60 protein-coding genes (2 of these 60 running past the window's edge) are annotated in these 56347 nt (G+C 68.5%); 28 read left to right on the forward strand and 32 right to left on the reverse strand.

Translation table 11 applies throughout. The features are described from left to right. The 3 genes from F5X71_RS25145 to mqo form a co-directional block, all read right to left on the reverse strand. On the reverse strand, positions 1-1076 hold the 5' portion of the coding sequence (locus tag F5X71_RS25145) for a VWA domain-containing protein (protein WP_167466719.1). It extends 916 nt beyond the left edge of the window; the window shows 1076 of its 1992 coding nt (coding positions 1-1076); it begins with the start codon at positions 1074-1076; its stop codon lies off the left edge, out of view. A gap of 126 nt (positions 1077-1202) precedes the next feature. Next, positions 1203-1652 carry a GNAT family N-acetyltransferase gene (locus F5X71_RS25150; RefSeq protein WP_167464245.1) on the reverse strand — a complete coding sequence of 150 codons (450 nt, stop codon included), beginning with the start codon at positions 1650-1652 and terminating at the stop codon, positions 1203-1205. Between the two features lie 12 nt (positions 1653-1664). Further along, on the reverse strand, positions 1665-3185 hold the full coding sequence (mqo, locus tag F5X71_RS25155; RefSeq protein ID WP_167464246.1) for a malate dehydrogenase (quinone): 1521 nt from the start codon (positions 3183-3185) through the stop codon (positions 1665-1667). A 213-nt stretch (positions 3186-3398) separates the two neighbouring features. On the opposite strand from mqo, the gene F5X71_RS25160 reads away from it, so the two are divergent. Then, entirely contained in the window at positions 3399-4472 is a 1074-nt protein-coding gene (locus F5X71_RS25160; protein WP_167464247.1) for an alpha/beta hydrolase, read from the forward strand. Here F5X71_RS25160 and F5X71_RS25165 read toward each other — a convergent pair. The 6 genes from F5X71_RS25165 to F5X71_RS25190 all read right to left on the reverse strand — a co-directional run bounded on the left by F5X71_RS25165 (position 4452) and on the right by F5X71_RS25190 (position 8899). Further along, a complete protein-coding gene (locus F5X71_RS25165) occupies positions 4452-5015 on the reverse strand; it encodes an alpha/beta hydrolase (protein WP_167464248.1) in 564 nt (187 codons plus the stop codon). The two genes, F5X71_RS25160 and F5X71_RS25165, sit on opposite strands and share 21 nt — an antisense overlap. Positions 5016-5059: 44 nt before the next feature. Continuing rightward, positions 5060-5452, reverse strand: coding sequence for a PIN domain-containing protein (locus F5X71_RS25170; RefSeq protein WP_042255351.1), 393 nt, complete (start codon positions 5450-5452; stop codon positions 5060-5062). Further along, positions 5449-5682, reverse strand: a complete 234-nt coding sequence (locus tag F5X71_RS25175) for an AbrB/MazE/SpoVT family DNA-binding domain-containing protein (RefSeq protein ID WP_203218209.1) — start codon at positions 5680-5682, stop codon at positions 5449-5451. Before F5X71_RS25175 ends, F5X71_RS25170 begins: the two co-directional genes overlap by 4 nt. Positions 5683-5836: 154 nt before the next feature. Beyond that, positions 5837-7426 carry a cobyric acid synthase gene (locus tag F5X71_RS25180; RefSeq protein WP_167466720.1) on the reverse strand — a complete coding sequence of 530 codons (1590 nt, stop codon included), beginning with the start codon at positions 7424-7426 and terminating at the stop codon, positions 5837-5839. Positions 7427-7607: 181 nt separating this feature from the next. Continuing rightward, positions 7608-8471, reverse strand: a complete 864-nt coding sequence (map, locus tag F5X71_RS25185) for a type I methionyl aminopeptidase (RefSeq protein ID WP_167464249.1) — start codon at positions 8469-8471, stop codon at positions 7608-7610. A 209-nt stretch (positions 8472-8680) separates the two neighbouring features. Continuing rightward, positions 8681-8899 (reverse strand): hypothetical protein, encoded by a 219-nt coding sequence (locus tag F5X71_RS25190; protein ID WP_167464250.1) that lies wholly within the window; start codon positions 8897-8899, stop codon positions 8681-8683. 475 nt (positions 8900-9374) lie between these two features. Between F5X71_RS25190 and F5X71_RS25195 the strand changes: the two genes are divergently transcribed. Both F5X71_RS25195 and F5X71_RS25200 read left to right on the forward strand, forming a co-directional pair. Beyond that, positions 9375-10385 carry an LLM class flavin-dependent oxidoreductase gene (locus F5X71_RS25195; RefSeq protein ID WP_167464251.1) on the forward strand — a complete coding sequence of 337 codons (1011 nt, stop codon included), beginning with the start codon at positions 9375-9377 and terminating at the stop codon, positions 10383-10385. Positions 10386-10624: 239 nt separating this feature from the next. Continuing rightward, positions 10625-11722 carry a monodechloroaminopyrrolnitrin synthase PrnB family protein gene (locus F5X71_RS25200; RefSeq protein WP_167464252.1) on the forward strand — a complete coding sequence of 366 codons (1098 nt, stop codon included), beginning with the start codon at positions 10625-10627 and terminating at the stop codon, positions 11720-11722. A 26-nt stretch (positions 11723-11748) separates the two neighbouring features. Here the strand turns inward: F5X71_RS25200 and F5X71_RS25205 are convergent, their stop codons facing one another. Next, on the reverse strand, positions 11749-12525 hold the full coding sequence (locus F5X71_RS25205; protein ID WP_238815460.1) for a GntR family transcriptional regulator: 777 nt from the start codon (positions 12523-12525) through the stop codon (positions 11749-11751). A 98-nt stretch (positions 12526-12623) separates the two neighbouring features. Here F5X71_RS25205 and F5X71_RS25210 point away from each other — a divergent pair, with 98 nt between their 5' ends. The 8 genes from F5X71_RS25210 to F5X71_RS25245 all read left to right on the forward strand — a co-directional run bounded on the left by F5X71_RS25210 (position 12624) and on the right by F5X71_RS25245 (position 22628). Further along, positions 12624-13751, forward strand: coding sequence for a TIGR03364 family FAD-dependent oxidoreductase (locus F5X71_RS25210; protein WP_167464253.1), 1128 nt, complete (start codon positions 12624-12626; stop codon positions 13749-13751). A gap of 8 nt (positions 13752-13759) precedes the next feature. Then, positions 13760-14449 carry a phosphonatase-like hydrolase gene (locus F5X71_RS25215; protein WP_167466722.1) on the forward strand — a complete coding sequence of 230 codons (690 nt, stop codon included), beginning with the start codon at positions 13760-13762 and terminating at the stop codon, positions 14447-14449. A 64-nt stretch (positions 14450-14513) separates the two neighbouring features. Next, complete coding sequence (locus tag F5X71_RS25220) at positions 14514-15587, forward strand: 2-aminoethylphosphonate ABC transporter substrate-binding protein (RefSeq protein WP_167464254.1); 1074 nt, start codon at positions 14514-14516, stop codon at positions 15585-15587. 28 nt (positions 15588-15615) lie between these two features. After that, complete coding sequence (locus tag F5X71_RS25225) at positions 15616-16791, forward strand: ABC transporter ATP-binding protein (RefSeq protein ID WP_167464255.1); 1176 nt, start codon at positions 15616-15618, stop codon at positions 16789-16791. A 106-nt stretch (positions 16792-16897) separates the two neighbouring features. After that, positions 16898-17797 carry a 2-aminoethylphosphonate ABC transporter permease subunit gene (locus F5X71_RS25230; protein WP_167464256.1) on the forward strand — a complete coding sequence of 300 codons (900 nt, stop codon included), beginning with the start codon at positions 16898-16900 and terminating at the stop codon, positions 17795-17797. Between the two features lie 2 nt (positions 17798-17799). Beyond that, positions 17800-18597: an ABC transporter permease gene (locus F5X71_RS25235; RefSeq protein WP_167464257.1), complete on the forward strand. Its 798-nt coding sequence runs from the start codon at positions 17800-17802 to the stop codon at positions 18595-18597. 88 nt (positions 18598-18685) lie between these two features. After that, on the forward strand, positions 18686-19282 hold the full coding sequence (locus F5X71_RS25240; protein ID WP_167464258.1) for a DUF4126 domain-containing protein: 597 nt from the start codon (positions 18686-18688) through the stop codon (positions 19280-19282). Between the two features lie 58 nt (positions 19283-19340). After that, positions 19341-22628, forward strand: coding sequence for a hypothetical protein (locus F5X71_RS25245; RefSeq protein WP_167464259.1), 3288 nt, complete (start codon positions 19341-19343; stop codon positions 22626-22628). 186 nt (positions 22629-22814) lie between these two features. On the opposite strand, the gene F5X71_RS25250 is transcribed toward F5X71_RS25245, so the two are convergent. Next, on the reverse strand, positions 22815-23171 hold the full coding sequence (locus F5X71_RS25250) for a DUF4254 domain-containing protein (RefSeq protein WP_167466723.1): 357 nt from the start codon (positions 23169-23171) through the stop codon (positions 22815-22817). A gap of 471 nt (positions 23172-23642) precedes the next feature. Further along, positions 23643-24068, reverse strand: a complete 426-nt coding sequence (locus tag F5X71_RS25255) for a ribonuclease domain-containing protein (RefSeq protein ID WP_167464260.1) — start codon at positions 24066-24068, stop codon at positions 23643-23645. Positions 24069-24246: 178 nt separating this feature from the next. On the opposite strand from F5X71_RS25255, the gene F5X71_RS25260 reads away from it, so the two are divergent. Continuing rightward, positions 24247-25107, forward strand: a complete 861-nt coding sequence (locus F5X71_RS25260; protein ID WP_167464261.1) for a helix-turn-helix domain-containing protein — start codon at positions 24247-24249, stop codon at positions 25105-25107. Here the strand turns inward: F5X71_RS25260 and F5X71_RS25265 are convergent. Then, on the reverse strand, positions 25104-25931 hold the full coding sequence (locus F5X71_RS25265; RefSeq protein ID WP_167464262.1) for an ABC transporter permease: 828 nt from the start codon (positions 25929-25931) through the stop codon (positions 25104-25106). The two genes, F5X71_RS25260 and F5X71_RS25265, sit on opposite strands and share 4 nt — an antisense overlap. Beyond that, entirely contained in the window at positions 25928-26770 is an 843-nt protein-coding gene (locus F5X71_RS25270; protein WP_342803740.1) for an ABC transporter permease, read from the reverse strand. Before F5X71_RS25270 ends, F5X71_RS25265 begins: the two co-directional genes overlap by 4 nt. 206 nt (positions 26771-26976) lie before the next feature. Between F5X71_RS25270 and F5X71_RS25275 the strand changes: the two genes are divergently transcribed. Both F5X71_RS25275 and F5X71_RS25280 read left to right on the forward strand, forming a co-directional pair. Further along, complete coding sequence (locus F5X71_RS25275; protein ID WP_167464263.1) at positions 26977-28359, forward strand: APC family permease; 1383 nt, start codon at positions 26977-26979, stop codon at positions 28357-28359. Between the two features lie 92 nt (positions 28360-28451). Further along, on the forward strand, positions 28452-28949 hold the full coding sequence (locus tag F5X71_RS25280) for a hypothetical protein (RefSeq protein ID WP_238815461.1): 498 nt from the start codon (positions 28452-28454) through the stop codon (positions 28947-28949). On the opposite strand, the gene F5X71_RS25285 is transcribed toward F5X71_RS25280, so the two are convergent. The 3 genes from F5X71_RS25285 to F5X71_RS25295 all read right to left on the reverse strand — a co-directional run bounded on the left by F5X71_RS25285 (position 28950) and on the right by F5X71_RS25295 (position 31342). After that, on the reverse strand, positions 28950-29420 hold the full coding sequence (locus F5X71_RS25285) for a hypothetical protein (RefSeq protein WP_238815462.1): 471 nt from the start codon (positions 29418-29420) through the stop codon (positions 28950-28952). A gap of 174 nt (positions 29421-29594) precedes the next feature. Next, a complete protein-coding gene (locus F5X71_RS25290; RefSeq protein ID WP_167464265.1) occupies positions 29595-30536 on the reverse strand; it encodes a phosphotransferase in 942 nt (313 codons plus the stop codon). 56 nt (positions 30537-30592) lie between these two features. Then, positions 30593-31342: an SDR family oxidoreductase gene (locus tag F5X71_RS25295; protein ID WP_238815463.1), complete on the reverse strand. Its 750-nt coding sequence runs from the start codon at positions 31340-31342 to the stop codon at positions 30593-30595. Between the two features lie 73 nt (positions 31343-31415). On the opposite strand from F5X71_RS25295, the gene F5X71_RS25300 reads away from it, so the two are divergent. From F5X71_RS25300 to F5X71_RS25335, 8 genes are all read left to right on the forward strand, one after another. Continuing rightward, positions 31416-31763 carry a winged helix-turn-helix transcriptional regulator gene (locus F5X71_RS25300; protein ID WP_167464266.1) on the forward strand — a complete coding sequence of 116 codons (348 nt, stop codon included), beginning with the start codon at positions 31416-31418 and terminating at the stop codon, positions 31761-31763. A gap of 33 nt (positions 31764-31796) precedes the next feature. Next, positions 31797-32867, forward strand: a complete 1071-nt coding sequence (locus F5X71_RS25305) for a MerR family transcriptional regulator (protein ID WP_167464267.1) — start codon at positions 31797-31799, stop codon at positions 32865-32867. Continuing rightward, entirely contained in the window at positions 32864-33364 is a 501-nt protein-coding gene (locus tag F5X71_RS25310) for a hypothetical protein (RefSeq protein WP_167464268.1), read from the forward strand. Before F5X71_RS25305 ends, F5X71_RS25310 begins: the two co-directional genes overlap by 4 nt. A 149-nt stretch (positions 33365-33513) precedes the next feature. Next, complete coding sequence (locus F5X71_RS25315) at positions 33514-34014, forward strand: peroxynitrite isomerase (protein WP_167464269.1); 501 nt, start codon at positions 33514-33516, stop codon at positions 34012-34014. Positions 34015-34153: 139 nt separating this feature from the next. Continuing rightward, positions 34154-34474, forward strand: coding sequence for a type VII secretion target (locus F5X71_RS25320; RefSeq protein WP_167464270.1), 321 nt, complete (start codon positions 34154-34156; stop codon positions 34472-34474). Continuing rightward, complete coding sequence (locus tag F5X71_RS25325; RefSeq protein ID WP_167464271.1) at positions 34471-35175, forward strand: WXG100 family type VII secretion target; 705 nt, start codon at positions 34471-34473, stop codon at positions 35173-35175. The genes F5X71_RS25320 and F5X71_RS25325 overlap by 4 nt, the downstream gene beginning before the upstream one ends. Positions 35176-35179: 4 nt before the next feature. Next, positions 35180-35587 (forward strand): hypothetical protein, encoded by a 408-nt coding sequence (locus tag F5X71_RS25330; protein WP_167464272.1) that lies wholly within the window; start codon positions 35180-35182, stop codon positions 35585-35587. 837 nt (positions 35588-36424) lie between these two features. Continuing rightward, positions 36425-36583: a hypothetical protein gene (locus F5X71_RS25335; RefSeq protein WP_167464273.1), complete on the forward strand. Its 159-nt coding sequence runs from the start codon at positions 36425-36427 to the stop codon at positions 36581-36583. A 3-nt stretch (positions 36584-36586) separates the two neighbouring features. Here F5X71_RS25335 and F5X71_RS25340 read toward each other — a convergent pair whose 3' ends face one another. From F5X71_RS25340 to dxr, 5 genes are all read right to left on the reverse strand, one after another. Then, positions 36587-38374, reverse strand: coding sequence for a penicillin-binding transpeptidase domain-containing protein (locus F5X71_RS25340; RefSeq protein WP_194250727.1), 1788 nt, complete (start codon positions 38372-38374; stop codon positions 36587-36589). A 106-nt stretch (positions 38375-38480) separates the two neighbouring features. After that, positions 38481-39347, reverse strand: coding sequence for a GNAT family N-acetyltransferase (locus tag F5X71_RS25345; RefSeq protein WP_167464274.1), 867 nt, complete (start codon positions 39345-39347; stop codon positions 38481-38483). A 64-nt stretch (positions 39348-39411) separates the two neighbouring features. After that, on the reverse strand, positions 39412-40569 hold the full coding sequence (ispG, locus tag F5X71_RS25350; RefSeq protein WP_167464275.1) for a flavodoxin-dependent (E)-4-hydroxy-3-methylbut-2-enyl-diphosphate synthase: 1158 nt from the start codon (positions 40567-40569) through the stop codon (positions 39412-39414). Positions 40570-40714: 145 nt separating this feature from the next. Further along, entirely contained in the window at positions 40715-41914 is a 1200-nt protein-coding gene (locus tag F5X71_RS25355) for a M50 family metallopeptidase (protein ID WP_167464276.1), read from the reverse strand. 192 nt (positions 41915-42106) lie between these two features. Beyond that, complete coding sequence (gene dxr, locus F5X71_RS25360; RefSeq protein WP_167464277.1) at positions 42107-43249, reverse strand: 1-deoxy-D-xylulose-5-phosphate reductoisomerase; 1143 nt, start codon at positions 43247-43249, stop codon at positions 42107-42109. 145 nt (positions 43250-43394) lie between these two features. Between dxr and F5X71_RS25365 the strand changes: the two genes are divergently transcribed. After that, positions 43395-43664 carry a DUF2631 domain-containing protein gene (locus F5X71_RS25365; RefSeq protein WP_167464278.1) on the forward strand — a complete coding sequence of 90 codons (270 nt, stop codon included), beginning with the start codon at positions 43395-43397 and terminating at the stop codon, positions 43662-43664. A gap of 120 nt (positions 43665-43784) precedes the next feature. After that, a complete protein-coding gene (locus tag F5X71_RS25370) occupies positions 43785-44099 on the forward strand; it encodes a hypothetical protein (protein ID WP_167464279.1) in 315 nt (104 codons plus the stop codon). A gap of 39 nt (positions 44100-44138) precedes the next feature. Here the strand turns inward: F5X71_RS25370 and F5X71_RS25375 are convergent, their stop codons facing one another. After that, positions 44139-45083, reverse strand: a complete 945-nt coding sequence (locus tag F5X71_RS25375; protein WP_167464280.1) for a LysR family transcriptional regulator — start codon at positions 45081-45083, stop codon at positions 44139-44141. A 37-nt stretch (positions 45084-45120) separates the two neighbouring features. On the opposite strand from F5X71_RS25375, the gene F5X71_RS25380 reads away from it, so the two are divergent. Next, the gene (locus tag F5X71_RS25380) at positions 45121-45534 is read left to right on the forward strand and encodes a DUF5997 family protein (protein ID WP_167464281.1); all 414 of its coding nucleotides are present in this window, start codon (positions 45121-45123) and stop codon (positions 45532-45534) included. A 23-nt stretch (positions 45535-45557) separates the two neighbouring features. Here F5X71_RS25380 and F5X71_RS25385 read toward each other — a convergent pair whose 3' ends face one another. The 5 genes from F5X71_RS25385 to F5X71_RS25405 all read right to left on the reverse strand — a co-directional run bounded on the left by F5X71_RS25385 (position 45558) and on the right by F5X71_RS25405 (position 49663). Continuing rightward, a complete protein-coding gene (locus tag F5X71_RS25385) occupies positions 45558-45950 on the reverse strand; it encodes a rhodanese-like domain-containing protein (protein WP_167464282.1) in 393 nt (130 codons plus the stop codon). Next, positions 45947-46471 (reverse strand): cysteine dioxygenase, encoded by a 525-nt coding sequence (locus F5X71_RS25390; RefSeq protein ID WP_167464283.1) that lies wholly within the window; start codon positions 46469-46471, stop codon positions 45947-45949. The genes F5X71_RS25385 and F5X71_RS25390 overlap by 4 nt, the downstream gene beginning before the upstream one ends. Positions 46472-46656: 185 nt before the next feature. Next, positions 46657-47913, reverse strand: coding sequence for a hypothetical protein (locus tag F5X71_RS25395; RefSeq protein ID WP_167464284.1), 1257 nt, complete (start codon positions 47911-47913; stop codon positions 46657-46659). Next, positions 47913-48764, reverse strand: coding sequence for an inositol monophosphatase family protein (locus F5X71_RS25400; protein WP_167464285.1), 852 nt, complete (start codon positions 48762-48764; stop codon positions 47913-47915). The genes F5X71_RS25395 and F5X71_RS25400 overlap by 1 nt, the downstream gene beginning before the upstream one ends. A 107-nt stretch (positions 48765-48871) precedes the next feature. Then, positions 48872-49663, reverse strand: coding sequence for an SAM-dependent methyltransferase (locus F5X71_RS25405; protein ID WP_238815464.1), 792 nt, complete (start codon positions 49661-49663; stop codon positions 48872-48874). A gap of 669 nt (positions 49664-50332) precedes the next feature. On the opposite strand from F5X71_RS25405, the gene F5X71_RS25410 reads away from it, so the two are divergent. Continuing rightward, the gene (locus tag F5X71_RS25410; RefSeq protein ID WP_167464287.1) at positions 50333-51013 is read left to right on the forward strand and encodes a hypothetical protein; all 681 of its coding nucleotides are present in this window, start codon (positions 50333-50335) and stop codon (positions 51011-51013) included. A 333-nt stretch (positions 51014-51346) separates the two neighbouring features. Next, positions 51347-52759, forward strand: a complete 1413-nt coding sequence (locus tag F5X71_RS25415) for an ATP-binding protein (protein ID WP_167464288.1) — start codon at positions 51347-51349, stop codon at positions 52757-52759. A gap of 153 nt (positions 52760-52912) precedes the next feature. On the opposite strand, the gene rlmN is transcribed toward F5X71_RS25415, so the two are convergent. Beyond that, positions 52913-54022, reverse strand: a complete 1110-nt coding sequence (gene rlmN, locus F5X71_RS25420; RefSeq protein WP_167464289.1) for a 23S rRNA (adenine(2503)-C(2))-methyltransferase RlmN — start codon at positions 54020-54022, stop codon at positions 52913-52915. 123 nt (positions 54023-54145) lie between these two features. Between rlmN and F5X71_RS25425 the strand changes: the two genes are divergently transcribed. Then, entirely contained in the window at positions 54146-54520 is a 375-nt protein-coding gene (locus F5X71_RS25425; RefSeq protein WP_167464290.1) for a LapA family protein, read from the forward strand. Between the two features lies 1 nt (position 54521). Here the strand turns inward: F5X71_RS25425 and F5X71_RS25430 are convergent, their stop codons facing one another. The 3 genes from F5X71_RS25430 to F5X71_RS25440 all read right to left on the reverse strand — a co-directional run. Then, complete coding sequence (locus tag F5X71_RS25430; RefSeq protein WP_167464291.1) at positions 54522-55247, reverse strand: hypothetical protein; 726 nt, start codon at positions 55245-55247, stop codon at positions 54522-54524. Continuing rightward, positions 55235-55930, reverse strand: coding sequence for a MarR family transcriptional regulator (locus F5X71_RS25435; RefSeq protein ID WP_167464292.1), 696 nt, complete (start codon positions 55928-55930; stop codon positions 55235-55237). The genes F5X71_RS25430 and F5X71_RS25435 overlap by 13 nt, the downstream gene beginning before the upstream one ends. A 63-nt stretch (positions 55931-55993) precedes the next feature. Beyond that, positions 55994-56347, reverse strand: partial view of a phosphatidate cytidylyltransferase gene (locus F5X71_RS25440; protein ID WP_428981502.1) — the end only. The gene runs 543 nt beyond the window's last position; only the last 354 of its 897 coding nucleotides appear in the window; its start codon lies off the right edge, out of view; it ends in the stop codon at positions 55994-55996.

Genomic DNA, 56347 nt, shown 5'->3' on the forward strand with positions numbered 1-56347 from the left:
GTCGACGGCTCGGCTTCGTCGCGCGACTCGGGCTGTTGTGCCTCGCCCGAGTCGAACTCGTCCGCGGGGCCGGAGGTTTCGTCGCGCTCGCGCGCCGCCTCGTCGGCGGCGTCGCGCATCGCGTCGTCGAGCTGCTCCTCGCTGATTCCCGGCTCGTCGAACGGATCCCGCCGCCGCCGGTGCGGCAGCGCGAGTTCCGCGGCGACCCGCACGTCTTCCTCGGTGACGGCCTCGGCCCCGCGCCATGCCGCATGCGCGGTCGCGGTACGCGCAACCACCAGGTCGGCACGCATGCCGTCGACATCGAAGGCGGCGCACAGCGCGGCGATCCGGCGCAACTCGGTGTCGTCGAGGGCAACCCGGGCGATACGGTCGCGCGCACCCAGGATCCGTTCGGCGACAGCGCGATCCGCGGCGGCGTAGCTCGCGGCGAAACCGGCCGGGTCGGCTTCGTAGTCCAGCCGTCGCCGCACCACGGCCATGCGTACGTCCACATTCCGCGAGGCGGCCACGTCGACGGTGAGCCCGAATCGGTCGAGCAGCTGCGGGCGCAGCTCGCCCTCTTCCGGGTTCATCGTGCCGACGAGCACGAAACGTGCCGGATGCGAATGCGAGACCCCGTCACGCTCGATGTGCACCCGGCCCATGGCCGCCGCGTCGAGCAGCACGTCGACCAGATGGTCGTGCAGCAGGTTGACCTCGTCCACGTAGAGCACGCCGTGGTGGGCGGCCGCCAGCAGGCCGGGCCGGAACGCCTGTTCTCCGTCGCGCAGCACCCGCTCCAGGTCCAGCGAGCCAACCACGCGGTCCTCGGTGGCGCCGACCGGCAGTTCGACCAACCGCGCGGGCCGCGCGCCGGTCTCGTCCACCACCGGTGGCAGCAGCTGGGCCAGCGCGCGCACCACGGTCGATTTCGCGGTGCCCTTCTCGCCGCGCACCAGCACACCGCCGATACCGGGATGCACCGCGCACAGGATCAGCGCGAGCTGCAACCGCTCTTGACCGACCACCGCGGAGAACGGAAACCCGGCCTCCCCGTCGGCGGCCGCCCCGGTCGGCGACTCGGGCGACGACAGTCTTTCGGCATGGGACAACGACACGCCCCAACTCTAGGCGCGCCACCCCGCGCCTTCGACGCTGCCCCACGCCGCGGCGGCCGGAAAGAAACGAGGCGAGTCATGATGACTCGCCTCGATAGGGGTCTAGCCCTTGCGCATCGGCAGATGCGGGATGCCGTCCTCTTCGAATTCCTCGCCGTCGGGCTTGAATCCGTGCTTGGCGTACATGTCGACCAGGTAGGTCTGCGCGCTCAAGCGCACGGTCGCCGAGCCGACCTCGGCCAACGCGGCCTGCAACAGCCGGGTGGTGTAGCCGTGGCCGCGCGCCGGGACCGCGGTGCACAGGCGGCCGATGCGGAAGGTCTTCACACCGTCGACGTGTTCCTCGAGCAGCCGCAGGGTCGCGATGACCTCGCCCTCGTCATCGAGCCAGAAGTGCCTGGTCTCCGGCTGCAGGTCGAGTCCGTCCAACTCCGGGTACGCGCACTTCTGTTCTACGACGAAGACTTCGACCCGCAGTTTCAACAGCTGATAGAGAGTGGCGGTATCGAGATCCAGGGCCCAGGACCGTTTGAGAGCAACCGTTGACATCATCGCCTGTTGCTATCACAACTGCGCGTTTGTCGCGACCCCCGCATGCTTCGGCGTGTTACCCGAATCACCGGTCAGGTTGAGCGTCTTGGACGTCCAGTCCCAGACTTCGCGGAACAACGCTTGGTCCTCGGACAGCTTGGCGCCCAACGACGGAATCATTTCCTTCAGTCGCGGCGTCCAGCCCGCGTACTCTGCGGGGAAGCAGCGCTGCATCACGTCGAGCATCGCGGTGACGCCCGTGGACGCGCCCGGCGACGCGCCGAGCAGGCCGGCGATCGACCCGTCCGCGGCGGCGACCACGGCGGTGCCGAACTCGAGCACACCGCCCGCGCCCTTACGCCGGATCACCTGCACGCGCTGGCCCGCGGTGATCAGCTCCCAGTCGCGGCCGACGGCGCGCGGGATGAACTCCTTGAGCGTGTCCACCTTGCCCGCCTCGGACTTGAGCAGCTCACTGACCAGGTACTTGGTCAGCCCCAGTTCGGTGACGCCCACGCCGAGCAGCGAGAACAGGTTGTTCGGCTTCACCGACTTGAACAGATCGGTGAGCTTGCCCTCCTTGAGGAACTTCGGCGTCCAGCCCGCGTACGGGCCGAACAGCAGGCCGGGGGTGCCCTTGATGACGCGAGTGTCCAAGTGCGGCACCGACATCGGCGGCGCGCCGACGGCGGCCTTGCCGTACACCTTGGCCTCGTGCTGCCGGATCAGGTCAGGATTGGTGCAGCGGAAGAACTGACCGCTCACCGGGAAGCCGCCGAAGCCGTCGATCTCCTTGATGCCGGACTTCTGCAGCAGCGGCAGCGCGCCGCCGCCCGCGCCGACGAAGACGAATTTGCTCTTGACCGTGCGGGTTTCGCGGGTGCGCAGATTGCGTACCTTGACCAGCCAGGAGCCGTCGGACTGCTTGGCCAGGTCGCGCACCTCGTGCCCGAACGCCAGATCCGCGCCGGTGCGGCCGAGGTAGGCGAGCAGTTCCTGGGTCAGCGAACCGAAGTCGATATCGGTGCCACCGTCGGTCCAGTTCAACGCGACCGGATCGGAGAAGTCGCGCCCGCGCGCCATCAGCGGCAGCCGCCGGGCGAACTCGTCGGGGCTGTCGATGAACTCCATGCCCTCGAACAGCGGCTGCCGCGACAGCGCGTCGTAGCGCTTGCGCAGGTACTCGACGTTGTCGGCGCCGTGCACGAAGCTCACGTGCGGGATCGGGTTGATGAACGTCGACGGCTCACCGAGGATGCCGTTCTCGACCGCGTACGACCAGAACTGACGCGAGACCTGGAACCGCTCGTTGATGTCGATGGCCTTGGTGATGTCCACCGAGCCGTCGGCGTTCTGCGGGCTGTAGTTCAGCTCGCACAGCGCCGAGTGTCCGGTGCCCGCGTTGTTCCACGGGTCACTGCTCTCCGCCGACGCGGCGTCGAGCCGTTCGAACAGGGAGATCGACCAGTCGGGCTGCAGCTGCCGCAGCAGCGCACCGAGGGTGGCACTCATGATGCCGGCACCGATGAGTACTACATCGGTCTTTTCAGTCATGGCAGCGTTCGGCACGGGTAGATCGACTTCCTTGTCCTTCTGCGCGGGCCCACCGGGCGGGTGGACCTGCCTGGGCACGGTGCTTGCGTGTTGCCTGGGTGGCGTAAACCATGGCGGGGGCTAGGTTACCCGCCGTTCACCTAACCTCAATTGTGCACCTCACCACGCCGATCCCCCGCGCCGAACCCGCCGAATGTGACATAGATTGTGTGTGTGACAAAGGAAACTTCCCTCGCCGTTCCCGGGACGCGTACAGAGGCCGACGGGCAGTGGAGAACCGATGTCCTCGGCCCGAACTATCAGCAGCGCACGCTGGCTTTCGGCGCCGATCCCGATGGTGAGGGCGAGGCCGTCGCCACGCTGGTGCGCTACGCGCCCGGCGGCACCATCGCGGCCACCGCGGGTGCGGTGCTGTACGTGCACGGGTTCACCGACTACTTCTTCCAGGAACACCTCGCCGAACACTTCGCGGCGCACGGCTATCAGTTCTACGCACTGGATCTGCGCAAATGCGGACGCTCGCTGCGCGAGGGCCAGACGCCGCACTATGTGACCGATCTCGCACTCTACGACGAGGAGTTGAACAAGGCCTTACGCATCGTGCGCACGGAGACCGGCGCGCCGGTGGTGCTCACCGCGCACTCGACCGGCGGTCTGATCTCGGCGCTGTGGCTGAATCGGCTCAACAAGGCGCACGGCACCGCGCAGGCAGGCATCACCGGCGTGGTGCTCAACAGCCCCTGGTTCGATCTGCAGGGCCCGTCCTACTACCGCAATATCGGCACGTCGATCATCAAGGCGGTCGGGCGTTTTCGTAAGACGCTCGAGCTGCCCTCGGCCAAGGCCAGCAGCTACGGCGACAGCCTGCATCACAGCGTCGCGGGCGAGTGGGACTACAACCTGGACTGGAAACCGTTGCACGGCTTCCCCGTTCGGTTCGGCTGGCTGCGCGCGATCCGCAACGGCCACGCCGAATTGCACGGCGGCCTCGACATCGGGGTGCCGTCGCTGATCCTGCGCTCCCGGATGACGAAGTTCGCCCGCGAATACGGGCCGGCCGTCGACGTCGCCGATGCGGTGTTGGACGTCAAGCAGATTCAGCGCTGGTCCGGCTGCCTCGGCGATCGCACCAACATCGTGCCGGTCGACGGCGCGCGCCACGACGTGTTCCTCTCCTCGGCCGAGCCGAGGGCGCGGGCCTTCGCCGAACTCGACAGCTGGCTGACCTGGCTCAGCGCCTACCGGGCCGAGTTCGGCACCCCTGACTCACCATGTGCTGGTGCGTAGCACGATCTCGGTGGCCAGTTCGTGGTCGGCCTCGGTGGCCACGTTGGTGACGTCGACGTCGACCACCCGGAACTCGCCGTAGACGAAACGGCCGGACGCGTCGGCGACCGAGCGCGGCAGATTCTTGGTCACCAGCACGGTGGTCGGCAGTTCCACCGGCCGGACCGTGGCATCGGCGACGGTGCCGTCCGCACCGGGGGCCGCGGGATGCCCGCGATCGGCGACCACGAGGCTGATGAACCGGCCGAAGCCGGCCGCGCAGGCGCGCCAGGCCAGATCGGCGCCTGCCCCGCGAGCCGCGACATTCGCCCACGGCACCCCGATCTCGTCCAGGATCGCGGTGACGCCCGCAGCGTCGAGCCCCTCGATCGACTCCGGCACCACGGTGCGCAGATCGGAGTTGTGCAATCGGGCACACACCTGGTCGTAGACGTCCGCCGGGTCACCGAGGTCGGGCAACAGCAGCACGCTGTGCCGGGATTCCGGCCCGTCGATCCGCACGGTCCATGCCCGGTCACCGACCGTGATCTGCCGAGATTTCATGCCGAATCACGCTACACGGCTCAGCTGAACGAGGTCCGGTCTTCCTAGGCCAGTAATCGCATCCCGGCCTGCTCGCCCGCGTTGTGGTCGAAGGTGACGGTGAGATCGCAGCCCGCCTCCTGGCCCAGCTGCTGGATGAGCGCGTCGGCGAAGTCGGCGCCGTCGGCGGCCCGGCGCAGCGCCTGGCGCACGGTGTCGGCGCGTTCGATGACGATCTCGGTCGAGTCGAGCAGGCCGAGCAGCACGTCGGTGACCGCCTCGGGATCCTGCTTGTAGCCGCGGCGCAGCACCCAGTGGATCTCGGCGAGCACGATCATCGTCACGTAGCCGGGCCGGGACTCGCTGAGCCCGTCGATCACCTGGTTGGCCCGCGCGGACTGCTCCGGGTCGTCCTGGGTGAGGTAGCGGATCAGCACGTTGGCGTCCAGACCGATCATTTCTGCTTGCCTTCCACGATGTTGCCCGTGATGGCCTCGTTCATCTGCACGAGCCCGATCGGCGAGCCGGACCAGCCGACGATGCCCTTGAGCGACTTGATGGTGCGGGTTTCGGGCACCAGCTCGTAGGTGCCGTTCGCGGTCGGCACGAAGGCGACCCGGACCCCGGCCCGCAGCCCCATCGCGACCCGGACGTCGATCGGGATGGTGATCTGCCCTTTGCTGGTCACGGTCGCGGATACCACGTTGCCCGACCTACCGCTCGGTCTCTTGTCTGCTGCCATTTCGCTCACCGACCATAACTTCCGCGCCGAGGACCCGCGCCTTACCCGGGGTCGAATTCCTTACTGAAACGTAAGGGGCGGTGTTCGCCGCGTCAACAGTTCAGCTCGACGAGGCGGCGATATCGGTGCTCGCGCGGGTGTGCAGCGTCGGCAACGAGGGCGGGGCGCCCTCGGTGACGAGCCGTTCGAGCTGCGCGAGATCCAGGTGCCGCTCGATCAGGTCGGCGAGCAGATCCAGCTGGCCGGTGCGCACGGCATCGACCGAAGTGCCCTCGGCGGCAACGAAACCCGTCCGTCCCGCGGCGGCGGCGACGGTACGCAGCCAGGCCCTGCGGAACTCGTCGGATTCGAGCAGACCGTGCAGGTGGGTGCCCCAGAGTGCCGGGCGGACCGAACCTTCCGGCGCACCATCGACCTCGAGCCAGGCCGGGTCGGCGTTACGCGTCACCCGCCCGTGGTGGATCTCGTAGCCGTGCACCGGGATTCCCGCGACCTCGGCCGCCGTGCCGTGACCGCTACTGCGCCGCAACACCTTCGGATCGGCGAAGGCGATCTCCAGATCGAACAGCCCTAGTCCCGCGATCTCCCCAGCGCCGGACTCGACCGGGTCCACGATCCGGGTGCCAAGCATCTGATAGCCGCCGCAGATCCCGAGGATCGGGCGGCCCGCGCCGGCCCTGGCGACGAGCGCGTCGGCAAGTCCGGTGCGTCGCAACCATTCCAGGTCCGAGACGGTCGCCTTGCTGCCCGGCAGCACCACCAGATCGGCCTCGCCGAGCCGGGACGGTTCGCTCACCCAGCGCACGGAAACCCCCGGCTCGCAGGCCAATGCCTCGACATCGGTGGAATTGGAGACGCGCGGCAGCCGGATCGCCGCGACGGTGAGCCATTCGGTACCGACGGGCGGCTGCTGGCGACCCACCGGCGCGTCCGCGACGGTGCTCAGCGAATCCTCGGCATCGATCCACAGCTCCGGTTCGAACGGCAGCACCCCGAGCGTCGGCCGGCCGGTGAGCTCGGTGAGCCGGTCCAGGCCTGGACGCAGCAGCTCGACGTCGCCACGGAACTTGTTCACCACGAAGCCCGAGATCAATTGCTGGTCTTCGGGTTCCAGAATCGCCACGGTGCCGAACAGGTGCGCCAGCACGCCGCCGCGGTCGATATCGCCGACCAGCAGCACCGGGAGACCGGCGGCCCGCGCGAGGCCGAGGTTCGCCAGATCGGTTGCGCGGAGGTTGATTTCGGCGGGTGACCCGGCGCCCTCACAGATCACCACCTCGAACTCGGCGCGCAGCGCGGCTAGTTCGGCGGCGACCACGGCGCGCAGTTCCCGGCGATGCCGGAAATAGTCGCGCGCGCCGACGGTGCCGGTCGCCTTGCCCCGCACCACCAGTTGCGAGCGGCGGTCGCTGCCCGGCTTCAGCAGCACCGGGTTGAACCGCACGCTCGGCTCCAGCCCACAGGCCTTGGCCTGCAACGCCTGCGCCCGGCCGATCTCCCCGCCGTCGAGGGTGACCACCGAGTTGTTCGACATGTTCTGCGCCTTGAACGGCGCCACCCGCACCCCGCGCCGCGCCAGCATCCGGCAGATCCCAGCCACCACGACGCTCTTACCCGCGTCCGAGGTCGTGCCCGCGACGAGCAGCGCCCCCTTCACCCCGCCCCCACGCCACAGTCGGCAGTCCCGCATCCGCTCCGGAAACTGCCCCACGACATGAGCTTCGGATCGCGAACGCTCACGGCAAAGTCAAGATTTCCGTGGCCGCTGACCGGCGCGAACTTCGAACCGCGACCACTCACAGCAAAGCGAGGGTTCCCGCGCCGGATTCCGTGAACACCCAACGGCGCAAGCTTCGGACCACGCCGAACACTCACGGCAAGGTCAGGATTTCCGCGCCGGTCTCCGTGACTACCAGGGTGTGTTCGAACTGTGCCGTCCATTTGCGGTCCTTGGTGACCACGGTCCAGCCGTCGTCCCAGATCTCGTAGTCGATGCCGCCCAGGTTGATCATCGGCTCGATGGTGAACGTCATGCCCGGCTCGATGATCGATTCGATGGCGGGCTGGTCGTAGTGCAGGATCACCAGACCGCTGTGGAAGGTGGGGCCGACGCCGTGCCCGGTGAAGTCGCGCACCACGCCGTAGCCGAAACGGTTGGCGTAGGACTCGATCACCCGGCCGATGACGTTGAGCGCGCGACCGGGCCGGACCGCCTTGATGGCGCGCATCGTGGCTTCCTCGGTCCGCTCGACGAGCAGCCGGACCTCCTCGTCCACCTCGCCGGCCAGGTAGGTCTTGTTGGTGTCGCCGTGCACGCCGTGGATGTAGGCCGTGACGTCGATGTTGACGATGTCGCCGTCCTCGATCACGGTGGAATCCGGGATGCCGTGGCAGATCACCTCGTTCAGCGAGGTGCAGCACGACTTGGGAAAGCCCTTGTAGCCCAGGGTGGACGGGTAGGCGCCGTGGTCGCACATGTACTCGTGCGCGATCCGGTCCAGTTCGTCGGTGGTGACGCCGGGCGCGACGGCCTTGCCCGCCTCGGCCAGCGCCTGCGCCGCGATCTTGCTCGCGATCCGCATCTTCTCGATCGTCTCCGCCGTCTGCACCCAGGGCTCGCGCCCCTCGTTGACGGTCTTCTTCCACGCGTATTCGGGACGCTCGATGGCGCGCGGTACCTCGCGGGTGGGCGAGAGTGTCCCGGGGGTGAGCGGCTGACGAGTGCGGACAGACATGCGAACAGCGTAATCAACCCCCGCCACCCCCGCCGACAGCCCCATCCGGTCGATACGATCCCCCGTTCGATTCCGGCGACCTCCCACTACCGAACAGACCACATCACCCCGCACACAACCACACCGACAGGCATCGACTGAGTGCGGAGGTAGTGGACGGGGAACCGGTCGCGACACCGACCACTGGGAACCCGGCCCTGGTTCGGCTTTCAGTCGGCGACGGTCAGGTTCTCGAGGATCTCGACTCGGCGGGCGAGGTAGTCGAGACCGTCGACATGAGAGCCCACGGCCTCACTCAGCGCCGAGAGTTCGATGTATTCGTCGCGGGTTATCGAGGGCTTCTCATGGAAGAGTGCGGCCAAGAGATTGTCGGCGCTCTCCTCCCATTCACCACCGAAGTTCAGCGATTCACAGGCGTCCTTGTTCACCGGACTAAGGCGATCCCCGAGACGGTCCAACAGAGCGTTCGCCCTCGATTCCCATTCGGACGCTGTCCAATCAGGCGCAAGCATCACCGTCTCCCACTGTCCTGGTCCGGGCTGGTCAAGGGTACCGGACTCCTGGTTAACCGGTTTTGCGAACACCTGCGCCACAGGCAGGCCACGCCATTCTGAGCGCACCGTCGGAATCGACGAATACCGCGATCATGACGCCCATACGAGCGCGACCGCCATGCCACCGACGAGTCTCGACGCAGACGACGGAAATTTCCCCGGATCGAGCGGCCGATCGACGACCAGACGGCGTGGCTCAAAGCCGAGTGGTATCGACGGCGTTCCGATCGAGGCGGCTGGGCCCGCGGTTGCGGGTGGCGGGCAGGGAGTGCTGTGCGGAATACCTGCGGACCGTGGTCCGTTTACGGTGGTGGTTGACATCGACACTATCCAGGAAAGAGGCTCGACCGTGGAATTGGGACTCACGACGTTCGCGGAGCTGTACCCCGTCGGCGACCGCCCCGCGCCGAGTGCCGCGCAGCGGCTGCGCCAGGTGGTGGACGAGGCGGTGGCCACCGAGCGCGCCGGGCTCGACGTGTACGGCGTCGGCGAACACCATCGCAAGGATTTCGCGGCGTCCGCGCCCGCGGTCGTGCTGGCGGCGATCGCGGCCCGCACCGAACGGATCCAGTTGACCAGCGCGGTCACCGTGCTGAGCTCCGACGATCCGGTGCGGGTGTTCCAGGACTTCTCGACGCTGGACGGGTTGTCCAACGGACGCGCCGAGCTGATGGCCGGGCGCGGGTCCTTCACCGAGAGCTTTCCGCTGTTCGGGTACGACCTGAGCGACTACGACGAACTCTTCGAGGAGAAGCTGGCGCTGCTGCTACATCTGCGCGAGGAGGGCCCGGTGAACTGGAACGGCAAGTTCCGCGCGCCGCTGCGCGACGCGATCGCCTACCCGCGCACCGAGAATCGCCCGCTGCCGGTATGGATCGCGGTGGGCGGCAGCACGGAGTCGGTGGTGCGCGCCGGACTGCTCGGATTGCCGCTGGCGATCGCGATCATCGGCGGCCAGCCCGCCCGGTTCAAGCCGCTGGTCGATCTGTATCACCGCGCACTCGCCGAGGGCGGTCATGAGCGGCAGCCGGTCGCGGTGCACGCGCACGGCTACATCGCCGACACCGACGAGCAGGCGGTGGCCGACTTCTTCGAGCCCTACGCGGTGGCAATGAGCACCATCGGTCGCGAACGCGGCTGGGGCCCGATGACCCGTCCCCAGTTCGAGGCGTTGCGCTCGAAAGACGGTTCACTGTTCGTCGGCACGCCCGACTACGTGGCCGAGAAAGTCGCCGATATCCGCGACACCCTCGGCCTGGATCGATTCATGCTGCACACCAGCGTCGGCACGCTGCCGCACGAAAAGGTCCTGCGCAATATCGAATTGCTCGGCGAGAAGGTCGCACCCCAGGTCCGCTGAGCCACACCCGATCACCGAGCCCGAGTTAAGGGCTCGGTGAATCTGGTTAAGCGGCAACGATTTAATTTACCCACAATTTGCCAGAACCATGATTGACATAACCGCCGGACGTTTGTTTGCCTTACAGCACCCGAACATCCGACCGTACGACTGAGACGGCACACACAGGATCCGCCGAGTTCGCCGCGCGCGGATCGAGATAGGATCCGATGCCGAGCTCACAACTACGGTCCCGGCCGATGACCAGCATGGACCATCCCCTCGCACTGGATATCGACGAATTGTCGTGCCGAAAGGTGGCACGCCGTGATCCGCTCTCCGCCGACGCCGTGCTGGCGAATGTACCGAGCATGAACGCGAACGCCGATGTGCGCGGGCTCGCGACCGCTTTCCGAGAATTGCTGTGCCGTGCGAGAGAAGTCGAGTTGCCCGATATCGCCGACCGATTGGCGGCCATGCGCGATGTCGGCATGCTCATGTCGTCTTTGCGCAGACACGGTGTCGAGCCGCTCGACCCGGTGCCGGAAGCCGCGGGCGTGCTCCTCGCGTGGGGCCATTCCGCCGGCATGGTGCCGCGAGACACGGTGCTGCACTACGGCGTCTGGAATCCCCGGGGTAGACGCCAGCGGATGTTCCTCGGCGAGCACGAGGAGAACGTCGTGCTCGACGCCGTGCGCGTGAGTACCTTGCTGATCAGCGAGATCACGCCGACGCTGGCCGGCTTGGCCGAGCTCCGGCCCGACGACACGGCGTTCGGCGAACTGCTGCACGCGGCAGCCGACCAGCTGGAGACCTTGCCGCAGTTGATGAGCGGCCTCTACCGCACGGTCGATCCGCTCGAGTTCTATGCCGCGCGATTGCGTCCGTTCATGGCCGACGTGGTGGTGGCCGACCGGTCGTACTACGGCCCGGCGGCCGTGCACGTGCCGCTCTATCTCATCGACCGGCTCGTCTGGTCGTCCGATCACGGCGGTGTCGGCATGACCTATTTCCAGGACGATCTACTGAACTATGGACTCCCCCGCTGGCGGCGAATGTTCGACCACACCACCGACACACCCTCGCTGGTGACCCGGCTCGTCCAGGAATTCGATCGCCCCGACGGCCCGCCCTCCACCAAGGCGGCCTACGCGATGGACGGCATCATCCGAATCCTGGACGGACTGGTCGCCTTTCGCACCCGACACGGCATGCTCACCAGAGCCGCGTACACCGACGGCGCACGCTACGGCATGGGCATCGCCGGGGTCAGCCCCGCCGTCCTCGACCATGTTCTCGCCCTCACCCGGCGCTGCGCGGACTGGGCCCGCACCCGCCGCAAGGGCGCACGCAGCTGATCTTCGAAACCAACTACCGCACAGCACTATTCGCCGAGATGCGCCTCGAAGGCGATACGGTCGCCGCGGTAGAGGGCGCGGACGCGTTCGATGGGAGTGCCATCGGTGTCGACACTACGGCGGTGCAGGAGCAGCAGGGGCAGGGCCGTGGTGCATTCGAGGAGGGCGGCCTCGCGCGGGGAGGCGAGGACCGTCTCGATGCGTTCGGTGGCGCGGCCGAACACGACGCCGGTGGCGCGGATGGCCGCGTACAGGGAGGTGGTCGGGTCGTAATGGGTGCGCAGATCGGCGAAGCGGTGCCACGGCAGAAAGGTGCTCTCCAAGCCGATGCGTTCGCCGTCGGCGAGCAGCACGCGTTCCAGGTGCATGACCGAAGTGCCAACGGGCACACCGAGATCGCGGGACACATCGGCATCGGCGGGCACGTCGTCCCAGCCGACGAGCAACCGGCCCGGCACGCGCCCGTAGCTGATCGCGCCCTCGGTATAGGAGCGCAGCGACAGCGGCTGCACCATTTTCGGCCGCGAGACGACCGTGCCGCGCCCCTGCCGACGAATCCGCCCCTCCACCAGCAGATCTCGCAGCGCCTGCCGCACCGTCTCGCGCGCCACCCCGAAACGAACGGCGAGATCCCGTTCCGAGGGCACCGAGTCGCCCTCGTGCGACTCCGCGAGGATCGCCTCGATCTCGGTGCGCACCCGGTAGGACTTCGGGAGCCGGTCCGGCAGCGCGATCTCCGCGCGCTCACCCCCTGCCGCACCGTCCGCCGCGGTACCGACCCTGCCCACCTCCGTCGCGTCCATGGCCGACAGCGTACCCGCAATTGGTCTATACCAATTGTTAACCTGCCGTTCGCGCTGGTAATACCCGTTGGTCTAGACCAATGTGCACCATGGTTTCCATGCGATTGGTCATCATCGGCGGTGGGATCCTCGGCACCGCGCACGCCCTAGCCGCAGTGCGCCGCGGTCACGAGGTCGTGCAGCTGGAGCGGGAGACCGAGGCGCGCGGTGCCACGGTCCGCAACTTCGGCCTGGTCTGGGTGTCCGGCAGGACCGCGGGCGAACTCGAGCTGACCCTGCGTTCGCGGCAGCTGTGGGAGGAGATCGGCGGCAAGATCCCCGGCGTCGGCTTCCGCCCCGCCGGGTCGATCACGCTGGTGCGCACCGCCGCCGAGCTGGCGGTCGCCGAGCAGGCCGCCGCGGGCCCGTCGGCAGCGGCCCGCGGCTTCGCGCTGCTCGAACCCGCCGAGGTGCGCGCGATCAACCCCGCACTGCGCGGGAAATTCCTTGCCGGACTGCACTGTTCGACCGACGCCTCGGTCGAGTCGCGACAGGCCATGCCCGCCATCCGCGCCTACCTCACGGCGAGCGGCCGCTACACCTTCCACGCCGGCACCGAGGCCAGGACGGTCGGCGACACCGGCGCGGGCGCCACCGTGCGCGACGATCAGGGCCGCCGCTACGACGCGGACCTGGTGCTGGTCTGCCCCGGCGCCGCGCACACCGGCCTGACCCGCGAGCTCGCCGGAGCGCTGCCGGTGCGCCGGGTCCGGTTGCAGATGATGCAGACCGCGCCGCTCGGCGAGCCGCTCACCACCGCGATCGCCGACGGCGACAGCTTCCGCTACTACCCCGGCTTCGCGGGCGCGGCGGTGGACACGCTGAATCGCGAACAGTCCCAAGCGGCTACCGCCGCCGAACACAAGATGCAGTTGCTCTGTGTGCAGCGCCTGCACGGTGGCCTGACCATCGGCGACACCCACGAATACGACGAGCCGTTCGCCTTCGACGTCGACGAGGCGCCCTACGAACACCTCACCGCGGTCACCGAGGAACTGCTCGGATGCGCACTGCCGCAGGTGATTCGGCGCTGGGCGGGCGTCTACAGCCAGAGCGTCGACCCCACCGCGCTCGTCACCCGCGCCGCGGCCGGAGCACATACCTGGGTCGTCACCGGGCCGGGCGGGCGCGGCATGACCCTCGGACCCGCACTCGGCGAGCAAACCGCCGATCTCCTGAACCTGTGAGGATTGCCTTGTCGGAGAACACCATTCAGCTCGCCGTACTGGACATGGCCGGTACCACCGTGGCCGACGGCGGCCTGGTGCTGCGCGCCTTCGATGCCGCGGCCACTGCCGCGGGACTGGCGCCAGAAGGACCCGAGCGAGCGGCGGCCCGCGCCTACGTGCTCGACACCATGGGTCAGTCGAAGATCGCCGTGTTCCGCGCGCTGCTCGGCGACGAGGCACGCGCACAACAGGCGAACCACGCGTTCGAGACCGCGTACGAGGCGCTGATCGATGAGGTCGAGATCGCCCCGATTCCCGGTGCCGCCAAGGCGATCGATGAGCTGCGTGGCGCGGGCGTCAAGGTCGCGCTCACCACCGGCTTCAGCCGCTCGACCCAGGATCGTCTGCTGCACGCGCTCGGCTGGCACGACCTCGCCGACCTGACGCTGGCCCCGGCCGACGCCGGACGGGGACGCCCCTACCCAGACCTGGTGCTCACCGCGCTGCTGCGGTTGCGGGCCGACGCGGTGGATCGCGTTGCCGTGCTCGGCGATACGACCAGCGACATCGCCACCGGCCGGGCCGCGGGCGCACGGATCGTCGCAGGAACGCTCACCGGCGCCCACGACGAGACGCGACTGCGCGCGGCGGGCGCCACCCACGTGGTGGCCTCGGTCGTCGAATTCGCCGAACTGATCCTGACCGAGCAGCGCTGACCCGCGGCACGGCACCGCCCACGACCGACCCGCAGACACCCACCGAACCGAAAGTTGTAGTCACGTGCGCACTTCCCCGCCGCGGCCCCGCCCGGCGCGCCGCCTGTCCCGTGCCGCGCTGCTCGTCGCCGCCGTCCTCACCGTCGCGGTCACCGCGGCCTGCGGTGGCACCGGCACGCGGAGCGCGAACGGCACGACCGTCACGGTCTACTCCGCCGACGGCGTAGGCAGCTGGTATCAGAACCGGTTCGCCGAGTTCGAGAAGCAGACCGGCATCGCGGTCAACCTGGTGCAGGCCGGCTCGGGCGAGGTCGTCAACCGGGTCGACAAGGAGCAGTCCAACCCGCAGGCCGACCTGCTCGTCACGCTGCCGCCGTTCATCCAGAAGGCGAAAACCGCAGGGCTGCTTCAGAACAGCGGCGTGGACACCGGCGCCGTCCCGGCCGCCGACAAGGATCCCGATGGCGAGTACGTCACGCTGGCCAACAACTATCTGTGCTTCATCGCCAACCCCTCGGTCGATGCGAAGGCGCTCACCTGGGACGCGCTGTTACGGCCGGAATTCAAAGGCAAACTCCAGTATTCGACGCCGGGCCAGGCCGGCGACGGCACCGCCGTGCTGATCCTGCTGCAGCAGTTGCTCGGCAAGCAGCGCGCGCTCGACTACCTGGCCTCGCTGCAGGCCAACAATGTCGGGCCGTCCTCGTCGACCGGCAAACTGCAGGCCAAGGTCGACAAGGGCGAGCTCAGCATCGCCAACGGCGACGTGCAGATGAACCTGACCACGATCAAGGAGAAGGGCTCGAAGTTCAGCGTGTTCTTCCCCGCCACGGCCGACGGCAAGCGATCGACCGTCGCGGTGCCGTACGTGATGGGCCTGGCCAAGGGCGCACCGCACGCGGCCGAGGCGAAGCGGCTGATGGAGTTCTTGCTCTCGGCACCGGCCCAGCGGGCGCTCGGCGCGGACGCTTTCGCGGTGCCCGCGCGCGCCGAGCTGCGTGATGCCGCTGACACCGGCTCGGGTCCGTCGCCGAGTTCGGTGCTGCGGGGCGTCGAAGTGCTGCCGATCGACTGGAACAAGGTGCTCAGCGAGCTGGACGGCGACTTGGCCGCGTATCAGAAGGCCACCGGTAGCTGAAAAGCCCTAGCGCACAAAGGAGTCGACCATGTCCGCCGGTGACGCGCAGACCAAGACATCCACCTCCGCCCCGCCAGGGACAGCAACCGACGCCGCACCCGCGATCGTGTTCGACCGGGTCGGCGTCAGCTATCGCAGCGGCCGCACCACGACCGTCGCGCTGGCCGATTTCACACTGCGCGTGGCCGCGGGCGAAACCGTCGCCCTACTCGGCCCCAGCGGGTCGGGCAAGTCGACCGCGCTCAAGGTCCTTGCGGGTTTCGTCCGGCCGACCTCGGGCGCGGTCCGGCTGGCGGGGCGCGAGGTCACCACGCTCGCACCGGCCAAGCGCGGGATCGGCGTCGTGGTGCAGTCGTACGCGCTGTTCCCGCACATGAGCGTGCGCGGCAATGTGGCCTTCGGCTTGAAGGCACAGCGCGTGCCGCGCACCGAGATCGGTGCACGCGTCATCGAGGCACTGGACATGGTGGGGATGGGCGCCTACGCCGAGCGACTGCCCAGGGAGCTGTCCGGCGGCCAGCAGCAGCGGGTGGCGATCGCCAGGGCACTGGCCATCCGGCCCAAGGTGTTGCTGCTCGACGAGCCGCTCGCCGCGCTCGACGCGCAACTGCGCCAGTCCATGCTCGCCGAACTCCAGCAGTTGCGGGCCGCGCTGCCGAACACGGCCATGCTGTATGTAACCCACGACCAGTCCGAGGCACTCGCGCTGGCCGACCGCATCGCCGTCATGCGCGAGGCCCGCCTGGTCGACATCGACACCGCCGAAAACCTCTGGCGCCGACCGCCCTCGGAGTTCACCGCTGCGTTCCTCGGTGGCGCGAACCTGCTGTCCGCCACGGTGCACCGGGTGTCCGGCGGCGCGGCACTGGTCACGGTCGGCACCAGGACGCTGCGTGCGCAAGCGCCGACACCCGGTGTCGGCAGGCAAGGTTGGGCGCCGGACTCCCCCGCGCTGCTGTGCGTGCGCCCGCACACCATCCGGATCGGCGCCACCTCCGAGCGGGATGCGCTGCGCGCCACGGTGAGCGCCACAGTATGGCGCGGTGCTTCGACCCGCTTGACGCTCGCCGTCGACGGGCTGGCCGACGACGTCGTCGCCGATGTCCCCGGCCACGCCGAGCCGCCCGTCGGCGCGGTCGTCGGGGTCTGTTTCCCTGATCCCGCCGGTGTCCTGATCCCGCACGCGGTGGGAGCCGACGCATGACCCGACGTCGTTGCCGCACCGGTCACGCTGTCTCACAACCTTTCCCACGGATCAGGGCAGGGTCGGGAGCGAAGCTCGGTGGCAGGTTCGCAATGGGAGGCCACGCGTGAGCGCGCCCGCCCTGCGCGAACCGATCGCCGAGGCGAGCCAGGAAAGACCCGCGCGACAACGCGACTGGAAACCGATGCTCTGGAGCCTGCCGCCGACCCTGGTGGTGCTGTGCGTCGCCGGGTACCCGATCATCCGGGTACTGGCCGAGTCCACCGTGACACCCACCGGCCGGGGCACCGCGGTGTGGTCGGACGTGCTCGGCTCCGATTCGTTCCGTAACGCGTTGTGGCGCACGGTGTCCATCGCCGCCATGTCGACCGTCGGATGTCTGATCCTCGGCACGTTCCTGGCCGTCGTGCTCGCCTTCGTGCCCTTCCCCGGCGCGCAGGTGGTGGGCAGGCTCATCGATACGGTGCTGACGCTGCCGTCGTTCCTGATCACCCTGGCGTTCACGTTCCTCTACGGCACCGCGGGCGCGGTGAACGCGCTGATCACCGAACTCACCGGCGCGAGAGCGCCCGCGGTGGACTTCCTCACCACGCCGCTCGGGGTGATCCTCGCCGAGATCACATTTTTCACGCCTTTCGTAGTGCGGCCGCTGCTGGCCGCGTTCGCGCAGGTGCCGCGCGAACAACTCGATGTCGCGGCGAGCCTGGGCGCTTCGCCGTGGCGCGTGCTACGCCAGGTGGTGCTGCCCGAGGCATGGCCTGCGCTGGCGGCGGGCGGCAGCCTGGTATTGCTGTTGACGCTCAACGAGTTCGGCATCGTGTTGTTCACCGGGGCGAAGGGTGTGCTGACGCTGCCCGCGCTGATCTACACCCGCGGCATCGTCACCTTCGATCTGCCCGGTGCCGCGGTCCTCGCCTGCGTGCAGGTGGCGCTCTCGCTCACGCTGTATCTCACTTACCGGTTGTTGTTCGCCCGGCTCACCGGCGCGCCGCGGCAGGAGGGCTGACCATGCTGGTCTGGACGAGAAGCGGCAAGGCGATCCTGCTCGCGGCGTTCGCGCTCGTGGTGTGCGTGGTGTTCCTCGCCCCGATCGCCACCGTCGTGGCGGCCGCGCTGGCGGGCAGCTGGACCGGCCCGCTGCCCTCGAACCTCGGCTTCGCCAATTTCGGCAGGGCGCTGTCCGGCGAGCAGGCGGCTTCCCTCTCGGTGAGCCTGCAGACCGCGCTGCTGGCCGGCGCCGTCTCGCTGGTGCTCGGCACCTGGGCGGCCCTGGCGGTGCGCGAGGCGCCGGGTTGGTGGCGGCGCGGCACCGACGCGGTGTTCCACCTGCCGGTCGCGGTGCCCTCGGTCGCCATCGGCCTCGGCGTGCTGATCGCGTTCAACGAGCGGCCCGTGCTGCTCGGTGGCACGAAATGGATTGTCATCCTTGCCCATTCGGTGCTCGTGCTGGCCTACGCGTACAGCGCAGTAGCGGCCGCGCTGAACCGGATCGACCCCGGCTACCGGCAGGCCGCCGAGTCGCTGGGGGCCGGACCGGCCCGGGTGCTGTTCCAGGTGACGCTGCCGCTGCTGCTGCCCGCCCTCGGCGCGGCCGCGGGCCTGGCCGTCGCGCTGTCGATGGGCGAGCTGGGCGCCACCGTCATGGTTTACCCGGCCACCTGGAAGACACTGCCGGTCAGCATCTTCGCCCAGACCGATCGCGGCGAGGTCTTCGACGCCGCGGCGAGCACCACCCTGCTGGTGCTGGTCACTCTGGTGGCGTTGGTCCTGCTCGGACGGATCCGCGGCCGCGCCGCCGTGCGCTGATCCGCCGGCGACGGCCACGCGGCCGGTGGACGCCGCATGGCGTCGAGAGATGAGCCGAAGTTCCTGGACACGGCACTAGGATGGCCGAGTGACCGCACTTCCGTTGATCTTCACCGCGGGCTGGGCGAGCGGGGTGAACGCGTACGCCGTCGTTCTGCTGCTCGGTATCTTCGGGCGCACCGGTCTCGCCGATTCGGTACCCGCGGCACTGCAGCGGACCGACGTGCTGATCGCCGCCGTGGTGCTGTTCGTGGTCGAGGCGGTGGCCGACAAGATCCCGTACCTGGACTCGTTCTGGGACGCGTTCCACACCGTGGTGCGGCCCCTCTCCGGCGCGGTGGTCGCGGCATTGATTGCGGGACAGGACGGTTCGCTGCCGGAACTGGCGGCGGGCGCGGTCGGCGGGTTCAGCGCACTGGCGAGTCATCTGGTCAAGGCGGGCACCCGGATGGCGATCAACACCTCGCCGGAGCCGTTCAGCAACGTGGTGGCGAGCACCGCCGAGGACACCGCCGTCGCCGGAATCGTCACGCTCGCGATCTTCCATCCGATCCTCGCGGCCGTCATCGCGGGTGTGCTGCTGCTGATCGGCTTGCTCTTGGTGGTCCTGCTCGCCGCCCGCATCCGGCGTTACCTGCGCCGTCGCAGGCAACGTCGCGCGGCCGGGACCGCACCCGCGACCTGACCGGCGCGGACCTTCCCAGCACCGACCCAGCGGCATCCGAAAGGCGGGCCGTCGAACCATGGCAGCACCGGCGACAAAGCTCCTGAAAGACCTCGAACCGTTGTCCGCGCCGCAGCGCAGGCGCGCGATCGCCGCGGCGGCGCTGCGCCTGACCGGCACGCCCGAACTCGATGCGCTGCTCGGCGACCTCGCCGGACGCGGCCACTACGAGCGGGTCCTCGCCGTGCAATTGGCAACGATCGCCGCCGACCGCACCTTCCTGCTGACCCAACTCGACTCGGCGGAAACGGAATTCGCCTGCCGAGCACTGGCCGGGCTGGTGCGGATCGGTGTCGACCCGGCCGACCTGGTCGCCCGGGTGCCGCGGATGGCGCAGCGCACCCGGCGCACGCTGTATCGCGTGCTCGGGCGCCGCTCGGCGGGCGCGGAACTGGCCGATGCGCTCCTGCCGGAGATCCGAACACATTTCGGGGATGCCGAAGCGGCAGGCATGGTGTCCTGTTGCTCCGCACCGGTGGTCGCCGCGCATCTGCCGGAACTCGCCTACGCCGTACCGAACTGGCGCACACTGCACCGCGAGCACTGCGAACAGGTGCTCGGTCACCTCGAGGGCCTGGCCGCCACGGCCAATGAGGCGCAGTGGCCGCGGCTGTGGCGGTGGATCGCCGCGGGGGCGGACAGCACCGCGCTGCGCCACCCGGACCGGCTGCTCGCCCTCGCCGCCCGCGCGGTGGACCACATCCCGCTTTCCGGACTGCGGACCATTGTCGGCGCGCTGGCCAGGCACGACGTGGACGCGGTCGTCGCCTTGATCCTGCACCCGAGTGGCCGCGGCACCGTCCTGACCGGTCGTGCCTTGTTCACCGCGTTGCGCGAGCTCCCCGACGACCGGTTGATCGCCTTGTGCACCGCTTACCCCGATGCCCAGCGACGGCGATTGCTGCGCGCGCTCGCGCCGGCGCGGCGAGCCGCGGTGATCCAGGTGTTCCTGCGACCGGGCGTCGATCCCGCGCAGGCCGATCTCGACGCACTGGATCAGCTCCCCCGCGACGAGCGGGCCGCCCGCGCCCGCGCGCTGCTCGCCGCGCACGGCGGCACCGAGGTTCGTGCAGTCCGCGAGCGACTGATCGCCCGGCTCCCCTGGGACGAAGCCGAACCCGTGCTGCGCGAGAGCATTCGCCGACCGACGGCAGAGGACCGTGCCCAGGCCTATCCGTTGCTGGTGACCGCCGCGATCGGCAGCCGCGATCCCGAGGTCGTCGGCGTCCTGCTCGATCTGCTGCGGCGGTTGCGTAACGAGCAGGACCCGGTGCGGCGCACCGCGTTACAGGCAATCGGCGATATTCCGCCCACGCTGCTGCGCAGTGCCCATCTGCCCGCGTTGACGATCCTGACGACCGACGCCGTGCAGGCCAGGGACCGCTCCGGAGCGACCGTCGACGCGATCGGCCGCATCGCCCGCACACTACTGGTGCACAGCGCCCGCACCGACGACCCGGACTTCGCGGCGGCGGCGCTGTCCATCATCGAAAGCCTTGCCGCGCACGAGAGTTCGGTGCCACTGTGGCGATTGGACCGGGACCTGCCGCGCGGCGCCGAGCAGCGACTGTTCGACGCGCTGCGCACCCGGCTCGACAGCGCCGCGGCCCGCGACGAGTGGACGCTGACCCTGCGCCTCGCGCAGGGCCTGGACCGGCGCGCCTGGCAGGTACCCGCCTTGCAGCAGTTGCTGTTACTGGCCTGCACCGCGCGGGACGACCACGTCGTGCGCACCGCCGCCGAACTGGCGCTGGCGAATCCGGCCACCCGTGACGAGCACCTGGCCACCCTGCTGAACCGTGATCGCTCCCTCATCACGCTGCCCCGGGTGCGGCAACTGATCGCCACCCGGCGCACCGATCTGCTCGACCTGGTGCTCGCCGGTGCCAATCCGGGCCGCTTCAGCTCGGCCAAAGTGCGTGTGGTGCCCGACTTCTCGACCGGCTTCGCGCACTGGACACCGCGCCAGGTCGAGCAGTACGCCCGCGCGCTCGCCGCGCTGGTGCGCTCGAAAGACGCCGCGCCGTGGGAGAAGACCTGGGCGATCCATCGTTTGAGCCGCCTGCCCGAGAGTGTGCCGCGCCTGCTCGGCTATCTGGAGCATCCGGACCGCACGGTGGCCGAGGCCGCGCTCTCCGCGCTCGGCGGCAGCGAGCAGGCCGTGACGGCGCTCGAGGTGCTCGGCCGCTACGTGGCCACCGATCGGGCGCGGGTCGCGGTGAGCGGCATGGCTTCCCGCGCCAGAAGCATCGCACCCGACCAGCTCGCGGTGGCCCTGCGGCCGCTGCTGGACGCGCCGAAGATCACCGCGCGGAAAGAGGGCTTGCGCCTGCTCGCCGCCCTGCATGCGCCCGAGGCGATGGCCGTTGTCCGCGCGTTCTGGGAGCACCCGAACCAGCATCGAGACGTGCGGCGGGCCATCGTCTTCGGGTGCCGCTGGCTGCTGCGGCACGAGGACGCGTGGCAAATCCTCGGTGCGGCGGTGCGCATTCCCGATGTGGCGGACGAGGCGTTGAACCTCACCCCCGACCTGCTCGCCATCCCGCAGCGGCAGCGGATGGCCGAGCTGGTCCGGACGGTGGCCGCCGACCCCGATATCGCGCTCGCGGGCGCGGCGCTGCGGGTGCTCGGCACCTGGCACCCATGGGCGCCCGCCGACACCGGTGACCTGTTGGTACGCAGGTTGACCGATCTCAGTGAGGTCGGGTTGTGGCGCAAGGTGGTGCCTGTGCTCGTGCACGGCGGTTTCCATGCCCATATCCCTGCGGCTGTAGATCGACTGCTCGCGGCGGCGCAGGTCACGCTGCCCGATCGGGATCTGCCCGCGCGACAACGACTCTCGGTGTTGCTCGACACGCTGGTCGGGGCGGCCGAACGATCGGAACAGGCGCGCGCGGTCGCCGCGACCGTCGCCGAACGGCTCGCGGACGAGCCCGCCCTGCGACGCTCGGCCATCGATCTGCGCCTCACCCTGATCCGGTGGGTCGACGCGGATTCGGCCGTGCCACCGATCCGGCAGGCGTGCGCGCACGCGCACGGCGCACTGCTCACCTACCCGATGCGGCGACTACGGTCCCGGATGACGACCGCGCTGAACCTCGTCGACGCGGACACCATGGCCGCGGTGGTGCGGACATTGACCACCGACTCGACGGCCGCGGCCCTGTGCGCACTGACGGTGGTCGCGCAGTGCGGCAATCATTTCGGCTGGACCCCGGTCTGGGTCGAGCTGCTGGCCCGGCTGCGGGCACACGATCAGGACGATGTGCGCTTCGCCGCACACGAGGTCTGCACGGTTGCGGAATGATCAAGGTAAGGAATTCGCAGCGGGCGTGCCGCGCCAGTCGACCACGCGGCACGCCGGGCGAGGCGCCCCGTTGCGCCCGCCGCCACTGTGCGACAACGTGAATGCCCGAGCGAGATCACTGGTCGGATGATTGTGCCCGGCACGCTGTCTGATGGACAGTGGCGCCGTCGGGAGCGAGCGCCACTTTCACGAAGGCAATCGACGTCGGCCGTCGGCCACATCGGTTACCAAATCAGTGTACCCGTCAACGAGTTCTGCCAAGTGGTACCAATGTTTATGGGTATTGTCGCTGCGCACGCCCTCGGTGTCGATGGCTTGATTGGCGTCCACCCAGCTGCGCGCCATTCGGTCGACCACCGCGCCGAGACTTTCGGTGTGCAGCGATGCGCCATGGCGATGCCGGGGCAGCTCCTTACCGATCCAGTCATTGATATCGTCGACCAGTTCACTTCTGCGACAGTCGATTTCAATGATCAAGGCAGGGTCCCCGACCTGCCGCCGCCGGGCATGTAGCTCGGCGAGGGCGTGTGCCGAGCGCAGCATTTCCCGGTCCTGGAAACGGCGCCCCTGAAAGGCACACAACAATTGCGGAGCAGTCGGCAGTACCCCCACCGTTGGCGCACTCATGCCTCCACCCCGACTTCACCCGACACCAACGCGCTTTGTACCAACATAATTGGCTCTCGATTCGGTTATCCCGGTCATCGGATCGGTTGTTCACAACTAGGCTAGCTGGATCATGCTCTTACAGATGCAAGAACGCAAGAGTGCGTCCGCATTGCTGCACCAAATGTGTCCTTCGGCCCTTGCGCCGCCCATCGGCGCACTGCCACAACAACTTCGGGCCACCGAGCACAACGCCATGACCAGCGACTTCCGCCGAATAGACCGGTCGATCCGGTTACCGCCGCGCAATCGAGGATTACCGACCAGTCTGTCTCTATATCGCACGAGACGGGACCGAAAGCCGATGCCTTCGCGCCCGTACCCGTAATCGCGAAGCGGAACCGGCGTTCAACGCATCCTGGTGAACGAGGAGTAATGGTCCGCCGTGTACCAGGCGGAGTGATCGTTGCCGGTGACTATTCGCTCGGCGTCGCGATTGCGCCCCGGCTGTTTGATGTTGACGTCCCACTCCCGATACGCGATCGCCTTGCCGCCCGCGTCGGTGCGCGGCAGGGTGCCGTCGCGGTTCTGCCAGGTCCCGCCGCCCTTGGTGCCGGAGCCGTCATTCGGCGGCCAGGTGCCCGCGTCGATCCGCGCGAGCGTGTCCCAGGCGCGCTGCGGGACACTGGCGCCGACCAGCACGATCGACTCGGCCGCCGCGGGCCGCGCCTGCTGCTGCGCGGGCGTCGCCAGGCCGAGCACCAGGGTCAGGCCCGCCACCAGCGCGGCAACGGTGAATCCGAATCGCTTCGCTATCGATGCCACCCCAGTCATAGCCGCCGAACCTACTGCCCCGAGCCGAACGCCAGGTTTCCTCAGGTTTCGGTGCGGTGAAGATTCGGGTGCCATCGCTCGGCATGAAATGCCATGTGTGCCCGCGAACCTCGGTTCCGCACAGCATGGAACGGGGTACGCTCGGATTTTCGCAGGCGCACGGCGGAGGGAATTCGGCATGGCAGGCAAGCGCACCGTCCTGACCGTGCGATTGCGCAGATTGGCCGCGATGCTGCACGAGATGCGCGAGCACGCGGGGCTCAGCAAGGAAGAGGTGAGCACCCAAACCGGTATCAACGTCACCACGCTGTATCGGATCGAAACGGCGCAGGCCCGGCCGCAGCGACGCACGCTGCAGGCGATGCTCGACCTGTACGGCGTCACCGACGAACAGCGCGACGACGCCAGCGAATTACTGTCCGACGCACTCAAGCCCGGTATGTCACGGGCCTACGAGGGCAGCGTGTCCGAGGTCTATGCCGCCTACATCAATTTCGAGGCCGAGGCGCTCTCCGCGCGGCACTACCAGACCTCGACCATTCCTGGATTGCTGCAGACCATGGAGTACGCGACCGCGGTGATCGACACCTCGATGCCGAAGGTGGAGGCGTCGGTGATGGAGGACCGCGCCCGCGCCAGAATGGATCGGGCCGCCAATCTCACCAAGGACGAACCGCTCGAGCTGTGGGTCGTGATGGACGAGGCGGCGATCCGGCGCACCGTCGGCGGGCCCGCGGTGATGCGCGGCCAACTGGATCGGCTGCTCCAGGAGACCAAGCGCAAGAACGTGATCCTGCAGATCCTGCCCTTCGACGCGGGCGCCCATCCCGGCATGGCGGGCTCGTTCACGCTACTCGATTTCCACGACCCGGCCGATCCGGAGCTGGTCTACGTGGAGGGCATCGCGGGCGATGAACTCATCGAGGGCCATCCCGAAATCCGGCGCTTCGGCGTGATTTTCGACCAGCTGCGGGCCATGGCACTGAGCCCGCGCGATTCCGCGGCGATGATCACCGAGGCCGCGGCGAAGATGGGCTAAGTTCGGCTGGCGCGGCGGTAGCCGACGGCCGCGGGCACGGCGAACACCACCATCGCGCCGACCGACCAGGCCACCGTCGCCAGCAGCGGCGCGCGCACCGGGCCGCCGAGTGACAATCCGCGCATCGCGTCGATCGCCTGGGTCATCGGTTGATGCGCGACGATCGGTTGTGCCCAGCGCGGATACGCGTGCAACGGCGCGAAACCCGTGCTGAAGAACATCAGTAGCGACGATCCGAGCGAAACGGCCTCCACCAGCGCGGTTTTCGCGGAGAACACCGCCACGGCGGTGACCATGGTGGCGAAGCCGAGCCCGTACAGCAGCGGCACACCGAACAGCGCGAGTCCGGCCAGGGCTCCCTGCTCGAAGCGGAACCCGAGCAGCAGACCCACCCCGAACAACACCAGGGTGCACACCAGTATCCGGACCGCCTCGGCGAGGATGCGCGCGGACAGACCGGACGCCCGATGCACCGGCAGCACCCACAGCCGGGCCAGCAGACCCTGATCCCGTTCCCGGCCCAGCGTGATCGCACCGGCCACCGAGCCCGACATCACCCCCACCAGGGCCACCATCGGCACCGAACCGTAGAGGGCGCCGGCACCGGCGAAGGCCGAGATCTGCTTGCCGAGCACGGCATTCAGCACGAGCAGCAGCAGCGCCGGGAACACCAGCGACTGCATCGTGGTCAGCGGGTCGCGCACCCAGCGCCGCAGCAACCGCCGGGTCTGCACGAGGGTCTGCGGCACCAGCAGGCGCCAGGTTTCGGTCCGTCCGGGCACCACGGGCAATGCCGTCACGGCGATGCGGGCGGTGTCGGTCATCCCGACCTCCGCATGGCGACCAGCACGCCGAGCCCACCACAGAGCACGAACAACACTGCCACCCAAGCCAATCCGGGACCGAGTACCCGCCACCCGACGACCCCCGCGTTGCCGCTCGGATCACCGGCCAGCGCGCGCATCGCGTAGACGAACTGCGACACCGGCTGGTTGCGCGCGAATCCCTGGAGCCAGGAGGGGAATTGGTGTGCGGGCGCCAGCCCCGTCGACACCAGCCCGAGAACCAGCTGCGGGAAGATCAGCGCCTGGGTGATCGCCTCCGGCTTGGCGACCACGGTGCCGATCAGATCCGCACCGAGCGTCAACGCCACCGCCACCAGCAACGCGAAAGCGACGAAACCCAGTGTTTCCAGCCAACTTCCATAGAAGCGCACACCGATCACCCAGCCGCACACCAGGGCAACGGCCAGCGAGACCGCGGCGCGGTACAGCGCGGCGGTGATCCGCGCGGCCAGCGGCACCGCGGCTGGCATCGGCAGCGACCCGAACCGCACGGTGAGCCCGTCCGCGGCGTCGGTCGCCGCGCGCAACGCCGCCGACGTGGCACAGAACGCCACCGCCTGCATCACGATCATCGGCAGGAGGAACTGCGCGTAACTGCTCAGTCCGTGCCCGTAGCCGCTCATCACCAGGTTCAACGGCACATAGAACCCGAGGGTGAACACCGTGGGCGCGACGACCGCGGTGACCAACTCGCCGTTGCGCCAGGACGGCCGGATCAGTCGGCGGGTGAGCACCCACCACTGCGCGAGCGCGCCGAAACGCGGCCGCGACACCACCGGCGGCAGGCTCATCCGCACGCTCTCATCCTGCGACCGCACCCTCTCATCCTGCGCAAAGCCGTGTCGGTTCCCGGGGAACCCGCACCGGTCCGCATGTCGCGGACCCGGTCCTAGGAGATACCGAGACAGCGGGCGATCCGGTTCACCACACCGGCTGCTTTGCGGCGAAAGTCGAGATCGGTCGACTATTTTCGACTGATTCCGGGTACTTCATCCATCTGTCGCACAGAGATCGGGAGGGGACCATGGCCGACACCACCGCCGAGCGGGCCGCCGAGCCGGAGCTGAAGCGGGTGATGGGCCCCGGCTTGCTGCTGCTGTTCGTGGTGGGCGACATCCTCGGCTCGTCGATCTACGCGCTCACCGGAAAGGTCGCGAACGAGGTGGGCGGCGCGGTCTGGGTGCCGTTCGTGGTCTCGTTCCTGGTCGCCCTCGTCACCGCGATGAGCTATCTGGAGCTGGTCACCAAGTATCCGCACGCGGCAGGCGCGGCGCTGTACACCCACAAGGCGTTCGGCATCCAGTTCCTCACCTTCATGGTGGCGTTCGCGGTGATGAGCTCCGGCATCACCTCGGCGGCGACGGCGTCGCGCGCCTTCGGCGCCAACTTCGCCGAGGCGCTCGACCTCGACCTCGGCCCGGGCGCGATGATCACGCTCATCGCGCTCGGGTTCATGCTCGTCGTCGCCGCGATCAACCTGCGCGGCGTCAGCGAGGGCGTGAAGTTGAACGTGCTGCTCACCTGCGTCGAGCTGACCGGTCTGCTGATCGTCATCGGGATCGGGTGCTGGGCGCTCGGCGTCGGTGACGGCGACTTCAGCCGGATCACCGAGTTCGAGACCGGTGACCGCAGCGCGGTCGGCGGCGTCATCGCCGCCACCACGCTGGCGTTCTACGCCATGGTCGGATTCGAGGACTCGGTGAACATGGCCGAGGAGTGCAAACAGCCGAGCCGGATCTTCCCGAAGGTACTGCTGGCCGGTCTCGCGATCACCGCACTGATCTACGTGCTGGTGTCGATCACCGCGGTGGCCCTGGTGCCGATCGCCGAACTCGGCCAGGGCGATACGCCGCTGCTGCAGGTGGTGCGGGTCGGCGCGCCCGCGTTCCCGACCCAGATCTTCGCCTATATCAGCATGATCGCCGTGGCCAACACCGCGCTGATCAACATGCTGATGGCCAGCCGTCTGCTGTACGGCATGGCCAGGCAGGGCGTGCTGCCCAGGCAGCTCGGGCGAGTCCACTCGGGCCGGCGCACGCCGTTCGTGGCGATCCTGTGCACCACGCTGCTCGCGCTCGGCCTGATCGCGTTCGTCGGCGAGGTGCCCGAGCTCGGCGGCACCACGGCGCTGCTGCTGCTCGCGGTGTTCACGGTGGTCAATGTCGCGGTGCTGGTGCTGCGCCGAGATCAGGTGTCGCACGAGCATTTCCGGACCCCGACCGCGCTGCCCGTGATCGGCGCACTGACATGTGGCTTCCTGGTGACCCCGTTCACCGACCGCAATCCGCAGCAGTACGTGATCGCCGGCGTCCTGCTGGGCATCGGCGTCGTACTGTGGGCGGTCAATCACGTCGCGATCAAGTATCTGAACGCGGAACCGGCCGCCGCGCAGCCATCGACGGAGTGATCGATCCGATTGCCGGACATGATCATTCTCATGTCCGCGGCGCCCGGTTCCGCAGATGACGCGGAGCGAACCGGTGGGTAATGTATGCCGGGATGACCAGCATGGACGCGCGTCTCGGTGATGCCACCCGAACCGTGCCCCTCCCCAATCCGTGGGATCTGTCCGCGTACCTCGCCGCTGTGGCCGCGCACCGGGGGCGCTCCATCACCCTGCACACCGCGCCGCGGGCGGTGCTGCACGAGATCGGTTGCGGCGCGGGCGGTCTGTGGGTCGCACGCACGCACGACGACATCATCGTCTACGACGACGAGGCGATCGAACGCAACGTCGACCACCTCGTCCTGCACCAGGTCGGCCATATGCTGCTCGAGCACGGCGAGCGGCAGGATCGCCCGGATCCGCTGCCGCCGTCGCTGGCCGTGCTGCTGCCGACGATGTCGCCGCGCTCGATCGAACACGCGCTGGGACGCGGTGATTTCGGGGAAGAACGGGAGCGGGAAGCGGAGGTGTTCGCCGACATGACGATGGTGTACGCGACGCTGCCGCGGCGGCGGGCGCGCTCGTTTCGACTGTTCGGCCGCGGCCGGTAGTCACGGGTGATCGTAGGGATCCTCGGGTAATCGGCGAATCCCGTGGCGCAGGCCGTCGATCAGGTCCTGGTAGCCGTCGGCCAGCGCCTCGATGCGCACCCACGCGTCGTAGAAGACCGCTTCCGGGGCGTGGGTCAGCGCGGTGATCGCCTGCGCGGTCATCTCGGCGAGCTGATCGACCAGCCTGCCGACCGTTTCGGGGTGTTCGACCGCGGCCAGTTCCGGGATCGGGGTGGCCAGGGTGACCCAGCGATCGATGCTGCGAACCAACTGGATCCGCCTGCGATCGATCTTGATGGATTCGGCCGCGGGCGTCCGGTCCCGTGCCAGATGCAACTGCGCCAACTCTCCGGCGGCCTCCAGCATCGGGTGATCGGCGTGCGGGAACCCCCGCAGCGCCGCGAGCAGCAGGAACTTACCGGGGATGGCCCGGTCGTTGCGCGAACGGTTCACGTCGGCGGCGCCTGACACACATCGATAGCGTGAACGAGAGTGCCCCCCTCCACGTAGTTTTTCACCCACTTCCGTCGGTCCGACACGCAGCGTTGGCCCAGCTCCCCACCAGTCGGCCGCGGCATCCCTCGGGCTTCGGCTAACTCTGAGTGACCACACCATAATCTGCCACTCGGAAGTAATTTTCCGGGATCATGCCCAAGCGACGCGCCGTCGCAGCCAATCCCGGGCAAGCCCGGCGAAGACCCGCTGATGCGCGCGCAGCTTCGGCGAACTCGGTATCGCGGCCCTGCGTGAGTTGGTGGCCCAGTATCCACCCATCGCACACACCACCGCATCGATGGCCCCCGAATCGATGCCCGCGGTCACCGGGTGCGCCGCGAGGATCGGATCGGGATCGACCCCGGCGGCCGCGAACGAGGGCGCCAACAGGACCAGATCCACCCAGGCGGCGCCCCGGCAGGCCCATGCCCAGTCGACCACGAGCACCTGCCCGTCCGGCTGCCGCAGCAGATTGCTCGGACTCAGATCGGTGTGCAGCAGCGTCTCCCCGGAAGCGGCTGCGAGCCAAGTGCTTTCGAGGTCGGCCAGCCGGTCCAGCTGCCGCAGCGACCACCCGTCCAGATCGGCGGGCGGGCCGTGCTCGGCGAACTCGCGCCACCCGGTGAACGCCGAACCCAGCGCGTCCGCGATGGTAGGCACCCGCGCCACCGGGTTGGGGGTCAGCACCCGCGCCATCCGCTCGACGGTGCGCAGCACATCGGCGCGCTCCCCCGGATCGGCCAAGCGCGGATGCTCCCCCGCCACCTCGTCGAACGCGGTCACGAACCAGCCCGCGATGTCCGCGCCGAACCGGCACCGCGGCGCGGGCACGCGCCGCGGCAGGCACAGCGCCGTCCGGGTCTCCGATCGGTATGCCGCCGCCAGTTCGTCCCCGCCGTCGATCGCCTTCACGAAGACGCGGGCGCCGCCGGTCAGGGTCAGCCGGACCGCCAGCCCGTGGCTGAATCCGCCGCGCTGGCCGACCGCGCGCAGTACCCGGCCACCGAGGCGCCGTTCGATGCCCGTCCTGACCTCGGGCGGCACTTGCGCCCAGTCGATTCGGAAGGCGGTGTGCTCCGCGCTGTCGGTCATGCTCACATCCTGTGCGGCGACCTGGCGGATCTCCACCGATTAAGCGGGCACGCCGCTCAGCCGACGTCGGCGAGGTAGTCGGGGCCACCCACGTAGGTCGTGTGCCCGGACTCGGCGGTCGAGGTGGTGGCTTCGGCCACGGCCGTGGCGAATTCGGTGACGGTGGGCAGCGGGGCCTGGTCGCGCCGGGCCGAAACCGCGTCCGGATTCCGGCGTTCCAGCAGCTGCACGATGATCGTGCCGTCGATCATGTCGCCGGAAACGATGTGCAGCGGGATGTTTCGTTCGGCGAGCAGCGGAATCATCGCGCGCAGTGCGTCTTCCCCGGCGCGCTTGCTCGCGGCGATGGGCTCGTAGTCGGCGGGCACCGGCTTGCGTCCATGGAAATGCGCCTGGTGACTGGTGACGAACACGATCCTGGATCCGGAAGGCATGTGCGGCAACGCGAGTCGCACCAGCCGGGTCTGCGCGTCCCGGTTGATCGCCATGGCGTACCCGGGCGCGGCCTGGCGTTCCAGCCCGCCCGAGGCGTTCAGCACGAGCACGTCGAGCCGCCCGAACCGCGCGACGATGTCATCGATGAGCGCCCGGGTGGAGTCCGCGTCGGAGATGTCGGCGCCCGCGGTGGACGCACTACCCCCGGCGGCGCCGATCGCGTCGGCAATGGCCTTGGCGCGCTTGAGCTTTTCGCGATAGTTGATGATCACGTGATCACCACCGGCCGCCAGGATCCTGGCCGTTTCCGCGCCGATGCCGCGGGACGCGCCCGTGATCAGGACGACCCTCTGTCCGTCTGCTTCGCCCACCGTCGCCCTCTCGATCGCGGACCGGACGGCCCGCAGGATTGCTTCTAATTCAGAACCACTATGGTAGTTCTAAATGAGAAGTGCAAACGGGGCGACGCCACCCAACGGCGGGCGAGATCCGGCGAACGCGCCGATCCTCGCCGCGATGGATCTGCTGGGTCAGCGCTGGATGCTGCGCGTCCTGTGGGAGTTGGAACCGGGCCGCCTCGGCTTTCTCGAGCTGCGCCGCCGCATGGACAACTGCTCGTCGAGCATGCTCTCGGTCCGGCTCCAGCATCTGCAAACCGCGGGCCTGATCGTCAAGAACGCGGACAAGTCCTACGAGTTGACCACCGCCGGAACCGAACTCACCGCCGCGCTGCACCCGCTGTGGGCCTGGTCCCGGCACTGGGCCCCCGGCGAGGGCGAAACGGCGGTTTGACCTTCGGCCTACCTGAGACTTCATGATGGCCGGGTGGCCGAGTCCGACAGATTGATCACCATCGGGGTGCTCGCGCGAGCCAGCGGGCTCACCGCGAGCGCGCTGCGCTTCTACGACGACTGCGGGCTGCTGGTGCCCGCCCGGGTAGACCCGCTCACCGGCTATCGGTACTACACCGAGGACCAACGCGACCGCGCGACACTGATCCGCAGGCTGCGGTCCATCGAGGTACCGCTCGAGTCGATCGCCGAGATCCTGACCGGCGACGCCCGCCGCGCCGAGCGACTACTGGATCGGCACGTGTCCGAGCTGCACCGGCGAGCCCGCGCGGCCGCCCGCGCGGCCGCGACGATCAAGCGGGAACTGGCCGCCGCACCGGCCGGCGACCGGGTCACCCTGCCCGCGGCGGTGCTCGCGGCGGCGTTGCGGCAGGTGCGCGGCGCGGCGGCGACCGATCCCGAGTTCCCGGTGCTGACAGGCATTCAGCTCGAAGCGACCGCGGCGTCGCTGACGCTGACCGCCACCGATCGGTATCGACTCACGACCAGGAGCGTCGTACCGCGACAGTCGCACGGCACTGACTGGTCGCTGGTCCTCGACACACGCGAGCTCGATCCGATCATCGACTGGCTCGACACCCTCGACTACATCGTCGCGGCGCCGACGGATCACGGCCTGCTGCTCAGCGCCGACGAACAGCGCTGCTACGCCGTCCTCGACGAGCGGTTCCCGGACTATCGCGCGATGCTCGGCGCGCTCGCACCCGCTCGGCAGCGTGTGCTCACGGCGCGCGGCGCCCTGCTGGCAGCGCTCGAAAGCTCCGCTGCCACAGTTCGATTCGAGGCCAGCGCCGCCGCGCTCACGATTTCGGACGAACACGGCGCAGTGCGCGGACTGCCCGCCGAGAGCATCGGACCCGATCTCGGCCTGACCTTCGCCACCGCGACGCTGCGCCCCGCGATCCAAAGCGCCCTCGGCCCGGATCTCATGTTCGACATCGCGGCCGCCGACCAGCCGGTCGTCGTCCGCTCCGCCACCGACGGCGACCTCACCACGCTCGTGATGCCGACCCGCCCGAACACCCCACCGGAAGGAACCCCATGACCACGACCGACACCACCATGGACGCCATCACCCACGCGGTGGAACTCGGCCGGGCCGGTCAGCCCGGCGACGCCCGTACCGCACTGCTGGCGATCTGGGATTCCTTCGGCCCCCAGGGAGATCCACTGCATCGCTGCACCCTCGCGCACTACCTGGCCGACCTGCACGACGATCCGGCCGAGGCGCTCGCCTGGGATATCCGCGCCCTCGACGCCGCCGACAGCCTGACCGACAGCCGTGCCCAGCAATACCACCCGTCCCTGCGGGTCGGCGGGTTCTATCCGTCGCTGCACCTGAATCTCGCGGACAACTACCGCAGGCTCGGCTCGTTCGACGCGGCCCGCCGCGAGATCGAGGCCACCCGCTCGGCATTGCCGGAACTCCCGGACGGCCCCTACCGCACGATGATTCGCACCGCGTTCGACGAAGTGGAAGCAGCGGTGCAGGCCCGGGACACCGCACGGCGCCCATCGGCCCCGACCGGCCGACCGGACTGACCGGACGCCGGCGTCGGAACCGAACCCGGGTCATATCACGAAGAATGGTGCGACCCGCTCGGTGCGCGCACCCATCTACTAGGCCGCACGCTCGCAAATTTAGGCGGTATGCGAAGCCGCCGGGAACCAACAGGTTTAGGCTGTGCGCCGTGGTCGAACCCCAACCGCCAATCGCACCCCATCCCGGCATCGCCCCGTTGGCTCCGCTGCTCGGCACCTGGCGCGGCAACGGACACGGCGAATACCCGACCATCGAGCCGTTCGACTACCTGGAAGAAGTCCGGTTCGGTCATCTCGGCCGCCCGTTCCTCACCTACCGGCAGCGCACCCGCGCGGCCGACGACGGCCGCCCGTTGCACGCCGAAACCGGATATCTGCGCTGCCCGAGCCCGGATCGGGTGGAGTTGATCCTGGCCCATCCCACCGGGATCACCGAAATATGCGAGGGCGCGCTGACCGTCGACGACGGTGCGCTGCACCTGGAATTCGATTCGACCAGCATCGGCCGCACCAGCACCGCGAAACTCGTTACCGCGCTCGGCCGTACCTTCCAGGTCAAGGGCGACACCATCGATTACACGGTGCGCATGGCCGCGGTCGGCGAGCCGCTGCAGCATCACCTCGCCGCCACCCTGATCCGCGCCGAGTAGCCGGAGAACTCGCTCGCGGCGTTTCGATGGAACCGAACGTCGTCGTGTCGCGTCGAACCTGTATCGGACCCGGACGGCCGCGCCCAGTGCCTCGTCCGGCGTAGCCGATCCGGTACCGCAGGACGCGACGGGAGGACCGATGGCCGAAGAGCTCCACGTACGGCCCGATCAGCTGGACGAGCTCGCCGCCACGCTGCGCGGTCTGGCGGGCCAGGCCGGCTCCGCGCGGGACTATGTGGCCACCTGGTTCGTCTTCGGCTCGCACGACGGCCGGATCTACGCGCAGGTCGAAGCGATGCTCGACGGGATGCGCCGCAATCTCGAGGCCGAGTACGGCACTTTGCGGACCGCGAGCGAGGCCGCGGCGAGCGCGCTCAGCAAGAGTGCCCAGGCGCACCGAGACACCGATTCGGCCACGGCACAGCGCCTGAGCGCCGCCGGTGTCGAGGACCCGAGATGACCGGCCCGGCGGCGGCTTTACGCAGTCCCGAGGCCGCCGATCCGCTGCCCGGCTGGATTCCGTTCTTCGTCGCCGGCGACTACATCGCCCCGGCCTACTACATCGGACAGGCCGTCCAAAGCATCACCGGGACCGATGTTTTCGGTCTGGCCTCGGAGTTCGTCGCCGGTGACTGGGCGGGCGTCGAGCAGGCCGCCGACGCCGCCGGGAAGCTGGCCGGATTCGATGCCGCTTTCCACGAGGCGCTCGACACCGAGGGCAGGCACCTGCTCGCACGGACGTGGCACGGCAGCGCGGCCGACCAGGCGCGCGACCACTGCCACCAGCTCGCGAGCACCGTCGAACGCCAGTGCAAGGCGCGCCAAGAGATCGCGCGCGCACTGCACGGCATCGGCAACGCCATGCTCGACCTGGCTCGCCTGCTCGGCGACCTGCTCCAGGACATCGTCGACCGGACGATCATGTGGCTGGTCGAGATGGCCGCCGCCGCAACGCTGTCCACCACGCGCGACGGCGGGGCCCGCGCGGTGGCCGCCGCGCACGCCGGGCTGATCTTCGCCGGGTTCGAGCAGATCCTGACGGTGACCACCGGCGCGTGCAAAACCGTCGTCGATCTCGGGGCGACCGCGTTGGCGCTGTCCAGCAGCCGCACGGACGCGCCACCGTCGCCGGGCGCCGCGACCATCGCCTCGGGAGCGTGATCGCATGCCACAGCAACCCGAGGTCGTCTTCGATGTGGCGCGCGGTGATCTCGGTGCGGCGCGTCACCTGCGGCGATCACTCGAGGTGCTCGCGGCCTCGGCCACCGACCCGCAGCTGCGCCGCCACCTCACCGAGGTACTCGCCGGGCGGGCGAGCATGCGGGAGTTCGGCCGTTCCGAGACGTTCGCGCGGCTGCTCGACGGCATCGCGCAGGACATGTTCCACCGAGCGGGCGCGATGCCGGCCGCCGAGCGCGAACGGCTGGCCGCGCTCGGCCGGGCGGAACTGGATCAGCTGCGCGAAACCGACGAGCCTGCCACGGCCCCGACCACCGGCGTCCCGGGCAGCCACGCTCCCGACCCGGACGACAGCTACTTCGAGGGGCATCGGCACCTCGGCTGGCTCGAGTAGCCGCGACCGGAACCTGCGACGGAGGCGGTGCGGATGCCGGGGCGCGGCACGTCGCGGTTTTACTGCCATGCGTTTCGGCCGCGAGTCGCACCGGTGAATCGCGAGTCGCACCGGCGAATACCGAAATATGGCTCGCCCCGGCGCGATTGAGCACGACGCACGCTCGCTGTCCGATTGCGCTCGACGCCCGACCGTTCCGGCATTCCCCATCACCCGCGCCGAACATTTCGACGGTACCGCCACGGCGGCAAACAGGATTCGTCGCCCGCGTCGGCAATCGCGGCGTTCGATCCGACGACAACACCCGGCGAGCGTTTCCCGTCCCGGATTTCCCTCTTCGAAATAGCCCGTCGGCAAATCGACACCGACCTCGCTCCGGGGGATCATCTCCCGCACCGTGAGCAATCCGTGACAAATCCGACACCGAAACCGAGCAGCGCCGATTCCGAAAGGGACAATTCGTCACCACCCGCGATTACGGCCCGCGCACGAAACAAACCGCCTCGGCAAAATCCGGATACCGTCCGCCGGACAGCGGTGCGCACATAATTTTCTCTGCCCGAATCGACCGTTCCGTGTACTTGTTCCAGCATCGGCCGATTTCGCGACAATCCGGCGCGACGTCTGGGTAGTCTCACCGCAGACCCTTCCAGAATGTGACCCGCGCCACTTCGGTCCGCGATGCGCTATCGGACACATGTCCCTGTTCCCCGAAACGCATCCACATTACGGTTCGATAAATCAGCAAACTTTCAGTCAACTTCGCGTGGCAATCCCACCCGAACCAGGAAAGAACCTTCCCCCCCGTCGACACCCCTGACCCGAGGGAGCCGAACAATGAAGCGTTCCACCACGATTCTGGCCAGCGTCGCGATCATTCTCGGTGGCGCGGCGACCGTCGAAATTCTGGACGGCGGCGACGCCGGCGCCATCATCCTGGAGCACGGCGCGACCACCAGCAATCAGCAGGCAGGGCCCGGCGTCGCGCAGCGATAGCGGTCAGTAGCCGCCGGGCAGCGCGGCGAACATATCGCGGGTGACCGCGACCGCGTTGTCCGAACTGCCGCCCTTGACCAGCAAGGTCGCGAACGCCATATCCCCACGATAACCGACGAACCACGAGTGCGAGCCGCCCTCGACCTCGGCCTCACCGGTCTTGCCGTACACCTCGCCCTGATCGGCGATCCGCTCGGCCGTGCCGCCGGTGACCACCCGGCGCATCATCGCCCGCAACCCCGCGATCACCTGCGGGTCCGGCGCGTCCCCGCCGCCCTCGACCGTCGTCGGGCGGCCGGCGATCAGGTACGGCACCGGCAGCGAGCCGTGCGCGATCGTCGCCGCCATCAACGCCATCCCGAACGGGCTGACCACCACCTTGCCCTGACCGATGCCGTCCTCGGTGCGCTGCACCAGCTCGTCCGCGGGCGGCACCGAACCGGTGAAGGTCGGCAAGCCCGCGATCGCGTAGCCGGGGCCGATGCCGAATTTCATGGCGGCGTTGTGCAGCGCGGTGCCGGGCAACCGGCTGGCAATGGTGGCGAACGAGGTGTTGCACGACCGCTCGTACGCGGTGATCATCGGGACGTCGCCGACGGTGAAGAGATTGTAATTGGGAATCATGCGTTCCCCGATGGTGATTCGGCTCGGGCAGGGCAGCACCGTGTCCGGCGTCGCGATCCCGGTCGACATCGCCGCGGCCGCGGTGACGGTCTTGAACACCGAACCGGGCGGGTACTGGCCGATGGTCGCCACCGGGCCGTCCCGATCGGCCGCCTTGTTCTGCGCGATCGCCAGGATCGCACCGGTGGAGGGGCGAAGCACCACCATCATCGTCTGGTCCGGCCGCAGGTCGACGGCGCGTTGCGCGGCATTCTGCACGTTGCGGTCGACGCTGAGCGAGAACGACGGCGCCGGTTGCGACGGCGTCTCGGTGAGCACATCGGTATCGACACCGTTGGCGTTCATCGTGACCACCGACCAGCCCGCCTTGCCGTCCACCTCCGCGATCACCGTCTTGCGCACCTGCGCGAGCAGATCGGGCGCGAAGTCGCGGTCGGTGGGCACCAGATCCCATTCGGAGGTGAGGCGCACGCCGGGCAACCCGATGAGATCGGTACTCACCTGGTCGAATTCGTTCTCGTTGAGCATCGTGACGGTATAGGCGCCCGTGGTCGAGGTGGCGCCGGTCCGGATGGCCTCGGCGGTGAGCCGCGGATCGAACCGGCTCAGCGCGGCCGCGAGTGCGCCCGCCACCGCGCCCGGGTCGGGCGCGTTCGCGGCGGTGAACACGACCCGCGACACCTTGCCCGGCACCAGCACATCGCTGCCTGCCTGCTCGTTCACCCTGGCCCGCGGCGCCGGGTTGGCGCGCAAGGCGAGGGTCTGGGTGTCGCCGAGCTTCGGGTGGATGTTGGACGAGGTCCAGCGCACCCGCCAGCGTCCCTCGCTGCGCCCCATCTGCAGCTGGCCGGTGTAGCGCCAGGTCCGGTCCTTGGGCAGGCGCCACTCGTAGGTGTAGTCGACGGTCGCGGTATCGCCGCTGACCCGCGCCGATCCGGTGCGCGCGACCAGCCCCTCCGCCTGTAGCTTCTCCCACGCGGAACTCAGTGCGGCAGTAGCCTTTTCGGGCTGGTTGGTGAATCTGGCCGCGGCCGAGGGATCGTGCTCGGCGAAGGCAGCGACGAAGTCGTCGGCGACGGGCGTCGGGCCCTGCGGGCCACTGCCGCATCCGGCAGCGGACAGCGTGAGCACCGTGACGCTCAGCGTGACGAGCAGCGATTTCCGCAACGGTACCGTCCTAGGGAGAGCTCAGCCGGCGGGGCGGGCAAGCACGGCGACAACGGCACCGATGGTAGTGGCCACCCTCGGGCAAACCCCGGCGGCACTCCGTGTTTCAGTCGAGCAGGATGGTGGAGAACGTGGCGATCTGCCGGAATCCGACGCGGCTGTAGGCGCGCCTGGCGATCGCGTTGTAGTCGTTGACGTACAGGCTCGCGGTCCGCCCGGTGGCGACGACGGCGTTCGCGATGGCCGCGGTCCCCGCGGTGCCGAGGCCGTGACCTCGATGTTCCGGATGCACCCAGACGCCCTGGATCTGACCGGTGCGCCGGGACAGCGCCCCCACCTCCGCCTTGAACACGACCTCGCCGTCCTCGAAACGTGCCCAGGCACGGCCGGATTCGATCAGGCTCTGGATGCGCCGCCGATATCCGCGCCCGCCGTCACCCGCGCGCGGGTCGACGCCGACCTCTTCGATGAACATCGCGATCGCGGCGCCGAGATATCGCTCTATTTCGTCCGGGCGCACCCGGCGGACGTTCGGATCGGGTGTCGCCAAGGGAGGTTGGGCGAGCGCGAGCAATGGTTGTTCGCCGCGTAATTCGCGTTCCGGACCCCAATGGTCGGCCAGCATTTCCCACAGCGGCAACGCCAATTCCCGCCGCCCGACCACCGAGGACGCTATTCGAGGCCAGCGCACGGCCCGATCGGCGAAGGCGCGTAACGCCTCCTGGTCCCCGCGCAACGGCACCAGATTCGCGCCGGAGAAACACAGCGATTCGGACGGTCCGCCGCGACTCCACAATTCACCCTGCCCGCAGCGCGCGGCATCGAGGCCGAATTCCTGGAGCCGGGCCGCGACCATACACGAGGCCACCGGATCGGCGTCCAGAACTCGAAGGACCTGCGCCAGGTCCCGATTCGCGAGCTGCCGCGCGGGGACGTATTTCGCCCTTCGCGTCGGCTCCAGCAGACTCCGCACGGTGACAGCCTGCCACGAATATCGACGATGTGGTACGGCTATGCCGAACGCAACAGTGCTGCTGTTAGCCGACCGTGACCACGGGCGCGCCCGAATCGGTGTTCTCGCCCATTTCCTCGGCGATCCGCATGGCCTCTTCGATCAGGGTCTCGACGATCTGTGCCTCCGGCACGGTCTTGATGACCTCGCCCTTCACGAAGATCTGGCCCTTGCCGTTGCCCGAGGCCACACCGAGGTCGGCCTCGCGGGCCTCGCCGGGTCCGTTGACGACACAACCCATCACGGCCACCCGCAGCGGTACCTCCATGCCCTCCAGCCCGGCGGACACCTCGTTGGCCAGGGTGTACACGTCGACCTGGGCCCGGCCGCAGGACGGGCAGGACACGATCTCGAGCTTGCGCGGCCGCAGATTCAGCGACTGCAAGATCTGTCCACCGACCTTGATCTCCTCGGCGGGCGGCGCGGACAGCGAGACCCGGATGGTGTCGCCGATGCCCTCCGACAGCAGCGCGCCGAAGGCCACCGCGGACTTGATCGTGCCCTGGAACGCCGGGCCCGCCTCGGTCACGCCGAGATGCAGCGGGTAGTCGCTGCGCGCGGCCAGCTGCCGGTAGGCCTCCACCATGACCACCGGGTCGTTGTGCTTGACCGAGATCTTGATGTCGCCGAAGCCGTGCTCCTCGAACAGGCTCGCCTCCCACAGCGCGGACTCGACCAGCGCCTCCGGGGTGGCCTTGCCGTACTTCTCCAGCATCCGCTTGTCCAGCGAACCGGCGTTGACGCCGATCCGGATCGGGATGCCCGCGGCGCCCGCCGCCTTGGCGACCTCGCCGACCCGGCCGTCGAATTCCTTGATGTTGCCGGGATTCACGCGCACCGCGGCGCAGCCGGCATCGATCGCGGCGAAGATGTAGCGGGGCTGGAAGTGGATGTCGGCGATGACCGGGATCTGGCTCTTGCGCGCGATCGTCGCCAGCGCGTCCGCGTCTTCCTGACGCGGACAGGCCACCCGCACGATGTCGCAGCCCGAAGCGGTGAGCTCCGCGATCTGCTGCAGAGTGGCGTTGATGTCGTGGGTCTTGGTGGTGGTCATCGACTGCACGGAGATCGGGTGATCGCTGCCCACTCCGACATTGCCCACCATCAATTGGCGGGTCTTGCGTCGAGGAGCGAGAACGGCCGCGGGCGCGGCGGGCATCCCCAATCCGATTGTGCTGGTCACCTTCGGCTGCCTACTTTCCGTCCGTACATTCCGGGCCGTTCGCCTTCCGAGCTTAGTCGCGCGCGCCGAACGACCACCCTGTGACGCCCGCGACAACATGCTGTCCCCCAAGTGCCCGGCGACAGGGTACCGCGTCGAATCGAACTCAGAACAGTTTGATCGGATTGACGATGTCGGCCACCAGGGTGAGCACCATGTACGCACCGCCGATCACGACCGCCACATAGGTGACTGGCAACAACTTCAGATAGTCCACCGGTCCGCCGGGCGCGAGCCCCTTCCACCCGCGGACGGTGTTGCGGATCTTCTCGTAGAGGACCACCGCCATGTGGCCGCCGTCGAGCGGCAGCAGCGGCAGGATGTTGAAGGCGCCGAGGAAGAAGTTCAGGCTCGCCAGCACCAGGATGAAGACGTTCCACAGCCCGCGCTCCGCGGTCTCGCCGCCGATCTTGCTGGCGCCGTACACGCTGACCGGTGTCTCCGCGTCGCGCTCGCCGCCGGTCACCGCGCTCACCAGCGCGGTCACCTTCTGCGGCAGCTGGACCAGGGACTGGAAGGTACGTACGAACATGTCACCGGTGAACACGCCCGCGGCCGGGATCGCGGCCAGCACGTTGTATTGAACCGGCCCGTAGAAGTCCGCGCCGACACCGACGGCACTGACCTCACGCCCCGCGCCGCCGCCCTCGGGGTAGCGCATCACCCGCTCGGGGGTCACCGAGATGGTCAGGCTCTGACCGTCACGATCGACGGTGTAGGTGAACGGGCCGCTCTGCTTCTGGGTCTCGGACTGGAATTCCTTCCACGTCTTGACGCTCACCCCGTTCACCGCGGTCACCACGTCACCGCGTTGCAGCCCGGCCCGCTGCGCAGGCCCGGTGCCGGTGCACGGCTGCGTGCTGCCGTCCGGATTCTGTTGCGGCACACAGCTCATCGCGCCCAGCGCGGTGGCGGGCGGCTGATCGAACTGCGGCAGACCCCAGCCGACGGCGAGCACGACCACCAGGATGTAGCCGAGCACGAAGTTCATCGCGATGCCGCCCGACATCACCACCATCCGCTTCCAGGTGGCCTGGCGATACATCGCGCGCTCGACCTCTTCGGGCTGCAGCTCGTCCAGCGCGGTCATGCCCGCGATATCGCAGAAGCCACCGAGCGGAAGCGCCTTGAGCCCGTACTCGGTCTCACCGCGCCGGAACGAGAAGATCTTCGGCCCGAACCCGATGAAGTACCGCCGCACCTTCATGCCGGTGGCCTGGGCGGTCCACATGTGCCCGCATTCGTGCAGCGCAATCGAAATCGTGATGCCTAGTGCGAACAGCACGAAACCCAACGCGAACACCATGTGATCTACAGCCCTCCTGCTGTGCGCAGCTCGCCTCGATGAAGTGCGGCCGCCCGGTCCGGCCGCCTGCAAACCCGGGTGCGCGAGTCCGTCGCGGCCGCGAGCCCACGACCACAGTAGCCGGACAGCCACGAGCCCCGGGTGCTCAGTCTGCCAGCAGAGGCTCGCCTCGCGAGTCGGAAACCCGCGGACCTAGGCCGGATCGACACGGGCGCGGGTGAAGTCGCGGGCCCAGGTATCGGCGGCCAGAACCTCCGCGAGCGAGGTGGGTTCGGGGCGCCACTGGTCGGCGGCCTCGACCGCGGCCGCGACGGTGCGCACGATCGCGGGGAAGCGGATCTTGCCGTCGAGGAACGCTTGCACCGCGACCTCGTTGGCGGCGTTGTAGACGGCGGTGACGCTGCCGCCCGCCTCGCCCGCCTGACGGGCCAGATCGATGGCCGGGAAAACCGCGCTGTCCACCGGCTCGAAGGTCCAGGTGGCCGCGGTGCCCCAGTCGCAGGACGCGGCGGCGCCGGGCACCCGGTCGGGCCAGCCGAGGGCCAGGGCGATCGGCAGCTTCATGTCCGGCGGGCTGGCCTGCGCGAGGGTGGAGCCGTCGGTGAAGGTGACCATCGAGTGCACGATCGACTGCGGGTGCACGGTGACGTCGATGCGGTCGTACGGGATGCCGAACAGCAGGTGCGTCTCGATGAGCTCGAGTCCCTTGTTCACCAGCGAGGCGGAGTTCAGCGTGTTCATCGGGCCCATCGACCACGTCGGATGTGTTTTGGCCTCAGCCGGATTCACCGATTCCAGCATCTCGGTGGTCCAGCCGCGGAACGGCCCGCCCGATGCGGTGAGCACCAGCCGGTCCACCTCCTCGGCCCGGCCGCCGCGCAGGCACTGCGCCAGCGCCGAATGTTCCGAATCGACCGGCACGATCTGGCCGGGCGCCGCCGCCCGTGTCACCAGGGAGCCGCCCGCGACAAGCGATTCCTTGTTGGCCAAGGCCAGCCTGGTACCGGAGTGCAAGGTGGCCAGGGTCGGTTCCAGTCCGAGCGAGCCGACCAGCGCGTTGAGCACGACATCGGCTTCGGTGCGGCGCACCAGCTCGGTCACCGCCGCGGGGCCGGCCAGCTCGATGTCCAAACGCGCGGCGGCGGTGGGGTCCGCGACCGCGACATTGCGCGTCCCGGTGGCCGCCATCTGCTGCGCCAACAGCTCCGTATTGCCGCCACGAGCGGCCAGCCCGACCACCTCGAACCGGTCGGGGTTGGCGGCGATCACCTCGAGCGCTTGGGTACCAATGGATCCGGTGCTGCCGAGGAGCAGGACTTTCACGATGTCGGACACCCGTTCATTGTGGCGCACCGAAAAGTTCGGCCGACGGGCCGTGGCCCGACTGTCAACGACGCCCCGTCGTATGTCACGATATCGACCAGCAGTCCTTCGAGTGCGTACCGGAACCCGCGGTACCCGAACCAGCTAAGGAGCGATCGTGGCCGCCACGGAACTCGAACCCGCCAGCACCGAGCGCGGCATCGTCACTCACGTGGACACCGCCGAGGTTCCCTCCGCCGCCTGGGGTTGGAGCGGCGAGTCGCCCAAGACCTTCCGCATCGCGGGGTGGATCACCGCGCTCATCCTGGTCGCGATGGTGATCGGCAACCACAAGGGACATGTCGAGGACATCTTCCTGATCGGTTTCGCCGTGGCCATCGTCGCCATCCTGGTGCGCGACTCGATCCTCAAGCGCAAGCCCCGGTAACGCCTAATCCCCTGGCAATAATGGGTTTTGGTGCGTCATACGCATCGAGTAGCGTGGGCGAACAGGTCCGCGACTCATCGCAGTCGCGGACCTTCCTGTTGCACTCACGATGAGGAACCCATGTCCAAGCTCTTCTCCGGCGCACTGCTGAGCGCCGCGGCCGCCGCCGCGCTGCTCGTTCCCGCCGCGCCGGCCCACGCGCAGTCGCAGGCGTGCGCCGCCGCGATCGACGCCATCAACGCCGCCGTCGATGCCTCACCGAACGGCACCTTCGACGCGAACACCATCCAGGACCTGCACGGCAAACTGCAGTCGATCGACGCCGCAGGCGCCGAAAAGGAAGTCATCCTGGCCTATGCCGACGCGCTGGTCGACGACAGTGTGACCAACCTCGACCCGGCCACCGACGAGCTCAACCGCGTCTGCAACCTGTGAGGTCGCGAGCGGGACGTGACGGTGTCGCGTCCCGCTCGCTCAGCGCCCGCGCCGCTTCGTCGGCTTCCGCTTGCCCGCCGCGGCCTTGGCCTTCCCCGCGCTTGCGCCGCCCGCCCGCTTGACCGGTACCTTCTTTTGCGGCGCAGGGCTTTTCGCCCGTGTGGCCGGTGAACGGGAACTGCGTTCGGAGCGGCCGCGCACCACCCCGACGAACTCCTCCACCAGCTCCGTGGTGCGCGCCGCGGGCCAGGCGAGGGCGATCTCGGTCTCCGCGCGGTCGGTCACCGTGCGATAGACGACGTCCTTGCGGGCGTGCAGCCGCGCGATCGAATGCGGCACCACCGTCACCCCGACGCCCGCGGCCACCAACTCGATGGCATCGGCGGCCGCATCGATGTCGGTGGCATCCTGCATCCACTCCCCCGTCAGGTCCGCCATCGCCACCTGCTCGAACGCCGAGATCGCATGGTCCTTCGGCACCACGACGACCGGCACCTCGCGATAGAGCGGGATCGCGCTCATCCCGGCACGATCGATCGGCAGCCGGACGAAGCACAGATCGACCTGGCTCTCCCGCAATGCCGTCTCCTGTGCCGCCATCGGCAGCGCCACCGTCTCCAACGGGATCTCCGGGAACCGTTCCGCCCAGATCCTGGTCCACTTCGACACCGTGACGCCGGGCACGAACCCCACCCGCAGCGCGGGCGCGACGGCCGGTGTCTCGACCGCCGCCGCCTCCTCGGCCCGCGCGATCAACTCCCGCGCCGCCGCCAGCAGTTCGGCGCCGTCGGCCGTCAGCTGCGTCGGTTGCGCGCCGGGCACGAACAGTTTGGTGCCGAGTTCGCCCTCCAGATCGATCACCGTCTGGCTCAATCGCTGTCGCGAAATATTCAGCCCTTTAGCCGCCCGCGCGAAATGCAACTCCTCGGCAACCGCGGCAAACCACCGCAGGCGCGCGACGTCAATCGACTCGAACCGGCTCATGCGAGCAAGCGTATCGGCACCGGATAGGCTGTCCGTCGTGAGTCCGGAACCTAACGCGCAGCTGATGAAGCCCCTGACCGCGGCCAACAAGCTCGGCATCTACCTGCCCGCGACACCCGAATCCTTCCGGAACACCCCGCTCTCGCGCGCCGACCTCGAGGCCCTGCGCACCGATCCGCCGCAGTGGCTCACCGAGCTGCGCCGCACCGGTCCCTTCCCGCGCGATATCACCGCCCGCAAACTCGGCATCTCGAATTCGGGACTGTCCCGCGCCGGGGTCTCCGACGCGCTCACCGCCGACGAGATCACCGCCCTGCTCGCCGACCCGCCGGCGTGGCTGACCCGGGAACGCGAGAACTACGCCGAGGTGCTGAAGGAAAACGAGCGCATCGCCACCAAGGAAGCCGAACGCCGCGCCGCCACCAACCGGCCCGCCAAGAACCGCTTCTGAGTCACGACCGGTCGACCCGCAGGCTACGGGACGGCCGGGGAGCCGCCCTCGATCACCGGTAGTCCGGCCGCCTTCCAGGCACGAAAGCCGCCGACGATGTCCGTCGCGGCACGGATGCCGAGTTCTTGCGCGTCGCGGGCGGCGAAGCTGGAGGCGTAACCCTCGTTGCAGAAGATCACGACCGGGGTATCCGCGGTGAGCTCGGGCAGCCGGTGCTCGCCGTGCGGGTCGAGCCGCCATTCCAGCACGATGCGCTCGACCACGACCGCGCCGGGGATCTCCCCCTCGGCCGCCCGGTTCGCGTGCGGCCGGATATCGACCAGCAGCGCACCCGTCGTGCGCAGCGCGTCGGCTTGTTCGGGACCGACGCGAACCAGGTTCGCACGGGCTCGTGCCAGCAGTTCTTCGGCGCTCATGCGCCGGAAACATCTGCGAGAGTGCGGTATTCACGCATCGGCCGCAGCGGCGGCGAGTAAGCGTGCACCGTGGCGGCGTCGTGGGCGCCGAGATTGCGCAGCCGGTGTGCCCGGTCCGGGCCGAACGCCACCGTGCTCCCCGCACGGCGCTGCGCGGCGCCCACCGGGCGGTTCGGAAACGCGAACTCCTCGTACAGTTCGCCGTGCAGGACCGTGAACGCACCGGAGGCGCCGCCGTGATCGTGCGGCTCGGTGCCCTGCCCCGGCATCCAGGACAGCAGCCACAGCTCTACACCCATCGTCAGCGCCAACCGCACCCACCAGCGTTGCGCCGGATCGAACCGCACCATGTCGAGCAGCGGCACGGTCAGCTCCCTGGTCACCACGCTGGTGAGTTCGTGCAGCTCATCCGGGGTCCAGAGGGTGCGATCGGCCCGAACCAGCTCATCGAGCAGCGGCAGATCGAGGTCGGGATGCAGGTCTTTGGCGTGCTTCAATTTCACCGGAAGTGACGTGGTCACAGTGCGCTCCTGGCAGAGGTGTGGCGTGAAAGGTCGGGTTACGTCACCGACGACACGCACAGGCCGCGACACGAACCAGGTCGACGACCCGATCGCTGGTCAGCAGAAGCCTTTGCACGAGTGCAGCTTACACAGCCCACCGCCCCCGTGGGTCCCCTCCACGCTTGACAACAACCTGCCGCCCCCTACCCCGCCCGCATCTCCCGGACGAACTCCCGATACAGAAACTTCTGATGCAGCCCCTCGAGATTGCCCGCATGCCGCCGGAACGGCACCAGCGCGAGCCGCAACGGCCGCGTGATCGGCACCCCCGTCCCCCACTCCGCCACCGACGCCACCGTCTCGATCAACCCTTCCTCGGTCGCGTTGCGCTCGGCGGTGTCCAGTCCGAGATGCCGCAGCAGCTGGTCCCGCACGCCCTCCACATCGAGTTCCAGGCGCCGCGCCTCCTCCTCGGTATCGCAGCGCGACAGCGCCCGGCGGAAATCGACTGCCCGCGCCCGATATTCATCGATCCGACCACAGACCATCTCCAGCCAGCGGTCCGAGCTCGACCGGCCGCGGTCCCGCAGCGACCACAGGCGCCCACCCAGCAACGGCAGCTGATACTCGAGCAATTGCAGCCGCCTGCCGCCCCGCGATCCCGCGACCTTGCGAATGTCACTCGGTATCCCGCGCACCGCGGAGATCACCTCTTCGATGGTGTTCTCGGGAACACCGTCATCGAAGAGATCGAACATGACCGAGAAATCGCGCCGCAGCGGGTGCGGGGTATAGGCGACACCGATCACCCGCGCCCGCGCCGAATACCGCAGCGAACGCACCAGCGTGGCAATGAGCCATAGTTGCTGCTGCGTATCCGCGATCAGCGTGCGGAACTGGCCCTCCATCGCGAACGACGAGGCACGCGCCCACTGCCCGAACGCGTCGAGCTCGACCCCGTCCACACCACCGATCCGAGCCCGATGGTGGTCGTCGATCCGGACGTTTTCCCACTGATAGTCCGCCCACGCCGCGATATTCGCCAGCATGCGCTGCCCACCGCCGCGCTCCTGCACCTCACGATCGGCACGCCTGGTCTTGTCGATGAACCGCAGCATGGTCTCGACGCCGGTCGTCTTGAGCGTCTCCATCGCCGCGGCCTCGGCGGCGTCGAGCGCGGGCCGATCCTGCGGGCCGATCACCATCGGCACCGCGATCCGAAGATCGAACAGATGCCGCAGAATGCGCGGGTACGCACCGTAATCGGCGGCCTGAGGGTTCAGTTTCGTCGGATGCGGCACGAGCACTTCGTCGAAATAGATCAGGGACTGCACCAGCTCCGCGTAACACTGTTGCGCGAAGGGGTCACGCGGTCGCGCCGGTTGGCGGGCATTCTGCGAAAGGATGAATTCCTCCGCGCTGATGAATGTCGTGACATCCACCATGACACGATTCGACATCAACTGCTCCGCGACCGCGCCAATGTCTGAACGAACCAGCGCACCGAATCCGGGTCGCCCGCAATGGTTTCGGCGAACGTCGGCTCGCGCTGTGCGAGAAACGGCGCGCGCAGCGGTAGTGGGCTGTGCCCCGCCCCATCGGTCGCCGTGCGTCCCATGGCCGTGGCCAACGCGATGCCCGCCGCTCCGTCCCATACCTTCTGGTTCGGCCGGTAGAACAGGTCGAACTGCTGGTCCGGCGCCTGCGTCCACGCGGTCAGGTCCAGGCAGGTGCGCACCATATCCAGCGTCTGGGAGGTGGTGCGCACCTTCATCGCACACCCGACATCGGCCAGTGCCGCCTCGAATCTCCGGGGCGCCGAGCCTTTGCTTCGCGTCACGGACGCCCGCCGCGGTCGCGCCGCCGGCGTCAGCGGCGAGGCGGGCTGCCCGTTCACGAACACCTCGGCCGACCAGTGGATCGCGATCGGCGTCCGCCCCGCACCCAGCTCGGGTGCGAGCACGTAGGCGGCCACGGGCACACCGGCATCGAGAAGACAGACGACACTGCAGAATTCACGTCCGTCCGGCGACACGAATTCGCTGGTGCCGTCGATCGGGTCGATGATCCAGGTCGGGTCGCCCGAACTCGGCAACTCCGCCTCGTCCTCCTCCGCGACGAATCGAGACCCCGGATAGTGGCGCTGGATCGTCTGGATGATCGCCGTCTGCGTAGCGAGATCCGCCTCCGAGAGCAGCGTGTCGTCGGCCTTCTTGTCTACCTGCAGCGACGCGAGGTTGTCCCGGTACCGGCCGAGCAAGGGCAGCAGCTGCTCGTCCAACGCCTTCCACAACGATCCGACATCGCTCAAGAGGCCCCTCCGCACGAGTTGTTCCATTGAGCGTAGCGGCTATGCCGGTCCGGCAGACCGTAATCCGGCTGGTCGCGGGTACCTGCGCACTGCGACCCGCGCACGGGTCACGGTTTGCGGCAGAGGCAGCCGAGGATTTCCACGCGGGTGGTGGGGGAATTGTCGGCGAGCCAGTCCTGGATCGGGGCGAGGCCGGGGTCGAGGAGTTCGAAACCGTCCAGGTAGCGGGCGATTTCGGCGTGCGTGCGGATCGCGGGCTGCGAGGTGCTGCCCTTGGTCGCGGCGATGACCTGGGTGATGAAGCCCTGATCGGAGGCGGCGGAGGCGTGGCTGAGCACAAGGAAACTGCCGGGTGCCATCGCGTCGCGGAGCCGGGCGAGGATGGCGGCCGGCTGCTCGCTGTCCATGACGAAGTGCAGGACACCGACGAGCAGGACCGCGACCGGCCGGGTGAAGTCGATCAGGCCCTCGGCGCGCAGGCGGTCGAGGAGTTCGTCCGGCTGCCGGAGGTCGGCCAGCATCGGCGTATCGCCGGGCGTACCCGCGAGCATCACGGTGGCGTGCGCATGGACGACCGGGTCGAAGTCCACCGAGACCACCCGCGCCGCCTGCGCGATCTCGCGTGCCGTGTCATGGACGGAGGGCGAAAACGGAATACCCGCACCGATATCGATGAACTGCTCGATCCCGGACTCGGCCGCGACGCGCACCCCGTGTAAGAGGAATCGCCGACTCATCTGCGCCAACTCGCGCGAATCCGGCGCGGCCGAGAGCACCCGCCGCGCGAACTCCAGATCCGCCTCGTAGTAGTCCTTTCCACCGAGCATGTAGTTGTAGGCCCGCGCCGAGTTCGGCTTGTACGGATCGACACCGACCGGGATGTACCTGCTGTCCGACACCGCACCTCCTCGATAGCTCGCCGAGCGTAACAAGGTGATGAGTTCGCAAAGGGACGTTCCGCGACGTCGGCACGAGACAGACGAGGTCGCCGGTACGCGTCCGGCGATGCAGGGTGTATTGCGGCGACAATCAGCTTGCGGCGCAGGCGGATTGGGATGGGGCGCGGGAACTGATGGGGGTGCGGTCGCGGAATGCGCCGCCCTGCGCGGAGGAGGTCGCTGCCTCGCGTGGGTCTCGGCTGTCGGCTCATGGCCCACGGCCATAATGCCCGTCTCGGCGCGAGTCGCAGCCTTGAGCCACAACACCCCGTCTCGGCGTAGACCGCAGCCCTCAGCCACAACTCCCGTCTCGGCGTCGGCCGCAGCCATCGGCCGAACGCCTTCTCGGTGTGGATCGCGACCCCTTCATCCTCAATACTCGCCGCGGCACGGGGAAGGTTCGCGGGTTCACACCAAGAACTGGACACAGGTCTAATAGTGTGCCACGGCTAACAGTCGGCAAGTCTTGCTTATAACGACTCGCCGACTACCGTTGAACCTACCCAGTCATGCGGAATCGCTATCGTCATCGGCGCAACGCGACGCACTCGCCGTCGCGAACAGGTCCACAGTCCCGAACCGACGCGCGGTACCGCCGTGCCGACAGGCCGAAACCCGAGGTGGAAGCGCATGAACCGATCGACGAAACTCGTTGCCGTGATGGCATGTACGGCCGCCATCGCGGCAGGCTCGGTCACGTCGGCGCAGGCCGACCCCGAGCCCGCCGGCATCACCTACACCGCGCAGGCCGTCGGCAGCTCGATGACCCTCACCACGGACTCCGGCACGCTCGACACCGCCGACGACCGCCTCGAGATCCGCGACAACGACGGCAACCTGATGGCCGCCTTCCCGCTCGGCTACTACCGAGACAACCAGCGCTGGCCGATCGCCGCCGTGATCGACGGCAACACCGCGACGCTCACCCCCAGCGTCGATCCCGCGACCGCGACTCCCGCCCCCGGCACCACCGACCCGCTGCACGACGTCGCCCTCGACCCGACCTCCCCCGCGTTCGGCGCCGCCCTGTCGACCTTCTCCACCGTCGTCGGCATCGGCACCGCCCTCGGCACGATCATCGGCACCCTCGTCGGCGCCTCCCTCGGCTGTCTACTCGGCGGCCTCCTCGTCGGCGGCGCCGCCACCCTGCCCACCTTCGGCGTCCTCACCATCCCCGGCTTCCTCGGCGGCTGCATCGTCACCGCCATCCCCGGCGCCGCCCTCGGCGCCATCGTCGGCACCATCGTCTTCGGCGTCCCCGCCATCATCATCGGCGGCGTCCTCCTGGCAGGCACCCTCGGCGCAATGTGAGCAAGCTTTCGCCCCTGACGATTTCACGCACCCACCCGAACCCCACTCAGCACCCCGAGCCGATCAGCCCAACCGAGGTCGAGCTGACTCCCCGCCCCGAACGCGCCAAAACGGAGTCCCACTCATAGTGGCAGCGATACCAAGCCCTACCTCGACATTCGGCTGCCAATCCACCACTGGCAGCGGAGATTCTCCAGAGCACCCCTTTCTCCGTCTCGCAAGGGACCACCGACCAGGTTGCAGGCCTGAGACACCCAGATGGTTGCGATATGGATAGTATCTTGTGCGATAGTATCCTTAAGGGAGTGTATACAGAGGCGCTGGAGGTGCAGATTGGGCGACTTCATCGGACGGCAGCGTGAACTCGGCGCCCTCGCAGCCGCGCTGGACGGAGTAAGAGCAGAGATCGGCACGGCGAGGCCCGGACGCTGCCTGATCCTTCGGGGGCGACGCAGGATCGGCAAGTCCGCGCTTGTCGAGGAGTTCGTAGAGCGCAGCCTGGTGCCGAATGTCTTTCATACCAACGAAATCGGCTTCGGTACCGACCCGCTCGCTGAGTTCGTCGCCGCGGTCCGCAGTTCGTCGCTGCCGGACGCCGACGTGTTCGAAGAAGCCATACCCGGCAATTGGACAGCGGCGTTCCGTCAGCTCGCCGGCATCCTGCCCGACGATCAGCCGAGCGTCGTGGTACTCGACGAGCTCCCCTATCTGATGGACTCCGCCGGCGCCTTCGAAAGCGTGCTGCAACGGACGTGGGATCGCGAACTCTCACGCAAACCAGTGCTGCTGGTCCTCATCGGCTCCGACCTCGCGATGATGCAGGCGCTCACCTCGTACGGCCGACCGTTTCATCAGCGCGGCACCGAGATGCGACTCGGCCCCCTCAATCCCGCCGACATCGCCACGATGACCGGCCTGGAACCGGCGGCCGCCTTCGATGCCACCCTGATCACCGGTGGACTACCAGTTATCGCCGCACGCTGGAACAGCGGAGAGAATGTCGAGGCATTCCTGTCCCGCGAGCTGGCCGACCAGGTGAGCCCCCTCGTCGTTTCCGCGCAATTGTCGCTTGCCGCCGAATTTCCGGATCAGGCCCAGGCACGCCAGGTCCTGGCCGCGATCGGCAGCGGCGAACGCACCTTCACCAACATTGCCCGAGCGGCCGGTGGAATCGCGCACTCGACACTTTCACGCGCCGCTGAGTTGTTGACCGACAAAGGCGTCGTCGCGGCGGAGTTGCCGATCAGCCTGACACCTTCCAAAGAACGCCGGTATCGGATCACCGATCCGTACCTTCGCTTCTGGCTGACGTTTCTCGGCCCGCACCTGGCAGAACTGGACCGGATGCGGCCCGACCTCACGCTCGAACGAATCAATCGTGGTTGGACCAGCTGGCGTGGCCGCGCCGTCGAACCGCTCGTCCGGGAGGCACTCGCCCGCGTACTGCCTCGACATGGAATTCCCGCGGTCCCCGCAATCGGTGGCTATTGGACGCGCAGCAATGATGTGGAAATCGACATCGTCGGCGCCGACCGCGAACCCGTAGCGCACGAGCTGTCATTCCTCGGCTCCATCAAATGGCTGGAACACTCGCCCTTCGACAACCACGACCTGATCGAGCTCCAGCGCCACCGCCACCGCATCACCGACGACCCGATCCCTCTGATCGCCGTCACCCGATCCGGAGTCACCACCGAACATCTCGACGCGGTGTTCACCCCGACAGACCTGCTCGAAGCGTGGTGATGCGGCTTTCCGCTTCGCACCAGCATGTGGTGCACACACGTAAAGCGAGATCGGTGCGGACACCATCCGCACCGGCTGTCATCAGACTGGCGCGGATGCAGATTGATCGCCAAGCCGACCCAACAACTCCGATCGACCGATGAGGTGGATTGATCAGCCCTCGGCGGCCAACTGTCCGCAAGCCGCGGCTATCTCCTGACCGCGGGTGTCGCGGACCGTGCAGGGCACACCTTGGGCGTTGACGCGCCGGACGAACTCCGCCTCAACGGGTTTCGGGGAGGCGTCCCATTTGCTGCCGGGGGTGGGGTTGAGGGGGATGACGTTGACGTGCACGCGGGAACCCAGTGCCTTGTGCAGCTTGGAACCGAGCATGTCGGCGCGCCACGGCTGGTCGTTGATGTCGCGGATCAGCGCGTATTCGACGGAGACGCGGCGGCCGGACTTGTCGGCGTAGTAGCGGGCGGCGTCGAGGACCTCGGCGACGGGCCAGCGGTTGTTGACGGGGACCAAAGTGTCGCGGAGCTCGTCGTCGGGGGTGTGCAGGGAAACGGCGAGGGTGACCGAGAGGTCCTCGTCGGCGAGTTTACGGATGGCCGGAGCCAGGCCAACGGTGGAGACGACGACGTTGCGCTGCGAGATACCGAAACCATCGGGCGCGGGTGAGGTGATGCGGCGGACGGCGGCGACCACGCGCTTGTAGTTCGCGAGCGGCTCACCCATGCCCATGAAGACGATGTTGGACAGGCGGCCGGGACCGCCGGTGACCTCGCCATCACGCATCGCGGCCGCCGCCGCGCGGACCTGGTCGACGATTTCGGCGGTGGACAGGTTGCGGTTCAGTCCGCCCTGGCCGGTCGCGCAGAACGGGCACGCCATACCGCAGCCTGCTTGGCTGGAGATGCACAGCGTCGCCCGGTCGGGGTAGCGCATGAGCACGCTCTCGAGCAGTGTGCCGTCGCCCGCGCGCCACAACGTCTTTCGGGTCTCGCCCGCGTCACAGGCGACGTGCTTCACCACCGACATCAACGGCGGGAACAAGGCCTCGCCGATCTTCTCGCGTACCGCGGCGGGCAGGTCGGTCATCTGCTCCGGGTCGGCCTGCAGCCTGCCGTAGTACTGGCGGGCGATCTGGTCGGCGCGGAACTTCGGCAGTCCCAGCTCCTCGACCGCAGCCCGCCTGCCCTCCGCGTCGAGGTCGGCGAGATGCCGGGGCGGCATGCCACGGCGCGGTGCATCGAAAACGAGGGGCAGGGAGACGGTCATAGTTCCCCTATTCTCCCATCTGGGCGAATGTGCCGCACACTCGCCCGCGTGCACGGCACGACATGCCCGGTTCGATGCGGGGAAATGCGCATGGTTGTTATAGCAGTGGGTAATGATCGACCCATGTCGACCAATGCTGACCACCTGCCGGAGCCCGATCCTGATCTGACGGACGAGCGCACCGCGCCCACCCCTGAACCGGTCGCCCCGCCCGCGACAACCGGGCCGTCGACGACGGTGGCGACCAAACACCGCAAGTCCCTGTCCTCACGAACCGGCAATACCTGGGTGGCGCTGGTCGCGGGCGCGTTGATCCTGATCGTCCTGCTGGTCTTCATCCTGCAGAACCTCGATCAGGTCAACGTGAGCCTGTTCTTCTGGCACTTCTCGCTGCCGCTCGGCGTCGCGGTCCTGCTGTCGGTGATCGGCGGCGCACTCGTCATGGCCCTCGTCGGCGGCGTCCGCATCCTCCAATTGCGCCGCGCCGCCAAGAAGTAGGTCAACCGGCTAGCGCCCGCACCAGCGCACGGACGCGAGCGGGGTTGCCCGCCCATTTCCGCAGCGCCTGCCCAGGTTTGTCGAAGTACTCCCGCAGCAAACCGAGCGCCTCGGCGAACGTGGTGCCATCGGGCCACCCGGCTCCGTCGGCATAACCGCACTCCAGCAGCCTGCCGATGTCCTCGGCGTCGCGCGGCACGCGCCGCTGCAGATAACCGAATACCTTGATGCAGAGGGCGGTCGGCGCGTCCGGGATCGCGACCTCGGTGACGAGCCGAGTGCCATCGGTCAGCGTGGCGCTCAGCGCGATCCAGGTCGGCTCCCGCGCCAGGGCGACGTGGACCGCCGGAATCCCGTCCACCGCAATCGGACCCGCGTCGAGGTCGGGTACGTACCGGTTCGTGAACGAGGGCGCGAGCAGGTCGATCGTCGCGGCGACACCCCCGACCGATCGCTCGAATCTGTTGCCGGAACGCGGATTGTCGTAGCCGAGCCCCCGGAGACGATCCAAGAGCGCACCACCGCGAATGCTGACCACTTCCACCGCGAGATCGGCGTCTCTGGTCGCACGCAACGGCACCGACGCCCCGGTGCGCAGGACGTGCAGATTGACCATGTGTCCGCCGATCACCGCCCACGAACCCACCGCCGCCGCGGCGGCATCGGCCAGCGCCAGGTACGCGCCGTCCTCCGCGCGAGATCCGCTGGTAACAGTCAACTCGTGCACGACTCGGCCTCGAGGTCGGCGCGCGCGGTGAGGAATCGCTGTTCCAGTTCGGCGACGGCGTCGGCCGCGTCGGGACCACCCACGGTGAGAATGTGCCTGGCCACCTCGATCACCGGAGCGAGCGGCCAAGCCAGATCCCGTGGACCGCCCATCGCGGCCGCGAGCCGCGAGTCCAACTGCCAGCCCGGCGACATCGCGCCGACGCTGACCACCAGGGTCGCGTCGGCGGGGCCGGTCTCGACCCGGACGAAGCCGGCACTCTCCAGCTCGAGGTGGGAGTCGGCGTGCATCAGCACGGTGTCCGGGATGCGCCACGGCGCGACCAGGTCGGCCGCCCAGTCGCCGCAGACCCGGACCGAAACCCGCTGCGCCGACGCTTGTGCCAGGGCCAGTTCGATCTGTCTTCGCGCATTGTCGAGGCTGTACCAGGCCGCGACAGACTCCTGCCGGGGCGCACGGGCCGCGATCAACCGCTCGAACAGTTCCCGGGGACGCCGGACCCGCCAGCCCGTCGCGGACCGCTCGGTCCAACCATGCGCGTCGGCCGCGGTAAGGATCTGCGAGATCCGGGCCTGTGTGATCCCCGTGGCCGCGGCGATGTGAACCTGGCGCTGCGGTGCCGGACTGCCGAGGAGGTAGGCCAGCACCGCTACCTCGGCATGCGCCAGTCGTTTCTCGGACATGGACCGAGTGTATAAATTTTTGCCGACTTCCGCCGAAAAATTTATACACCCAGGTCAACACCCCTACAGCAGGGTGCTGAGGACCAACCAGGAGACGAAGGCGGAGGGGAGCATCGAGTCGAGGCGGTCCATGATGCCGCCGTGCCCGGGGAGCAGGGTGCCCATGTCCTTGATGCCGAGCTCGCGCTTGATCTGGGATTCGATCAGGTCGCCGCAGGTGGCGACGAGGACGAGGCCGACACCGAGCACGACGCCGATCATCGAGTTGGCGTCGAGCAGCAGGGTGACGGTGAGCAGGCCGCCGATGACGCTGAAGACCAGCGACCCGCCGAAACCCTCCCAGGACTTCTTCGGGCTGATCGACGGCACCATTGGATGCCTGCCGAACAGCACACCGGCGACATAGCCGCCTACATC

Origin of the sequence: Nocardia brasiliensis (genome assembly GCF_011801125.1) — a bacterium.
Classification (GTDB): Bacteria; Actinomycetota; Actinomycetes; order Mycobacteriales; family Mycobacteriaceae; genus Nocardia; species Nocardia brasiliensis_C.

What these genes read in the sequence shown, in the direction of transcription:
- F5X71_RS25150 (WP_167464245.1), bottom strand. Translation starts at nt 1,652, where the DNA reads ATGATGTCAACGGTTGCTCTCAAACGGTCCTGGGCCCTGGATCTCGAT.
- mqo (WP_167464246.1), bottom strand. Translation starts at nt 3,185, where the DNA reads ATGACTGAAAAGACCGATGTAGTACTCATCGGTGCCGGCATCATGAGT.
- F5X71_RS25165 (WP_167464248.1), bottom strand. Translation starts at nt 5,015, where the DNA reads ATGAAATCTCGGCAGATCACGGTCGGTGACCGGGCATGGACCGTGCGG.
- F5X71_RS25170 (WP_042255351.1), bottom strand. Translation starts at nt 5,452, where the DNA reads ATGATCGGTCTGGACGCCAACGTGCTGATCCGCTACCTCACCCAGGAC.
- F5X71_RS25180 (WP_167466720.1), bottom strand. Translation starts at nt 7,426, where the DNA reads ATGCGGGACTGCCGACTGTGGCGTGGGGGCGGGGTGAAGGGGGCGCTG.
- map (WP_167464249.1), bottom strand. Translation starts at nt 8,471, where the DNA reads ATGTCTGTCCGCACTCGTCAGCCGCTCACCCCCGGGACACTCTCGCCC.
- F5X71_RS25200 (WP_167464252.1), top strand. Translation starts at nt 10,625, where the DNA reads ATGACCAGCATGGACCATCCCCTCGCACTGGATATCGACGAATTGTCG.
- F5X71_RS25205 (WP_238815460.1), bottom strand. Translation starts at nt 12,525, where the DNA reads ATGGACGCGACGGAGGTGGGCAGGGTCGGTACCGCGGCGGACGGTGCG.
- F5X71_RS25210 (WP_167464253.1), top strand. Translation starts at nt 12,624, where the DNA reads ATGCGATTGGTCATCATCGGCGGTGGGATCCTCGGCACCGCGCACGCC.
- F5X71_RS25225 (WP_167464255.1), top strand. Translation starts at nt 15,616, where the DNA reads ATGTCCGCCGGTGACGCGCAGACCAAGACATCCACCTCCGCCCCGCCA.
- F5X71_RS25235 (WP_167464257.1), top strand. Translation starts at nt 17,800, where the DNA reads ATGCTGGTCTGGACGAGAAGCGGCAAGGCGATCCTGCTCGCGGCGTTC.
- F5X71_RS25245 (WP_167464259.1), top strand. Translation starts at nt 19,341, where the DNA reads ATGGCAGCACCGGCGACAAAGCTCCTGAAAGACCTCGAACCGTTGTCC.
- F5X71_RS25250 (WP_167466723.1), bottom strand. Translation starts at nt 23,171, where the DNA reads ATGCTGCGCTCGGCACACGCCCTCGCCGAGCTACATGCCCGGCGGCGG.
- F5X71_RS25255 (WP_167464260.1), bottom strand. Translation starts at nt 24,068, where the DNA reads ATGACTGGGGTGGCATCGATAGCGAAGCGATTCGGATTCACCGTTGCC.
- F5X71_RS25260 (WP_167464261.1), top strand. Translation starts at nt 24,247, where the DNA reads ATGGCAGGCAAGCGCACCGTCCTGACCGTGCGATTGCGCAGATTGGCC.
- F5X71_RS25265 (WP_167464262.1), bottom strand. Translation starts at nt 25,931, where the DNA reads ATGACCGACACCGCCCGCATCGCCGTGACGGCATTGCCCGTGGTGCCC.
- F5X71_RS25275 (WP_167464263.1), top strand. Translation starts at nt 26,977, where the DNA reads ATGGCCGACACCACCGCCGAGCGGGCCGCCGAGCCGGAGCTGAAGCGG.
- F5X71_RS25280 (WP_238815461.1), top strand. Translation starts at nt 28,452, where the DNA reads ATGACCAGCATGGACGCGCGTCTCGGTGATGCCACCCGAACCGTGCCC.
- F5X71_RS25290 (WP_167464265.1), bottom strand. Translation starts at nt 30,536, where the DNA reads ATGACCGACAGCGCGGAGCACACCGCCTTCCGAATCGACTGGGCGCAA.
- F5X71_RS25300 (WP_167464266.1), top strand. Translation starts at nt 31,416, where the DNA reads ATGAGAAGTGCAAACGGGGCGACGCCACCCAACGGCGGGCGAGATCCG.
- F5X71_RS25310 (WP_167464268.1), top strand. Translation starts at nt 32,864, where the DNA reads ATGACCACGACCGACACCACCATGGACGCCATCACCCACGCGGTGGAA.
- F5X71_RS25320 (WP_167464270.1), top strand. Translation starts at nt 34,154, where the DNA reads ATGGCCGAAGAGCTCCACGTACGGCCCGATCAGCTGGACGAGCTCGCC.
- F5X71_RS25325 (WP_167464271.1), top strand. Translation starts at nt 34,471, where the DNA reads ATGACCGGCCCGGCGGCGGCTTTACGCAGTCCCGAGGCCGCCGATCCG.
- F5X71_RS25330 (WP_167464272.1), top strand. Translation starts at nt 35,180, where the DNA reads ATGCCACAGCAACCCGAGGTCGTCTTCGATGTGGCGCGCGGTGATCTC.
- F5X71_RS25335 (WP_167464273.1), top strand. Translation starts at nt 36,425, where the DNA reads ATGAAGCGTTCCACCACGATTCTGGCCAGCGTCGCGATCATTCTCGGT.
- F5X71_RS25355 (WP_167464276.1), bottom strand. Translation starts at nt 41,914, where the DNA reads ATGGTGTTCGCGTTGGGTTTCGTGCTGTTCGCACTAGGCATCACGATT.
- F5X71_RS25370 (WP_167464279.1), top strand. Translation starts at nt 43,785, where the DNA reads ATGTCCAAGCTCTTCTCCGGCGCACTGCTGAGCGCCGCGGCCGCCGCC.
- F5X71_RS25375 (WP_167464280.1), bottom strand. Translation starts at nt 45,083, where the DNA reads ATGAGCCGGTTCGAGTCGATTGACGTCGCGCGCCTGCGGTGGTTTGCC.
- F5X71_RS25385 (WP_167464282.1), bottom strand. Translation starts at nt 45,950, where the DNA reads ATGAGCGCCGAAGAACTGCTGGCACGAGCCCGTGCGAACCTGGTTCGC.
- F5X71_RS25395 (WP_167464284.1), bottom strand. Translation starts at nt 47,913, where the DNA reads ATGTCGAATCGTGTCATGGTGGATGTCACGACATTCATCAGCGCGGAG.
- F5X71_RS25410 (WP_167464287.1), top strand. Translation starts at nt 50,333, where the DNA reads ATGAACCGATCGACGAAACTCGTTGCCGTGATGGCATGTACGGCCGCC.
- rlmN (WP_167464289.1), bottom strand. Translation starts at nt 54,022, where the DNA reads ATGACCGTCTCCCTGCCCCTCGTTTTCGATGCACCGCGCCGTGGCATG.
- F5X71_RS25425 (WP_167464290.1), top strand. Translation starts at nt 54,146, where the DNA reads ATGTCGACCAATGCTGACCACCTGCCGGAGCCCGATCCTGATCTGACG.
- F5X71_RS25435 (WP_167464292.1), bottom strand. Translation starts at nt 55,930, where the DNA reads ATGTCCGAGAAACGACTGGCGCATGCCGAGGTAGCGGTGCTGGCCTAC.